Origin of the sequence: Alteromonas confluentis (genome assembly GCF_001757105.1) — a bacterium.
Taxonomy (GTDB): domain Bacteria; phylum Pseudomonadota; class Gammaproteobacteria; order Enterobacterales; family Alteromonadaceae; genus Alteromonas; species Alteromonas confluentis.
The window spans coordinates 1-57,671 of the sequence record NZ_MDHN01000014.1; the positions used below are offsets into that span (position 1 = coordinate 1).

Sequence of the window (57,671 nt, forward strand, 5' to 3'; positions counted from 1 at the left end):
ATTAGGCAGCTGATGCTGCGGCTTAACTCAGCGTTAAACTGCGGGACTTATTCGCAGTTTCCTTAAGTCTTCTTTACCCACATCTCGACTGTACAAATGAACACTCAAGTCGCCAGTGTTGAAATTACTTGGAAATGGCCAACTTGCGAAGCGCTTTGAATTTTCTTGATTCAGATTTACAGGGTGAGCACCGAAACACGCCCTGATAGTTTTAAAATAATTATTATCATCTTCATTAGCGAAGAGGCGCACGGCTAGCGCATTTTAATCACTGATTCCAACAGCACTGAGCGATATTCGTCGTCCAGTGCTGCTATCTTCTTTTTGCGAGCCATGCTTATCTTCTTGGTCGTATCTTGCTTAAACAGATTCAATGCTATTTTTCTTAGAACATTGAAAGCCAATGCTCCATTCCCCTTACGGATCCTAGATTCATCTTCTCTGAAGGTCATATCTAACATCCAGTGCATGCTCTCTACCTGCCAATGATTTCTCACCGCATTCAGTGCTTGTTTAGCATTGAGCGCCAGTTTCTCTTGCACCTGCGAATTAGAACATCAATCGTAAATATTGACTCTAAATGAAAACAGCATTATTCCGAGTGTTCGCAAGCCCATGGGTCTCCACTTTCATTTTCGTTTACCACATTGGGGATTGTGTGGCGATAAGCATCTCCCCAGTTTCTCAATGAAACCAGAATGGGAGCAAGAGTTTTCCCAAACTCTGACATTTCATATTCGACTTTAGGTGGGACTTGAGGATATACATGTCTAAGTATCACCCCATCTTGCTCTAACTCGCGTAATTGCAAAGTCAACATTCGCTGTGTTGCGTTGGGAATGAGTCTAGAAAGCTCCATGAATCGCTTTTTACCATCAAGAAGATGGAACAATATCACAGGCTTCCACGCCCCTCCTATAACAGACAAAGTCACTTCCACAGGACATCCACTTTTGGGATCAAAACGCTTAGTTTTCACTTTTATACCTACATTTTTGATAGTACCTATCATAATTGTGCATTCTTGTGCTTATGATATCTACAAATTATTATGGCGGTTCATAAACGAACTAAGGATATAAACATGCAATTCAAAGCATTATTAGCCACTAAAAATAACGACACTATTTCAACTAGCGTTGTTGATTTTTCAGAAGCGGACCTCTCTCCAGGAGATGTAACAGTTGCAGTCGAGTACTCAACAGTAAATTACAAGGACGGTCTAGCCCTAACTGGACGTATGCCTATTATTCAGAGCTTCCCGCTCATTCCTGGTATCGATTTCTCTGGCACCGTGTTGAAATCTACGAATCCTGAATTCTCTGTTGGAGATTCTGTATTGGTTAACGGATGGGCACTGAGCCATGATCATCATGGTGGATATGCTCAAGTTGCACGAGTAAAGAGTGAATGGTTAGTGAAGATCCCAAAACCGCTTTCTACCCGTGACGTAATGGCTATTGGTACTGCTGGGTATACAGCTATGCTTAGCGTACTAGCGTTAGAACATGGTGGTTTGACTCCTGATTCTGGTGATGTTTTAGTGACCGGTGCTAGCGGAGGCGTTGGGTCAATAGCAATTGCGATACTTTCTGGTTTGGGCTATCGAGTCATTGCATCAACAGGACGACTAGAGGAAACCGACTATTTGAAAAAGTTGGGTGCAGCCGAAGTAATTGATCGTCAAGAGTTATCTGTGGTTGGTGATCCCGTAGCAAATGAACGTTGGGCTGGCGCTGTAGACTCTGTTGGGAGTAATACACTAGTGAATGTGCTTGCGCAAACCAAATATCGTGGTGTTGTTACTACCTGTGGGATTGCTCAAGGCGCTGATTTGCCTGGTTCTGTGTTACCATTTGTGCTAAGAAATGTGACCCTAGCTGGTATTGATTCAGTGAATGCGCCACAAACTCTTCGCCAACAAGCATGGGATAGACTAGCCAAAGATTTGGATTTGAATAAACTGAACAGTACGATTACTACCATCGGTCTTTCTCAAGTCGATGAAGTTTCACGCTTAGTCTTGGAAGGTAAGATTCGTGGTCGTACATTAGTTGATGTGAATGCTTAGAATTCAATAATTTTTAGTATTGGGGTGATATTTTCACCCCATTGGAGCCTGTAGCAAAATATTTGTCACTATATCGAACAGCCAGTAGACATGGTTCTTCTACTTCGGATGCAGAATGATTTTCCATGCAAAATCGTTGATTTAGATTCGATAAGCGTAATAGCAGATTGAACTATATCTAATGGTATACAGCGATCCACATCTAACTGAATTTGGTTGACGATTAAATGGTCTAGCATCATAGAAAAATTTCACGTCTTACACCTTTACCAGCAGCATTCTCCCAATAACGTAAGAAAAATGTACTGAATTCAATATTCTGCCCCTTAAAATACTCGAAGAAACAAGCCTCATAGAACTTCATAGAAAGAGTTTCACAATTGATATACCGTCCTTAGTTACCAACAGCATGAATTGGCAGAGCAAGTCTCTTTGTAGTTGGGGTAATCTGAAATAGGCACTATCCGTTCTACTAAATCGACTTTGCAATACTTCAACTTATTCGTTGATTGCTAATTTAGCAAAATCGATAACTCATTTGTGTCCATTTCCGAGTTACGATACTGATTTTCAGTGTGTGATCACCAAGCGATTCTGTCGTACCTCACACCTATGAAACCGGATTGTCAACATCGGGTTTTAATTGAGGCATTTATCTGGTTAGCTAAGTGTGTGTCCTTTTGACATAGCTACCGGAGGAAATAAGATTGCCATGCAAAACCCTCTTCACGTTATCTGAACGTGAAACACTAACGGCAGTTCCTCAAGAGCATCATGATCTTGTCCGACACTACCTATTTAACGATGCCGACCTTGCCCTTATTCATAGGTTGGACATTAAGGATTAACCGAGACCAATCCATACTTCAGGCGCCCGGTTTTCCTGTCTCTGTCAGGGTGTGCCCGTTTGGCATATCTTGATAGATAATTGACTGCCCAATTCCAAGTTTGTTTTAATTCAGAGTAAGCATCATGGAGTATCGATTCCATTAATGGATAGAACCAGCTCTGCGTATTTTTCGCTACCATGAAGCTCGATATATCGACGCCCATCAGTCGTTGGATACTAAATCCAATACGCCGTTTCACCAGTAATGCCAGCAAACTGAGCCATATCAGCCCCCCATCAATCCCGCGTTCCGGGTATTGAACTTGCGTAAATTGCAGTAGGATTTCCTTTCCTTGAATAGTAATTCTATCTGCCAGCGCAAGCTGTATAGCTGCATTACCACTTTTGCCGGGTATTGCTCACGCGGCAAGTTTGTAGCCCAATAGGTTGGCTCTGATTTACCTGGAGGCCAACTCGCTATCAGGCGATATGATACGCTTCCCTCAACGTCCATATCGACCACTTGGCTTCGTCGGATGTGATGTTTCACGTCCTTGAGCCTCACATTGTCGAATCGTTTCAGGCGCTTACCCTGTACATTCACACCCAACAAAACCAAAGGGTTAACCGTTGTTTTTGCCCTGACCAGATAGCTCCCTCCCGCCTGATGAATACTATCCAGATACGACAGTTTGAAATAGCCTCAGTCTGCCATAAATAAACAGGCCACTAACGATTCGGCTGGCGGCAAAAAATCATACTCTGCCACGCTGTCTGCACTGACGGCTATCCGTTCAGGCTGACTGTGTAACATGTCCCAGCTTATATGAACCTCAACGGCAGCAGGGCTAACAGTGGTAAAACGGCCTTTAAATTCTTCCTTTAACTCCTTGTGAACGGCAAACGAACTGCCATCTTGCAGCACGACCTGCTTAAACGCCGATAGGTCAGTGTCTGTACCAAGGATATGCTGCTGCCATTTATGCAATGCAACGCCCACTATGCGCTGAATCAACTGCTTAAATGCTGGTTTACTCAGTTGATTATGAAACGGTTTGTACTGCACATCGGTGTACGTCAATCCAGTAAAATAGCGGTGCAAATCACTGATACAGTCAATGCTCTTGTCCCCCATGGCCGTCACCAGTGCCATCACTAATTCATAGGGCTTCACAATACGTTCCCGATGGCAAAAACCACACCGCTTACCGTTATCGTTAATATTAAATTCGTTCAGGACTTCCGTTATCTTGTTTAGCTCGTTATTCTTATCGCGCATGTTCTCAAATTTTTTCAGGACGTTTGTTTGGCGATAAACATCTGATCAAATTTGAGACATGCATTTAAGCTCTAATTTCCTTAAGATCCTACCTATGTGCCCTTATTAACCAAAGGAGAGGGAAACACAATAGACTTGGGTTTGCTATTCAGCTTTACTACTTGCGCTATCCCGGAAACCCCATCCCTCCAGATGAAGAACCTCCAGCCAACCTGCTGTCTTTCGTAAGTGAACAACTCGGTGTACCGGTAACACATTGGAAGAGGTATGCGATAAGAAATACGACCCGCAAGGAACATCTCACTGAGCTGATGAACTGGTTAGGGATGGCCTCTTTTACTCTGTCCCATTTTCGTTTGTCCGTACTTACTAAAGACTTCGGTCCAAACCGAATCAGGTATGGTGCTTGCCAAAACGTTGTTGGATTATCTACGCACCCAAAAGATAGTTATTCCTGGCATGGACGTATTGGAAAGGATATGCGCGGAAGCGATCACTCTCGGAACGAAGAGAGTATATCGTGCACTGACATCGGAATTGTCTGAAGGCAAAAAGAACAGTTGGATCGACTTCTACTGATGCGTAACCAGCAAAGCCAGACGTTTATTAACTGGTTACGGCAGCCACATGGTTTTCCCAATGCAAAGCACGTTCTAAAAGATATAGAGAGAATTGAATATATTCAGGCACAATCATCCCTGATGGTCTGGAAAAAATGGTTCATCAAAATAGGCTCAGAAAAAAGCCCGTGAAGGTGGTCAAATGACACCACAACATCTCAGGGATTTTGAACCGTTAAGACGACACGCAACACTGGCGGCAGTGGTACTTGATACAAGAGCTACTTTGATTGATGAACTCATAGATTTGCATGACCGAATCATGGCGAGTAAAGATAATGTTGCCAGACGAAAACATGCGGAACAGTTTCAAAGCTCAGGCAAGCAAATTAATGAGCAATTAAAAGTACTGTCACAGGCCGGACGCCTTATTCAGAAGGCCAGAGAATCAAAAATTGATCCATTTGATGCTATTGAAACCTCCATTGGCTGGCAGGTCTTTCTTGATAGTGTCAAAAGCGCAGAGCAACTTAGCCAACCAGAGTTTGATCACCTTACGCTCATTATTGATCCGTATCCTCAGTTACGCCGTTACACTCCGGCGTTTCTTGATGCACTGAAATTAAAGGCGGCTCCAGTCAGCCAGTCTCTGCTTGATGCGGTCAATGTTCGTCGCAAACTGAACCTGACCAAAGCGCGTAAGTAACCCGAAGCCGTACCAACTGAGTTTATTCGAAAACGATGGGCCTTCCTTGTTTTTACTGAGGAAGGAATAAATAAAAAGTATTATGAACTTTGTGTCCTTTCAGAACTGAAAAATGCGCTGCGTTCGGGGGATATATGGGTTCGTCATTCCCGACAGTTTATGGACTTTGAAGATTACCTGCTTCCGCTCGACAAATATCGCACACTGTTTAGCCAACAAGAGTTAGGGCTGGATATTGAAACTGACGGTGAACTATTCCTTGAAGAGAAAAAGAACCAGTTAGTCACCGCATTGAAACGTGTCGAACTCCATGCTGCTGACAACAACCTTCCCGGTACGATAGTGACTGCCAGCGGAATGCGCATTACGCCGTTGACGAACTCTGTTCCAGATGAGGCTGAGAAGTTGATCAGGAAGGTATCAGCACTTATGCCTAAAGTGAAAATAACCGAACTTCTGTTGGAGGTAGACAGATGGACAGATTTCTCACGCCATTTTACTCATTTGAAAGGAGGACAACCCGCATCTGACCGAGTAATGTTAATGATCGCTGTTCTTGCAGACGGAATCAACTTAGGCCTGACAAAAATGGCATCATCCTGCCCTGGTACTTCCTACGCTAAACTCTCCTGGTTACAGGCCTGGCATGTTCGAGACGATACTTACAGTAAAGCATTGGCTGAGCTGACAAATGCACAGCATCAACATTATTTTTCTCAATGGTGGGGTGATGGTACGACATCCTCGTTTGATGGGCAGCGATTTAATGCGGGAGGTCGGGGAGAATCCAAGGGACACTTTAATGCTAAATATGGCCCAGAGCCGGGAAGCATTTTTTATACTCACATTTCAGATCACTATGCTCCGTTTCATACCCGGATCATCAATTCCCCAGCGAGAAATGCCACCTATGTACTGGATGGCCTTCTTAACCATGAATCTGAACTCAACATTGAAGAACATTATACGGATACCGCCGGATTCACTGATCATGTATTTGCACTCATGCCAATATTGGGATTCAAGTTTGCTCCATGAATACGTGATCTTTCAGGTAAGCGTGTGTATATAGCTGATAACAAATCCGATTATCCGACATTAGGAGGGCTAATTGGCGGGGATGTGAACTTTGACTATATAGCCTTACATTGGGACGATATTCTCAGATTATTAGCTTCAATCGGAAAAGGTGTGGTCACTGCTTCTCTTGTGCTGAGAAAACTCGGTAGCTATCCCCGTCAAAACGGATTGGCACTGGCATTACGGGAGTTAGGGCGTATAGAACGCACTTTATTTACTCTGGAGTGGATGCAAGACATTAATGTTAGACATCGAGTTCAGGCCGGCCTTAATAAAGGTGAAGCTAAAAATGCTCTTTCTCGGGCGGTTTTCTTTAACCGATTGGGAGAATTAAGAGACCGAAGCTTTGAAAACCAACGTTACCGCGCCAGTGGGCTTAATCTAGTTGTTGCTGCAATTATTTTATGGAATACAGAGTACATCAGTCAGGCAGTAGAAACACTCCGCAGCCGTGGGGAAATCATCGATGATGCATTGCTTAGCCACTTATCTCCTTTAGGGTGGGATCATATAAATCTAACGGGAGATTACATATGGCCAGCACTGATTGCGTATACAACTTTTTTATCACGTTTTACTTTTTATTATTGATTTATCGTTGATAACTCTACAAAATCTTGAATATATTTTGCAGATCACCGCCAGGTAGTTGCGAAATACAATGGAAAACATAACTTGTGAAAAGGATAAAATAAACATGAACGAAACACCGGTAACGCCATCAACGTCTACCGACAACGGTAGCATGGCAAAAGTTGTCTACATTCTTTACTTGGCTGGTATTTTAGTGGGTATCACCGGCATCGTCGGCGTGATCATCGCATACGTTAATAAATCTGATGCACCTGAATGGCTTAAAACGCACTACCAGTACCAGATCAGAACATTCTGGATTGGCTTCCTATACATGTTCATTGGCTCCATTCTTTCTATCATCCTGATTGGCTACCTGGTGTTGTTGTTCTGGATGGTGTGGCTCATTGTTCGTTGTGTGAAGGGCATGAAATACCTCGATAACCAACAAGCGCACCCAGATCCAACGGGATGGATGTTTTAATTAATATCGAATAACAAAAAATGCGGCACATGCCGCATTTTTTCTCTAACCTGAGTGAATAATTTTGCTGCGCTGCCCCGCACAGCGTTTAGAGCAGTATTTCACGTTTTCCCAGTTTTTCTCCCATTTCTTCCGCCATACGAAAGGGCGCTCGCATACCGGGCACGTTTTCTGGGGAAGTTCAGACTTCTTCATTCTTCGACAACTTGGTTAGGAAGCGACTGGCGTCGTGCTTCATGGCTTCGATTTTTTCTGTCGCCATTCTGTCGTAACTTTTGTAAACCAAGCCCATACGAGGATTTTTTCGAAGTTTATCCTGGTGAGCATCGAGGAACCGCCAATATAAATAATTGAATGGGCATGCGCCCTCCCCGGTTTTCTTGCTCACGCTGTAGCCGCAGTTCTTACAATAATCAGACATTTTATTGATATAGCTACCACTGGCCACATACGGTTTGCTAGCCAGATTGCCCCCATCAGCAAACAATATCATGCCGGCGACATTGGGCAGTTCTACCCATTCATAGGCATCTGCATACACCAACAAATACCATTCCTGAACTTGCTCCGGGGCAAATTCGCACAGCAATGAAAAATTACCGAGTACCATCAAACGTTGAATATGATGGGCGTAAGCGTGTTTTTTGGTATCTGTAATGCACTGTCGTAGGCAGTTCATATTGGTATACCCATCCCAAAAAAACGATGGGAGGTCACGTTTGGCATTGAAGTAGTTATCCGACTGTAAGCCAGGCATGTAATACCAGTAGAAACCGCGAACAAATTCCCGCCAGCCAATTATTTGCCTGATAAAGCCTTCCACAGAATTAAGTGGCGCCTCACCCGCATGATAGGCGGCTTCAGCTTGCTGTACTACTTCCTGCGGGCTCAATAATCCGCAGTTAATGTAGAAAGAAAGGTGAGAATGAAATAGCCATACGGCGTTGTGTCGCATGGCATCTTGATAGCGACCAAAATCGGGGAGTCGTTGTTCAATGAACGTATTAAGTACGTCTAGCGCCCCTTCACGGGTTACCGCATAGTGAAAACCGTCGCTATCACCAAAGTGAGACGCAAATTCCCGCTCTACCAGCTCAATGACTTCTGTTGTTACCGCATCGGGCTTGTATCGGGAAGGTTCTGGCGGTGACACGTTGGCGGGCATAGACACACGATTTTTACTGTCATAATTCCAGTCGCCACCGGCAGGTGCCCCGTTATCCATTAAAATACCATGCTTTTTGCGCATTTCACGGTACCAAAACTCCATACGTAACGTTTTACGTCCATCAGCCCAAGCGGAGAATTCCTGTTTAGTGGCGTAAAAACGCGCATCTGGCAAAACAGAAACAGGCACACTGAGTTGATGCTCCCATTGTTGCATGCTTTTCAGTAACCGGTATTCTCCGGGTTCGGTTACCACCACCTCACTCAAGTTATGTGCTTTTATGGCCGCTTGCACTTCACCGAGTAGACTGCCTTGATTTTCTTTGTCGTCATAACAACGATAATTAACCTGGAAACCGTCATCTTTAAGGCTCTGCGCGAAATGACGCATGGCTGAAAATAGCAAAATGATTTTCTTCTTATGATGCTTCACATAGGTCGCTTCTTCTCGGACTTCCGCCATCAGCACAACGTCCTGATTTTTATCCGCCTCAGTAAGTACTGGTAGCGTGGCCGTGAGTTGGTCGCCGAGAATTAACCGTAGTTTACCTGTCATGACTACCCTTTTATTTCAGCGAAGGCATCGAGCGCGCGCTGGCGAGATGCTTTTAAATCAACAATCGGTTCAGGGTATTGATCGCCTAACGCGATCCCGGCTTGCTTCAGCTCGGCACTGCCTGCTTCCCAGGGTTTATGAATAAGTTTGTTGGGAAGCTTACTCAGTTCCGGGCACCAGGTACGCACGTATTCCCCTTGTTTGTCGAATTTCTCCCCCTGCAATACAGGATTGAACACGCGAAAATAGGGTGCTGCATCGGCGCCGGAACCCGCGACCCACTGCCAACCTGCAGAATTATTAGCACCGTCAGCGTCAGCCAGGCAGTCCCAGAACCAGGCCTCGCCCTCGCGCCAGTCAATGAGTAAGTTCTTTACTAAAAATGAACCGACAATCATTCTTACTCGGTTGTGCATATAGCCTGTATGCCACAATTCCCGCATTCCCGCATCGACAATTGGAATGCCGGTTTTTCCTTTTTGCCAGGATTCGAGATCTTTTTTGCTGGAACGCCAGGGAAACTTGTCGAATTTCTCGTTAAAGTTTTTATCCGGAAAAGTAGGAAAGTGATAAATCAAGCTATGTGCAAATTCACGCCAGCCCAGTTCGCTTAGGAAGGTATCGATGTTGTTGTCGTCGGCGCTGCCGAAGGCATCAAGGATGGCATACCAAACTTGATTAGGAGAGACTTCACCGAAATGCAAATGTGCAGACAACATAGACGTTCCACAAATCGCAGGAAAATCCCGATCTTTTTTATATGATTTAGCCGCTTCATCTATAAAGTCTGCCAATCTGTCTGCCGCACCCTCCTCTCCAGGTTTCCATGTTTCGGCGATTCCGTCATACCACTTGATGTCTGGCATGAGCCCCAGTGAATCTATACTTACGCCTTTGTTTTTCACGTCAGCATAAGTAATTCTGGCAACTGCTGCTTGCGGATAACGCGGAGAACTGGCCTGTAAGCAGCCTTTTCGATAAAACGGGGTAAATACTTTATACGGGCTCCCAGACTTATTCTCGATGTCCCATGGTTCCCAGAGTAATGAGCCATTAAAACTCTTCACGATTTTGCCGTTGTCTTTTAGCGATTCTTTTACCGTTTTGTCTCGCTTAACGTGCCATGGCTCATAACAGCGATTCCAAAACAAATGCTCTACGTTGAACGTTTCCATTAGCTCGGGCAGCAATTTTTCCGGGTCGCCCTCGAATACCTGAAGATGCCCGTTGAGGCGATCATTAAGGGAGTTTAATGATTGATGAAGCCACCATTTCGATACACTACCGGGGAGTCTTTTTTCCGGCAACGACGTATCGTGAATATAAATTGGAATGATCTTGCCAAGATCGCAGGCAGCATGAAGCGCCGGATTATCTTTTACGCGCAGGTCCTGGCGGAACCATACGATACTGACAGGTACCGTCACATCGATGTCCTTTTTTATCTATGCATTCTAAGTAAGTGATACGCAATTATATCCAAACTGTTTCATTGGCGATGAAAATTAAGGTTTTGTAATGAAAGAAGTTACTCGGGGTTTGTTCTGGTTTAGACACGATTTAAGACTGACGGATATGCCAGCACTTCTGGAAATAAGTCAGCAAGTTGATGAGCTTTTATTGGCGTATGTTTTTGACGAACGTAGCACCAGGCAAAATCAGTATGGCGTTACGGGGATGGGCCCTCACCGTCGACGATTTATTGAAGCGTGTTTGAGCGAGCTGAACGATGACTTAACGACACTGGGTCAGCAGCTCGTGATAAAAACGGGCGCGGCATCTTCGGAACTCAGTTCGCTTATACAGACTTGTGACATTACCCATGTTGCCAGCCACTTTCACGGGGGATTTTACGAAATGCAGGACTGGCAACGTTTGGAAAGCACCTTTCCTTCGTTGAAATTCATCCAACGAGATGCCACAAGCCTGTTTGACCGTGCGCAGTTACCTTTTTCTGTTAGCGATATGCCCGGGCAATTTACCCCGTTTCGGAAGAAAATAGAGAAACACACCACCCCAGCAGCGCCAATTAATACGCTGTCTTCGTTACCACCGCCAATACATTTGCAGACAGAACAGGAAACGTTGAAAGCACCGACATTAGACCATGGCTTATTTCGTGGTGGTGAAAAAGCGGGTCAACAGCGGCTGAAGGACTACTTTTTTACTGATAACCATGTGGCGAATTATAAAGAAACACGGAACGCGTTGGACGATGCGAATGCCAGTACCCGGTTTTCTCCTTGGCTGGCAAGTGGCTCGTTATCTCCACGATGGATTTATCAGCAACTAAAGCAATATGAAGCAGCGTATGGTGCGAACGATTCAACGTACTGGGTTTACTTTGAGTTGTTATGGCGGGAGTTCTTTTTCTGGATACAGCAAAGACACGGTGCAGATTGGTTTGATCAAGCAGGCTGTCGCGGTGAAGTTAGGCCATTTTCTCATGATGAAGAGAAGATCAGGCTGTGGCAAAACGGGGAAACTGGGTACGACATCGTTGATGCTTGTATGAAGCAATTAAAAACGACTGGCTTTATGTCGAACCGCGGTCGCCAGCTGGTGGCAAGCTGCTTTGTTCACGAACTGGAGCAAAACTGGCAGCACGGCGCGGCTTGGTTTGAACATATGCTGGTTGACTACGACGTTGGCAGTAACTGGGGAAACTGGTTATATCTGGCTGGCGTGGGCCACGATCCAAGAGGCCATCGCCAATTCGATTTACAAAAGCAAACCGAACGCTACGATCCCGAAAGAACGTTCATAAATACATGGCGATAATGAAGCCTGAAGTTGCAGTGGTTTGGCTGAAGCGCGATTTACGTCTACGCGACCACAAGCCCTTGCTAGATGCTAGTAAAACCGGCCTCCCTGTGGTGCTGATGTTCTGCTTTGAGCCTTCGCTAATAGCCGATACACACATGAGTCAGCGACACTGGCGTTTTATAGCCCAAAGTATTGCAGATATAAACGGGCAGTTACCCGATGGGATTTCAGTGCTTTCAACCTGCTATGAAGTGCGTGACGCTTTCTTGCACATAAACGAGCATTGTCATATCAGTCACGTATTCAGTTATGAAGAAGTGGGCCTCGACGTTACCTTTCGACGGGATCGTGAAATGGCGACCTGGTTCCGTACACACAACATCGAATGGACAGAGCATAAATATGGTGCAGTCACCCGTGGACTCACCAACAGACAACATTGGGAGTCTTATTGGCAACAAGTGATGTCACAACCCACAGATGACGTTACACTGAGCACAGTGAACTGGTATTCCGTTGAAGCGTCGCCATTATGGTCGATGCAAAATATCCCATCTTATCCGAGTGATAATCGGATGCAGCAAGGCGGTGAACGGTTTGCCTGGTTTGTGATGAAAGATTTCTTCGCTGGGCGCGGTATCTCGTATCATCAAGACATTTCAAAGCCCCTCGCGGCCCGGAAATCTTGTACTCGCCTGAGCCCCTATTTGGCGTGGGGAAATGTGTCGATTAAGCAAGTCTATCAATATATCCGCTTCCAACAGTCGCATCTAAAACTTTCGCAGCAAAGTGGTCACTGGCAATCCGCCATAAATGCGTTACTTTCTCGCGTACATTGGCGATGTCATTTCATCCAAAAGTTCGAGAGCGAACATCAAATGGAATGGCGCGCACAAAACCGCGCATACGACAGCTTTCCCTACATCGAAGGCCCGGAAGCGCAGCGTCGTTTCGAACGCTGGAAAAACGGTACCACAGGATACCCGTTGGTTGATGCTTGTATGCGAGCGCTTAATGCAACAGGCTTTCTGAATTTTCGAATGCGCGCCATGGTAACCAGTTTTTTGGTACACCATTTAAATGTGCATTGGTTACATGCGGCAGAATATCTGGCAAACCAGTTTCTTGATTTTGAACCTGGTATTCATTATCCACAAATTCAAATGCAAGCCAGTATCACTGGCATTCATACGGTTCGTTTGTATAACCCGTCAAGTCAATCGAGCAAACTCGACCCTGAAGCTGCTTTTATCAAAAAATGGGTGCCTGAACTAGACCGATTACCTGCACCTCTTTGCCATCAACCAGATAAAATTCCGCCACTTGAAGCCATGATGCTAAATTTTGACTGTGCCGTGGATTATGTCTTACCCATTATTGATATTAGTGCAGTGCACAGTGAGGTGAGAGACCGTTTGTGGGGATATCGTCTACGTGATGATGTGGTGAAAGAAGCGGCCCGGATTGTTCAGCGGCATACCACTCGCCGAAGCCCTAGCCGCCAATGGCTGAAACAAGTAAACAGTAAGACTTAGCGGTCTTGCTCTTTAAGCCATTGATTAAGTAGCCTAATTTGTCCACATTTATACGCTGCGTAGGTTATGCGTAACGCATTAGAAAGTACTTCACTGTCGCTCCAGCCTGTTTTTTCACGAATTTCATCATAACATTGCATCGCTTCCGGACTCACATAACCCCGTACCATTTTCTTCCCGGCCGCTTTCTGTCGCTCACGAAAGCGACGCTGTTTATCGGCATTGGCGGTAGGATTAGCCTTTTTCTTTTCAGTCATACGGATGTCATCTCCTGGTTACCTTGGCAGTGTAACATGGATTTTTTCACAATAAATGACTGTTCAGAGTTGTTTAGCGTACAAGTGTTCGCTAAATTACCACGCTGAAAATCTAACAACAAAGGGATATCATGTCCGACAAACAACATAGCTTTAACCGTGAAGATTTGCTGGCCTGTAGCCGCGGTGAAATGTTCGGCCCAGGTAACAGCCAGTTACCTGCACCTAATATGCTAATGATGGATCGCATTAGCCATATCAGTGAAGAAGGCGGTGAATACGATAAAGGTGAAATCATTGCTGAGCTGGATATCACTCCAGATCTTTGGTTCTTCGATTGTCACTTCCCTGGCGATCCGGTAATGCCTGGTTGTCTGGGTCTTGATGCCATGTGGCAGCTGGTTGGCTTCTTCCTTGGTTGGAGCGGCGGTCCTGGTAAAGGTCGTGCACTTGGCGTAGGCGAAGTGAAGTTTACCGGGCAAATCCTGCCAACCGCGAAGAAAGTCACCTATCGCATCAACATGAAGCGTGTTGTTAAGCGTAAGCTGTTTATGGGCCTGGCTGACGGTCAGGTGGAAGTAGACGGTCGCGTTATCTACACTGCCAAAGATTTGAAAGTTGGCTTGTTCCAGGATACGTCTAAGTTCTGATTATCCTGATAGCACCCTTCTGCTTATGATGCCGAAATTCGGACGAAAAAAAGCCCCGTTAATCGGGGCTTACCTTTATTGAAAGAGATGTTTAACGTACGTTGAATCCTAGTTGCCTGTCTTCAACAGCTTCCCTCCAGCCACCGAGCCACTGCGAACGAGCGTCGAAAGCCTGGAATGGACAGTTCTCTTTTGAACGACCGCTGATACCAGCCTGATACCCTTTTGCGTGTGCACGCGTCAATTTATCTCTTTTTTGTCGTTTCATTGATAAGCCTCTATTTGTGATTAACTTGTGTCGCAACCGGTGTTCGGGCTCTCCTAACATATTATTTTGCGGGTGCCGTCAATTTCTGTTGCGCACATATATGTGATAGTGCACTCGGCAGTTAGGTTCAACTTATTTTCTTCAATTTCAGGCTTGACAAATAGTAACATAATGAAATTTTGCCTAATTTAACATTACATTTTTTTTGCATAATTATGACGTTTTTTAAAACGAGTTTCTCTATGTACAAAAAAACCGCAACTGGGTGCGGTTTTTGCTGTTTATATTTCAAGCTAAAACAATTTAATTCGTATATTTATTGCGCTATCACGCTGTTATTCCGATAAAAAACGCATTATACGAAAGTCTAATTTTTAGCCATTCTTGCGACGACGGAAAGCCAATAAACCGGCTGCCAACAACATCCACAGAGGTGAAATTGATGCGCCCTTACGCTCATAGCCAGTGTCATCTTCAACATCGTCAGCATCGCAACTGTCGTCAACTTCACTGCCAAGAGGAGTAAGTTTAACTGCCACAATGACGTCTACCATCTCGGTTTCACCTTCGTCATTGATGACTTCTTCACCATTCGCATAACGTTCTGCCGAACTGAAACGCGCGTTAGCGATGATTTCATTACTGTCATTGATATCAATTGCGTCAACGATGGTATAGGCCGAATCACAGGGCAACAGATCATTCAAATCCGTGAGCTCACCAGATGCCACGTCAAACATAAAGCCGTGAGTTTCGCGATTGGTATCCACAGTGGAATCATATTCAGACGTACCAACAACAATATTATTATTGTTGATCGCTTTACCCTCTGCGCCCGCGTTATTAAAGAAACCTTGCGGATAGAGCGTTTCACCGCTGTCCAGATTATGGATAAATATTCTGTTACGCGCAGTGCTATTCGGTGCTCGAAGGACGTAGCCTGTCACCCAATTTTCATTGTTGATAGATAACGCTTCAGACTGCAGATTATCTTCACGGGGTAACATTTCAGTGGTTTCGCCATCGGCGTAACTTACCGCTACGTTAGTGCGTTCGTAGTTATAATAGCTGCTTGAACTTGGGCGTCGCACATTCTGACGCTCATCAATTGAAGACGCACCGACGGCGATACCTTGATCATTGATGTCGTTTGCCAACGACCAGTAAGGCGATTCATCTTCTGCCTCTGGCTCAAATACAGGAGGGAAGGTTTCGCTAGAGATAACGTTACCGTTTGCATCGAGTTGCCAAATGGTGGCGCGGGCATAGCTACCAGGGAATGAGGTATCTCCTACATCGGGTAATCTGAAACCATAGCTTGTGCTGTCACCTGAGGCATCTACTCTGATATTACGCTTACAGTAGGCTTCGGGGATGTCTCCCAGAAATTCGGGATCTTCACAGTTCACAACGGCGTCATCAATGGCACTGATATAATCAACGGCACTGTTCCCTACCACTTGTAAACTATTGTTAATCGCGAAAGCTTCGCTTAATCCACCAAGAGTCTCATCTTCAGCTGGAAGCAGTTTAGTCTCGCCATTCACCTGTACAAATGCGGTTTGTTCAATATCGTTTAATACAAGAATGGTGGTATCGCCATCTTCATTCTCGTAGTCTAACCGGTAGTACGGCCCTTCAGTAGAACCCACAACAAAGTCGCCATTTAAGCTATCGCGAGCGTAGGTGTTTACCGCGAATTCGTACTCATTGGTGTCTTCCGATATTGCATCGAGGCCAGGTACCAAATCAACATCAACCCCATCAGAGAGGTATGAGGAGTAAGTGCCAATGTGCTGGTACAAGAAGTAGTTTCTGGCCGTTGAGGAATGAGAAGTCAGCTGTGCAATAATGTAGTTATAGTCGATGGTGGAAAATACACCCTGACGTACATCTTCTTCATTTTCGAAACTTGAAGCGTAAGTATCGATAAAGCCTGACTCTTCAAGGAAATCTGCATCGACAGAAAGATTCAGGCTGCTCTGTGTAATGGTGAGCATCTGACCTGATTCATCAATAGACTGTCCAAAATTGTGAATACTGCGATCAGTAACCGGTAGTGGCGTAACGGAATAGGTAGCGGCCAAGGCAGTTGCTGACGCAGTGGTCAGCGCCATAGCGGCGGCAAGCTGTGTTAATTTCATCTAATATCCTAATTACTGCTGAGTGTCTTCCAGCATGCTTTCCAATTCGTCCCAGCGCGCATATTTCTGAGACAGGGTTTCTTCTGTTTCTGATAACGTGGCAAGTGTACCAGCTGTTGCATCCGCAGGCTGTTTAAAAAACTCAGGATCATTCACCTTTTCCTGCAATGCGGCTAACGCTTCTTCCAGCGATTCAATTTCTGCAGGTAACGATTCGAGCTCACGTTGATCTTTGTATGATAACTTTTTCGTCTTACGCGGAGAAGACTTTGGCTTAGGACTCTGCGGATCCGATTTAGTTTCATCTTTTACTTTTGCTTCAGCATTTTTCTGTGTCGCTTGTTGCTGTTTATACCAGCTTTCTACATCACTGAAGCCGCCAATAAACTCTTTGAGCGCGCCGTTACCTTCAAACACCACGCAACTATTGGCGACGTTATCAACAAATTCACGGTCGTGGCTTACCAGTAAAACGGTTCCCTCGTACTCATTGAGTAAGGTTTCCAGCATTTCCAGCGTTTCCACATCCAAATCGTTGGTGGGTTCGTCGAGCACCAGTACGTTGCTTGGCTTCAACATGAGTTTGGCCAGCATTAAACGGTTTTTCTCACCACCAGATAATGACTTAACTGGCGCATTTACCCGCTCAGGGGTAAATAAGTAATCCTGCAGATAGCTTATAACGTGGCGAGGCGCGCCATTCACCATCAAGTCACGCTTTCCATCGCCCACCGCATCGATGACTGATTTGTCTAAATCCAGCCCTTGACGGTGCTGATCGAAATACGCCACTTCTAAATTCATGCCTTGACGAATATTTCCGGTATTCGGTGTTAGTTCGCCCAGCAGCAGTTTTATCAGCGTGGATTTACCGCTACCGTTCGGGCCAATCAGTGCCAGTTTGTCACCGCGTAACACATTTAGGTTCAGGTGGCTGACAATGGATTTATCACCGTAAGCATAATTTGCGTCATTAACTTCAAAGACCATCTTGCCTGATCGTGCGGCAGTCGACTGCGCCACCACAGCATTGCCCTGGGTTTCACGACGGGCTTTACGGGTATCACGCAATTTTTTAAGCGCCCGCACCCTGCCCTCGTTGCGTGTGCGTCGGGCTTTAATGCCTTGGCGTATCCACACTTCTTCCTGAGCAAGTTTTTTATCGAATTCAGCATTTTGCGCGGCTTCAACTTCAAGATCCTGCTGCTTCTTTTCGAGGTAAGTGGCGTAGTTGCCCGGATAGCTTGTCAGCGCGCCGCGGTCGAGATCAACAATTCGCGTGGCCATTTGGCGAATAAACGCCCGGTCGTGACTAATAAAAACAATCGCGCCCTGGAAAGCACTTAAGCTTTGTTCCAGCCAGCGAATCATTTCGATATCCAGGTGGTTTGTTGGCTCATCGAGCAAAAGCAGGTCAGGCTGTCTCACCAAGGCCCTCGCCAGCGCAGCTTTCCGGCGCCAACCACCGGACAATGTCGACAATGACATGTCGGGGTCAAGCTTGAGCATTGTCAGCGTTTGTTCGATCTGTTGTTCGAATTGCCAGGCGTCGCGGGTTTCCAACGCTTCCTGTAAATGTTGGAGTTTATTCAGATTTGCTTCAGACGGGTCATCAGCCACTTTTCGTGTCTGATGAAAATACTGTTTCAGGATCTCGCCAACATCAGCAAGCCCTTCTGCCACGTAATCAAATAGCGAAATATCGACGGTTTGGGGAGGATCTTGTTCAAGGCGTGCAACCACGGTTTTGCTGTCGATAATACGCTGACCATCGTCGGCAATAACATCACCGGCAATCACTTTCATGAGTGTGGATTTACCACTGCCGTTGCGACCAACTAAACACACCCGCTCTCTGGGTTGAACCACTAAATCTACACCGTCGAGTAACGGTGGATTACCATAAATAACGGTAATATCTTTTAACTGAATAACACTCATGATAAGAAATTTTCTGCCTGTTCTACGTCAAAAGGCCAACCGAGTTCTGCGCCTGTATCAAGGCGCTTAATTACCGGAATACGCACGGCATAAAGATGATACAGGTTAGCATCTTCGCGGATATTATATTTGGTGATGTTTAGCTGCTGAGACTGTGATGTCTTTGCCAGAACCTCGTCAGCCAGTTCACACAAATGACACTGCGGGCCGGTGTAAAACGCTAATTTCACTTTTTAAGCACCCAGCATTTATGGATATTGCTGTTGCGGGCGAAATCATCCGGAATTGTCTTCGCAGAAATATCTTCAATGTCTTTATAACCGCCCTCTTCCAGTGCTTCATAATCAAGCTTGAAGCCTCGGCGGTTGTTGGAAAACATCACCTCGCCACCGTCGTTAAGACAGCGGAACGCATCCTTCAGCAAAGCGACATGATCGCGCTGTACATCAAAAGTATCCTGCATGCGTTTAGAATTTGAAAACGACGGCGGATCGATAAAGATAAAATCATACTTGCCCGGATGGGTTTTAAGCCAGGTGGTACAGTCGGCCTGAATAAAGGCTTGCGCCCCTTTTACTTTATTCAGGTGCATGTTGTCTTTGGCCCAGTCGAGATAGGTTTTTGACATATCAACGGTGGTCACAGAACGCGCGCCACCCAGTGCCGCATGCACCGAAACGCTGCCTGTGTAAGAAAACAGGTTCAGTACATCTTTATTTTTTACCCGTTTCGCCACCATTTGACGGGTTACCCGGTGATCAAGGAATAAACCGGTATCCAAATAGTCTGTGAGGTTAACCAGCAAGCGCGCCCCATTCTCATATACGGTTAAGCGTTCGCCTTTTTGGTCCATCTTCTCGTACTGTGTAGTGCCTTTCTGCTGACTACGTACTTTAAGTGCAATTTTCTTCGCATCGACACCGGTAACTGCAGGCAAATGCAGCAACACTTCCTGTAACCGTTTACGGGCTTTGTCTTCCGAAACGGTTTTAGGCGGAGCATATTCCTGCACCACCAGCCACTCACCGTATACATCTATAGCAACGTTGTAATCTGGCAAGTCGGCGTCGTAAATACGGTAACAGTTTGTGTCCTGCTGCTTGATCCAGCTCTTTAATTTCTTGAGGTTTTTCTTCAGGCGATTGGCAAACTCATGATTATCGCCATCGTTACCATATTGACGGCAATTGTCTTCATCCATCAGGTAATTAACGAAGCGACATTCTAGCTTACCGTTGTTCAGGCCATATTCTTTGCCAGAGCGAAGCTTCAGAACGCGCAACAAATCACGATTGCTGCTTAGCAGGGAAACATGCCATCCACCCCAGGCGTTTTTCAGCTGTTTGCCGAGCTCTGCAAAGGTGGGGATCAAATCGGTCAGTTCCCCCAAACGCTCGCCATAAGGCGGGTTGGAAATTAGGTAGCCGGGTTCTTTCGACAGTGGAGACGCTTTTAATGCATCACACACATCAAAGCGGATATCGTTAAATACACCGGCTTGATCAGCATTTTTACGCGCGATATTCACCAGTTTACTGTCGATGTCTGATGCGTATATCGGCGTCTCGCAGGCTTTCTGGCTTGCCAACGCTTCGTCATTGATGTCGTTCCACAGGGATGGATTATGCTGCAACCAACGGTTGAATCCCCAATAAGAACGTTTGATACCGGGGGCAATGTTACGTGCAATGTAAGCGGCTTCAATGGCAATGGTACCCGAGCCACAAAATACATCACTGAGAGGTTTAGTCGTGTCTTGTGTCCAACCTGAACGAATAAGCATGGCGCAGGCGACATGTTCTTTCAGCGGTGCTTCACCGGTTTTACTGCGATACGCGCGCTGGTGCAGACTGTTTCCAGATAAATCCAGACCAATGGTAACCTTCTCCCGGTGACAGCGTGCCCAAATCGGAAAATCAGCCAGTTTTTTCTCAACAGACGGACGCTGATCTAACTCTTCCATAAACTGATCGACAATGGCGTCTTTTATTCTAACCGCACCAAATTGCGAGTTTTTAATCGCTCTATTGGTACCGTTGAACTGTACGCTTAAGGTATTGCTTGGACGCAAGTGTTGCTGCCAATCAACAGACGATGCCGTGTCGTAGAGTTCGTCAGCAGAGTCACATGGACCTTCCGCTAACACCCATACTACACGGTTGGCCAGACGAGACCACAAACAAAGCGTATATGCCTGTTCAAGGGTACCGGAGAAACTTACCGTTCCCGGCGACAGACGGCAGCTAACATCCGGGCACAAGGATTCGATTTCAGATTTAAGCAGCTCGTCCAGTCCGCGACTGGTTGTAACAAGTATTTGATTCATAATTTTCTATGTAAGCTGCACCGCCGCAGCGATGCAGTAAAATAACGGATAAAGGCGGTTAACTACAGCGCCTTTACAATGTCTTTGACCAGTTTGGGGCCTTGGTAGATAAACGACGAATATATCTGGATTAGAGACGCACCCGCGGCCAACCTGTCTTTGGCCGTTTGTGCATCATGAATGCCGCCAACACCAATAATCGGAATGGCGCGATCTAACGCTGTAGACAGTTTGCGGGTCACATCCAGGCTCATCTCTGTCAGTACTTCACCACTTAAGCCGCCGGCTTCATCTGCGTGTTTCAGCCCCTGAACCGCATCACGGCTTAGTGTGGTATTGGTGGCAATGACACCGTCCATTTTACTGTTGATCAGCGAACGGGCGATGCTATCGATTTCATTGTCAGCCAGATCTGGTGCAATTTTAATAAACAACGGTACGTATTTTCCGTGCGACTGACAAAGCTTATCCTGCGCTTGTTTCAAGCCATTGAGTAATTTGTCCAGCGCTTCCCCATATTGCAGGTTACGTAATCCTGGCGTGTTAGGTGACGAAATGTTCACCGTAATATAGCTGGCATACGGATAGACTTTATTCAGACAAATTAGATAATCTGATAACGCGTCCGCTTCTTCGGTATCTTTGTTCTTACCGATATTAATGCCAATAGGTCCGGTGAACTTTGACGCTTTTACCTGACTAACCAAGTGATCGACGCCCTGGTTGTTAAAGCCCATTCGATTGATGATGGCATGCTTTTCCGGCAAACGGAAAATGCGTGGTTTCGGGTTACCCGGTTGTGGCCTTGGCGTTACCGTACCCACTTCCACAAAGCCAAAGCCCATACTGCCGAATGCATCGATGCATTCTCCGTTTTTATCCAGTCCAGCGGCCAGGCCAACTGGGTTTGGAAAGCTAATACCGGCTACTTTTACCGGTTTCGCAATGGTTTCATTGCTGTAAAGCCACTTTAACGGTGTGTGCTGGGTGCGGTGTAACCACTTAATGGCAAAATCGTGGCTATTCTCGGGCTCACACTGCAGTAAAATTTTTTGAGCGATGGATTGCATGGTCTTTCTCTAACAAAAAGCCCTGTCAAAACAGGGCTTCGTCTTTTTTTGAATATGCGTATTCTAATGGCTAGACTTGGCGCTTAAAAGCATCAATTCACGTAAAGCCACAGAAAATTTTGCAAATTCGTGTGTGGAGCTGGTTTTGAACTCACTCATCATGTGATACCAGCGCTTTAGCAGCGCCTGATTATTGTCCATCCAGGTTTGCAGAATTTCATCTGCATCCTGGCTGTCAGGCCGAGTTTGAAGCAGGTTCAGTGTAATTGAACGCTGCTGCCAGTCTAACTCTTCCCGGTAAGATGCCCGGGCCAACGCCTGCCAATGGTTGCTGACATTCTGGTTGGTAATTTGCGCGAGGAACCAGTGTAGCTCTAATTTCGAACCTAACTGGAAGTAAAGCTTCGCAATCACCGAGGTATCATGGCTGTCCACATCATCAATTTGCGCCAAATCGAGACTTGAGAACAGATTCGAGAAGCTCGAGATCTGGGTGGCAATATCTTCTGGCACGCCTTTATCCACGAGTTTCGCCGTTTCTTTCTTCAGCGCGGCATATTCTTCTGGCACCAGATACGTTTGCATATTGGTAGCGAGATTGTCGAAAGTGGCGCGATACGCCTCAATCGCCGAGTGAATACCCAGTGACTTATTGCCATGGCGAATATACCAACGTGCTGTTCTACGCATAATTCGACGGGCACTTTCCAGGATCTTAAGCTGTAAATCAGCATCAATCACATTATCGAGTGCTTCAATTTTGCGCCACAGCGGGTCGATATTAAAAATACCTTTTACTACGGCATAAGCATCTGCAATTTCATCAACGGTTGCGCCCGTCTCTTCCTGCATACGGAACACGAAGTTCAGACCCATATCGTTAACAATATTGTTAGTCAGCTTGGTCGCGATAATTTCGCCACGAAGTGGATGCTGTTCCATTTGCTCAGGATACTTATCACGCAACACTGGTGGGAACGCATTAACCAGCAGCTTGCCGTGGTAAGGATTTTCGGTGATAGCAGGAATGTTAAACGCGTCTTTAAGCACCATTTTGCCATAGGCAATCAGTACGCTGAGTTCAGGACGTGTCAGGCCGCGATCTTTCGCAACGCGATCGGAAATCTCGTCATCCGTAGGAATGAATTCCAGTTCACGATTTAAACGCCCTTCTCTTTCAAGACCGTGAATAAAGCGCAACTGTTCTTTAAGCTGAGATACGCCAGCCCGTTCAGTAATCGAAATAGACTGGGTTTGACGGTAACAGTCTTCAAGCACAATGCGAGACACATCATCGGTCATATCGTAAAGCAGCTTGTTGCGTTGCTTAACGGTAAGATCACCGGCACTCACCAGGCTGTTAAGCAGGATCTTGATGTTAACTTCGTTATCCGAACAGTCTACACCACCCACATTATCAATGAAGTCGGTGTTCACACGACCGCCAGTGGCCGCATATTCAACACGTCCTAATTGGGTGAGACCCAAATTACCGCCCTCGCCTACGATTTTCGCATTCACGTCTTTACCGTTTACCCGTAAATCGTCGTTGGCGCGGTCACCCACTTCAGCGTGGGATTCTTTGTTACTCTTGATGTAGGTACCGATACCACCGTTCCAGATTAGATCCACAGACATCTTCAGAATATTGTGAATCAACTCGTTTGGTGTCATCGACACTTGGCGGGTACCCAGCCATTTCTTCATTTCAGCAGTCAGTTTAATGGATTTACTGGCACGGCTGAAAATACCACCGCCTTTTGAAATCAATGCACTGTCGTAGTCTTCCCAGCTCAAACTGGGGTTTTCAAATAAACGCTGACGTTCTTTGTAAGAACTTTCGGCATCCGGATCAGGGTCGAAGAAAATGTGCAGGTGGTTGAACGCCGCAATCAAACGCGTATGGCGGGACAACAACATACCGTTACCGAATACGTCACCGGCCATATCGCCAATACCCACGGCCGTAAAGTCGGTGGTTTGACAATCGATACCAATTTCACGGAAGTGACGCTTAACCGATTCCCACGCACCACGGGCCGTAATCCCCATTTTCTTGTGGTCGTAACCCACACTACCGCCAGACGCAAAGGCGTCACCCAACCAGAAGTTGTATTCTTCAGAAATGCCGTTGGCAATGTCTGAGAATGTGGCGGTGCCTTTGTCGGCAGCCACTACCAGGTACGGATCGTCTTCATCCAGTCGCACCACATCTTTCGGCGGCACAATTTCACCATTAACGATATTGTCGGTGATATCCAACAAACTGCGGATAAAGGTGCGATAACACGCCTGACCTTCCGCCTGGAATGCGGCACGACCGCCTGTGGTCGGCAATTGTTTACAAACAAATCCGCCTTTTGCCCCAACTGGCACGATCACGGTGTTCTTAACCTGCTGCGCCTTAACCAAACCGAGAATTTCCGTGCGGAAATCTTCTTGTCGGTCAGACCAGCGTAAACCACCACGTGCAACCTTGCCGCCACGTAAATGCACACCTTCAACCCGTGGGCTGTACACGAAAATTTCAAACTTCGGCAATGGCAATGGCATTTCCGGGATCATATCCGGGCTCATTTTGAACGACACATACGGCTTCTCATTGCCTTCGGCATCACCCTGATAGAAGTTGGTACGCAGGGTCGCCAGCATCATATCCAGATAGCGGCGAATGATACGGTCGTCATCCAGGTTGCTAACGTTATCCAGCTGTTTTTTGATGTCATCAAGCAGCGTGTCTTCTTTCTTCTTATTACGTTTCTTCGACGGGTCGAAACGCGTATCAAAGAAAGCCACTAACTTCTTGGCGATATCGGGATAAGCAGACAGCGTATTGGCAATGTAGTCGCGGCTAAACGAACTGCCGGTTTGACGCATATATTTTGCGTAAGCACGCAGAATCGTGACTTTTCGTCCGGTCATGCCTGCGCCCAGGATCAGGCGGTTGAAGGCATCGTCTTCCAGCGTATTTGCCCATACTTTGGCAAAGGCATCCTGGAACAGTGTTTGTGCCTGCTCCATATCCAGGTGACTACCTGATTTATGCAGCATGGTGAAATCCATAACCCAGTTCAGCGATGTATCTGAACAGTGCACCTTGTATGGACTCTCATCAATAACGCGCAAGCCAAAGTTTTCCAGCATGGGCAGCACATCAGACAGGTGAATAGGTTCAGCGCGGTGGAACAGTTTCAGTTTCACCACTTCGCTGCTGACATTTTCTTCCTGCGGACGATAGAACAACATATCCAGCGTATGGTCGTCGCTTAGCAGCTCAAGTTTCTCAATATCAATGAGCGCAGCGCTGGGCAGGTTTTGCTCCATATAGCTTCGGGAAAACGCATTCGTATACTTGCGCTCTAACGCCTTACCCGAGGCTTCACCGTGGGCAGCTTTAATCGCTGAGGCGAGGCGGTCATTCCAGGTTTTGCTCAGCTCGATGATGTTCTGCTCAATTTCCTTCACATCGTAATCCACATTGTTGTTTTTTACCCGGGCGATATAGTGCGTTCTGGCATAAACCGATTCTGAGAAGAAAGTGGTAAATTCCACGTCTTCTTCCGTACCAAACGAACGCTGAAGCAATGCTTGCGTATCTTTTCTGAGCTGCGTGTTGTAGCGCTCTCTGGGTACATAAACCATGCACGACAAGAAACGTCCGAACACGTCTTTACGCATAAACAGGCGGGTAATGCCCCGTTCCTGCATTTGAAAGATGCCCATAATGATCTGCGCCATCTCATCTGCAGGGGTTTGCAGTAACTCATCGCGGGGATAGGTTTCAATGATATTCACGAACGCTTTGTAAGCGTGAGTACCAGGCTCATAGCCAGACAACGAGCATATTTCACTGATTTTACTGGCCAGGACCGGAATTTCAGTGGCGCTGGAGTTATAGAAAGACGCGCTGTACAAACCGAGGAAGCGATGCTCGCCCACAACGGCCCCTTCTTTGTTGAATACTTTAACGCCAACATAGTCCATGTAAGCCGGGCGATGTACGCGGGCTCGGGAATTCGTTTTGGTTAGCATTAATGGTTTTTGACTCAACGCTTCGGCACGGGCTGAAGGAGGCAAATTAGAAATGAGTCGTTCGCGGTCACTGACTGACTTTTTCATCAAGCCTAGGCTGCTGTCATTGACCGGTATCCAACGGTAGTCGCCTTCAATGGCTTTGGCATCGTAATACCGGTAACCCATCATGGTGAAGTTATGGTCAGCTAACCATTCAAGAAATTGTACCGCTTGCTTTTTGCGTTCATCAGATACCTGCCAGTAGAGTTTACCAGCCGTTTTAATGACGGTCTCTAACTTTGTCGACATGGCTTGCCAGTCTTCTACCGCAAGAGATACCTCATCAACAACAGAACGAAGCTCTTTTGTTAGCAGGTCGATATCTTTCTTCGATGTTTGTCTGTCGATTTCGATAAACAACACCGTTTGTTTCAAGGCATGCTTGTCTTTGCTGCCGTGTTCAACGAAAGACTCTACCTGGTTTTTATCGTCGCGCTTCAACCAAACCGGGCTGTGAAGCATTAAGTGCGATGTGATGTTAAGACGATTAAGACACATGCGAACCGAATCCACCAGAAACGGCATATCGCGGACAATAATTTCTACAATGGTGTGACTGGAATGCCAGCCATGCTTGGCAATTTCCGGGTTAAAAACACGTATGTAAGGAGCTGAAGACTCAAAAGAAGAAAATACGTGCCATAAACTCAGCGTCGCACCGTAGAGATCGCTGTCGTTTCGATCTTCCAGGTCGTCATTTGAAATCGTTTTAAATAAATGTTGGCCAAATTGTTCTACCAACGCTTTTTGTTGCGCATCAATCTTTTTATCGATAAGTGAAAAAACATTATCAAGCAGCACCGACTGCCGCTGTGAGGTGACTGTCATGGTTAAACCTTAATTAGTCGTAAGTGCACAGAATCCCTACCTATTTTCGCTAATCTTCAGTCCTTTTTAAAGGGAAGTTTTAACGCTTTATTAACAGCATAGATAACTATGCAGAAAAGGCATAAAAAAAAGGGCCATCTGGCCCTTTTTTGTAAGTAACTATGCAAAAAAAGTTTTATGCATCAGGGTCATTTTTACTCAACCAGAGAAATCTGGACAGTGCTGGTAGCACAATAATGGCACCCAGCATGTTCACCAGGAACATAAACGTCAGCAGAATACCCATGTCCATCTGGAATTTTAGCGATGAAAATACCCAGGTACTCACGCCAACAGCAAGCGTAATCCCCGTAAACAGTACCGCACTACCCCGTTCTTTTAATGCATCGAGGTAGGCTTGCTGCACAGTGGCCCCCGCTTTGAGCTTATGACTCATGGTAGAAAGAATATAAATACCGTAGTCCACGCCAATCCCTACGCCTAATGCAATTACCGGTAAGGTTGAAACGGTAAGACCTATCTGCAGATACGTCATCAGCGCTTGGGCTAGAACCGATACCACATATAAGGGTAATACCACTGATAAGGTGGCTCGCACTGAGCGGAAACTGATCAGACATAAAATGATCACCGCGCCGAAAACGTATAGCATCATCGGCCCTTGGGCGGATTCCACCGCTTCATTGGTCGCCGCCATTACGCCAACCGGACCCGACGCTAACTTGAACTGCATGTCGTCGGTTTCATATTCCTTTCGGAACGTCTTTACTGCAGTGACCACCCGAGAGATCGTTTCTGCTTTATGATCTTCCATAAACAAGATGATCGGCATCACGGAACAATCGCCGTTAAGTAAACCCGATGACGTTGGCACCATGGAAATGTCTTGCGCCAACATCTGATTACTTCGGGGTAGCACCTGCCATTTAACGTTACCTTCATTAAAGCCTGCATTCACGTTTTTCGCCACTGATGCCAGTGAAACAGTAGACTGAATGCCCTCTACGTTAGCCATTTTCCACTGAAAATCGTCCATGGCACGCATTACGCCGTATGACGTACAGGCTTCGGGTGAGGTTTCCACCACCACTGACAGATAATCTACGGTGAGGGAATACTTATCAGTGATGAGGAAGGTGTCTTGATTGTAACGAGAACTCTCTTGTAACGATGGCGCACCCGCGTGCAGATCGCCTATTTTCATTTGCTGTGACTGGAACCAACCAAAAATGAACAGCCCCACAGTTACCAGCATAATGATGGTGGCCGGTTTCTTATTGGCACACGACGCAATGGCTTTCCAGAAAGCGGAGTTACGCTGTTCTTTCTTATTAAATTGCTTAACGTAGTTGTCGTTAAGAGATAGAAAGCTCATAAGCACTGGCAGTAAGATGAGGTTGGTAAGAATAATGACTGCCACACCCAAACTTGCAGTGATGGCCAGCTCACGAATAATACCAATATCAATCACCAGCAGCGTCATAAAGCCTACGGTATCCGACAGCAAAGCCACACCACCAGGCACTAACAGTGCTCTGAACGCGCTCATTGCAGCATGCTGCGCACCCATTCCAGCAACCACTTTTTTCTCTACCGCATTAATCATTTGCACACCATGGCTCACACCGATAGCGAAGACCAGGAAAGGTACAAGAATTGACATGGGATCAAGGCCAAAGCCCAACACGGTAAGCAAACCTAACTGCCAGACTACCGCCACCACTGAACATACCAAAGGCAGAATGGTCATCATGATGTTACGGGAGAAGAAGAACACCATCACGGCAGTAATTGCCAGTGCAATGGCAAAGAACAACACAACATCCTTCGCGCCATTGGCTACATCACCAATCATTTTTGAGAATCCGATGATGTGTACGCTCACTGAATCATTTTCAAACTTCGCGCGAACATCTGATTCTAAATCGGATGCCACTTGCAGCATATCCAGCGATTCGCCAGTTTTGGGGTCGAGATTCAGTAAGCGCGCTGTGACCATGGCACAACTGTAGTCGTTGGCTACCTGACGACCCACAATACGTGCTTTTTCCACGTTAACGGCAACTTGGTCAAGTGCGGCCTGACGGGAGGAATCGAAATCTGCCGGAATAACCGGACCACCAGAGAATCCACCTTCAACGATTTCAGTAAATCGGGTTGAGGCAGCAAACAAGCTGGTTACTGAGGAACGGTCTACACCGTTAACAAAGAACAGCGCATCATGAACTTGTTGGAGCGTGTCCATGAATTGCTGGTTATAAATATTGCCGTTCGCATCACAAACTGAAACCAGCACACTGTTAGCACCACCAAAGTCTTCGCGGTGATCCATGTAGGTTTTCATATACGGGTGATTTAGCGGCACGTTTTTTTCGAATCCGGCATCGAGGTGCATCATCGACGCCTGGAAACCGAGGTAAAGGGTGACAAGGGCGAAAAGCGCCACCACCACTTTTCGGTAACCGAAAATTAATCGTTCTAATAGCGTGGTAAAGCTAGCCATTTGTTATTTTATTCCGTTTCTAATTGCTGAATGCCATTTGCCGTTACGGCGATGAGATGGCCATTGAATCGCGTTACGTTCACAATACTGGCTTTATCTTTAGTTTGCTGGGCACTGAAACCATTTGCTGGCGTACATTGGCCAGGCGCGGCCCAAGGGTCGTAGATCACGGCATCGATGGGCTGTTCGAGTGTTACCATCATGCCGTTGTTGCCGTACAATTTGATGGCATCGCTGTTGTCGGTCAAAATTGAATTTAATGTACCGGATAAGCAAGTGGGCACTTGTTCCCATGCTTCATTGTTACGTTGAACGAACACATTCCCACGTAAGCCAGCTAACATAATGGTGGAATCGTTGATAAGCGCGACATCCTGAAACGAGCCCTGATACTCCATTTCCAGTCTTTGCCATGATGCGCCCATGTTGTCGCTGGTTGCCACCAGACCCGCTTCACCAACCAGGTACAGTTTATCGTTGATAACGCGTAGCTTATTAAAGTGCGGCAATATCAGACTTAACTCTTCTTCATAATATTCAGGCGAGTCTTGTTTTACTTCTTCCAGGTACTCTTGATCCATTGCACTTAAAATTGATGCGTGAAGCTCTTGCTTCCAGGTACTGCCGCCGTCGTTAGTGCGGAAAAACAACCCGTAAGCACCTACGGCAATGCCCTGCTGCGCATTAAAAAAAGTGATATCAAAAAAAGGCTTTTCCAGTTCGGGTTTTGCCATTTGCACTACCCAGGTTTTCCCCTTATCAGCAGAATACAGAATTGTCGCATCATGACCCGCTGCCCAGACTTTATCGCCTAATACCGTGACCGCAGTGAGTGTTGTCGTGGTCGGTACGGCCTGTTGATTGAAGACTTCACCGTCGGTAGAAGTAAGAATGTGACCGCGTTCACCCACAGCAACAACAAAATCTGAGTGGTCGATATCCAGAAGCAATGACTCGGTAACCCGTGGCGCCTGATAGGCTTCCTGGGCCTGTGCACTGAACACGGCAGATAATACGAGGATCGCCATCAACGTGCTTTTCATAAAAATTATTTTCCTAAATAGCGCATAGTGTTGAAAAAAGAACGGTTGGCATTGCCAACCGTTTTTTCATGGATGAAATTAACGGCCTCTCCGTCTCAGCGCGTTAGGGGTGAATTCTGATTCACGAGGACGGATAGTAAAGTCGTACATTTTAGTCTCGTTATCCAAGCCAATAGCCAGGTAACGTCTGGAGTTTAAGTCGTGATAAACATCCAGTGTTGACCATTGTGTTGGAACATCATAGTAATTGATGCCGTAAGCAAATGCGACACGGTAAAGCTCACCGTTTTTGTCGTACATATCCGCTTCCTGGATTTGCCAGCTATCTTCATCGATGTAGAAAGTACGCTTCTGGTAGATATGGCGGAAACCGTCTTTCAAGTTGGCTTCTACCACCCAAACGCGGTGTTTTTCCCAACGGGTCAGATCCGGATTAATATGATTTGGCTTGAGGATGTCTTCGTACTTCACCTCATCACTGTGCAAATCGTAATTATTGTACGCCACGTACATTTCTTTTTTGCCCTTCAGTTCCCACGTGTAGCGGTCTGGGGAACCATTGAACATATCAAAATCATCGGTGGTACGCAGACCATCCGCTTCGGTTCCCGGGGTGTCGTACGCAATTTGCGGAACAACGTTCAGGCGACCTGTGGCGCTGCTGTACTTCCAGGCTTTACGTGGCTCTTTAACCTGATCCACCGTTTCTTTTACTAGCAGAATACTGCCAGACAGCAGTGCAGGCTCGGTCACACTTTGTTTGAAGAAGAACAAGATGTTGTCTTTTTCCAGCTCTTCCGGCTTTGCGTTTTCGTCGGAATACTGGATAAGAAGCTTCTCATCAAAACCAATCAGGTTGTAATCACCAGATGAAGTTACCGCTGCCTGACCACCAAAACGCTGCACGGCCTGGCCACGATAACGCAGGATATGGTTCCAGATAGCCTCAAGACCATTTTGTGGCACTGGGAAAGGAATACCGGTTGCGGCACCGGTTACACCATTACCCGATTCAATCAATGCGGCGTTAACCGCATTTTTCTTGGTGGCATCATAAACAAACTGGGGGTTGGATGCCGAACGACGAGACTGATACACCGGCATGCGGTAAGTGTCTGGGTAAGTTTCAAACAGCTTAATTTGTCCTGGCGCCAGAAACTCTTCATATTCTTTATAGTTCGACGAAGTAATTTCAAACAACACCTTATCTTCCGGGAATGGATTGATATGGTGGTCACCCACAGAGTAACCCGCCGGTGCACTGGTAATGCCGCCGGTGTAAGCCGGAATGCTACCGTCCGCATTCGCTGACGCATCACCACCTAATGGCGTGAGGCTATTACCCAGTTTGTCAGCTTCCTGTTGACTCACCGCAGCCAATGCGGTGGTCGATGACAGGGCTAAGGTCATTGCAGCAGCGATAAGTCCTGCTTTTCTAAACATGCGATACTCCTTAGATCGAATACTTGATATTGAACGACACAAAATCGCGATCGGCTAACTGGTTAGTTGTTCCCAGGCCGCCCCAGAAGGCGCTGTAAGAGGCCGTCGCAGACCAGGAATTTAAATAGTTAAACGTAAAGGCCAGGCTGGCGGATTTTGAATCTTCCAAAAAGACATACAGTGGGTCCGGTGTGGTACCACTTACATCGTGAGAGAACGTGGCTCGGGTACGTAAGTTCACACCTGAGAATACGTTATTAAAATCGGCGACAGCCAACAGTCGATAACCCCATGAATTTTCGGTGGCAAAGGGGTTTGTTTCCGGCCCATTTGACAAACCAGTGTGTAAACCAAATCGTGGGTTACCGCTTTCCGTTGGCTCCAGTGACGGTGTTCTACCCGTTCCCGGCGCATTCAAACGCAGTACATTTGGATCGGGGAAGTCCAATACGCTCACGTAACCGACTTCACCCAGGAAAATCAGATTGTCTGTGCCCAGTGCAGGACCGAATACCTGGGTTAACGTAAACTGCGCCTGTACCGTATCTGAGAACACAAAACCTTGCGCGGTTTCACCAGGTCCTACCGCACGGTCAATATTGTTTAGCTGTGAAATGCCAGCCAGGTCCGGGCGATAGCCCGTGTTGGCCAACTGTTCTGGCATACCCATGTACAGCAGTTCAACATCGTCGATTTGCAATGGCTCATCTACACGGTAAGCAATTTCACCGGCCAATGCCCAACTTTCAATGTTGGTATTAAAGCTAAATCCGTACAGTTTAATGTCTTCAGGATAGTAGAAACGGGCTTCTGTAAACGCCTCTAAATCGGTGATATTGTCCCGGGTAATTTGATTTTGTGCGATGAGCGCTAAATCACTGGCAATACCGGCTTGGGTAAAGTCAGATGTCACACCGGAAATCAGTGGGCGCTGACTATGATAATTAATGTGGTAGAAGCCAAGTTCGCTGTTATTCAATGCCTCAGAATACCAGGTCAGGCGAACACCGTATTGACCTTGATCGTCGGCATCTTCATGAGCGTCATCAGAATAACCGCGCACTGCCACTTTGGTAGGATAAGCAAGATACGCTTGACCAATGGTACCTGCATCAGCACCCGCACGTAGGGCGTCACCCAAACCATTTAACGAGGTTAACAGGAAGTCCAGATCGATATCCGGGTTACCGGTAAAACCAAGCTGAATATTGTTAGCCTGACCGCCTTCACTGGCAAAATCGTTGGTAGCAAAATAGCTGCCTGCAACCGGCAACCAGCTGCGTTCCCACTCATACTGATAGTATGCAGAAATACTAACTTCGTCAGTTAAGCCCAAAGACGCGTACACCATGCCAACAGGAATAAAAAATTCCTTAATTTCAGCACCCGGCGAACGAGCACGGTTAACATCGATTGGGTTTGTGGTATTGATACCGTGTTGGATAAACGTACTTTCACCCCAACTCACGACTTGATCACCAATACGGATAGAAAACGGCTTGTCGTCAATCCAGAAGTCACCGTAAAAGTAGGAACTTAAGATACGAAAATCATTACAAAGCAACTCTTCAGCACCGGGTGACGCGCAGAGATCAGGCTTCTGCCCTGTGATAGGATTTACCGCGACATTATCGTTGTCGTTCTGAACGAAATCATAGAACCAGAAAGCGCGTGTAAAGAAACCCCAGTCGCCCATGTTAATGTCTAAATCATGGTTACCAGAAATCTGTGTTGAAAAGGCTTTACCCGGGTCCCAGGACAAATCGCCGAGGTCGTTATTCGAGGAGTAATCACCACTGGCTTGCGCCCACACATCTGCAGGCTGATAAATCACATTGGTCGCGGCGTTATACCCTGTCCAATCGAACTGTGGGTGGTTACTGTTACCAATAAGACGATAATCACGATCCTCAGTACGTATGCTTGTTGCTAAGGTGAAAGTAGAATCCAGAGTAATGGTTGCATCTCCGAATTCCCAGTTCGCGGCAGTAGCCGGAGAGGCTGTAGCAAGTAAGGCAATGATACCAGCGGCAACTGGTGTCTTTTTAAATGTGCTATGCCCGTTTATCATAGTTTTTATTCTCCTGATCCAGCGCTGACGATACCAGGTAACGACGCGCAGACGTGTGACCAACTTGGGTAGTTAACAAAATGATTACATCATTTTGTCAGTTTCGCAAGAACTAATCGTACCAGTTAACACCGGCAATAAAATTTTCTCTTTCAACTAGTTATTGAACAGGATCAGAAGAATCGCCAGTTTTTGGCTGAAATTATCGTAATCTTTCGAATGTTTTGATCTTATTTTCACCACTCACGACCAAGCGAAAACGCCCTTTCAGGCCACGACTGTCGATAAACGGACGCAGGCGGCTAACAGGAACTTGAACCCGAATGCCGGATTCAGAAAGCAGGATGGCAGACTGGCCGGCGCTTTGATAAAGCGCCTGGCAGTCTGTATAAGATAGTGACAAGGTAAAAAAATAAAAAGCGTCAGGTTTATTCACTTTTCTCGTAAGCCAGGCTTTTACTCACTTTTTCGAACACGTCCTTGCTTAACCCTTCATGATTAACGAGGCGCGTTAACTGCGCTTTCATTTTTTGCTGATGCTTATCCGCATAGTTTTGCCATTGCGTTAGCGGTGTCACGATGCGCGCGGCCACTTGTGGATTGTGTTGATCCAATTCAAGCAAATAATCGGTGACGTATTGGTAACCACTGCCGTCTGGCTGGTGGAATCCGACCGGATTGTAGAAAGCAAAACTGCCTATGAGCGCCCTCACCCGGTTGGGATTTCCCATGGTGAACTGAGGGTGGGATTTAAGCATGGTGATGTGGGCCAGTATATCTTCACGCTCAGTAGTCGCATTCAGTGCGAACCACTTATCTAACACCAGCGGATCATGATTCCACTTCTGTTCGAACGCGGTCATTAAGCTGTTGAATACTTCAGCACTACCGCTTTGGGCTGCACGCAATGCACCGAGCGAATCCGTCATATTATCAGCTTCAGCAAATTGCTTTTCGATAAGCGCTTCACCGTCGGCGGTGCGGGCAAGATGACCTAACGCCACATTTTTACAGCGGCGCGCATTCACGTCTGTCTGCTTATACGTATAACTGACTGACGAAAACCCGTTCCATACAGTTAATAATGCACTTTGCAGCTCTGACGCAAACTGCGCACAGAATGATTGACGGGCAGAAGCCAACGCGGCCACATCCACACCAACGCGAGTTTGGCATAAGGTTTCAAAACTTGGGATCGATAAACATTCGCCTAAAAGCTCATGATTGTCTTTTTCTGCGGCAATCACGTCGGCGAGTGCTTTCCACACAGAGTCAGGTACCGACTTATCGAGCTCAATTTGCGTGATACACCAATCATACAGAGATTGCATTGCATCCCAGCGATTGAAGGGGTCGTCTGCGAAACGAAATATTTGCAGCAGTTCTTTGGCCGAAAGTGGATTATCCACTTTGACCGGTGCAGAGAAGTTCCCTAACACAACCGGTAAACAAGACTCTGGCACATCAGAAAACATCAATGAAACGCTGGGCTTATCGAGAATAACCAAACCGTCTTTAATCAGGCCATCGTCATCGGGATAATGTTTGCCGGTATCGTCGATACACTCAAAAGCCACTGGAATATATAAAGGTTCTTTTTCTTGTTGGTTCGCAGTAGCAGGTGTGTGCTGAGAAAGCGAGATATGCAACGTACGCTTTTGTTTGTCGTACATGCGTGACACACCAACGACTGGCGTACCCGATTGACTGTACCATTTGGCAAAGTGCGATAAATCTCGCTCAGTGGCGGTTTGCATTGCAGCGACAAAATCATCACAGGTTACTGCCTGACCATCGTGACGACGGAAGTACTCATCCATGCCTTTTCGGAAACCATCAGCCCCCAGCAAGGTATGAAACATGCGTATGACTTCAGCGCCTTTATCGTAAACCGTCACCGTATAAAAGTTATTCATTTCGATAACTTCATCAGGACGGATCGGATGGCTCATGGCACTGGCATCTTCAGCAAACTGATGCTCTCGCATCACCCGTACATGCTTAATACGATTGCTTAACGCCGAGGTCATATCAGCACTAAACTGCTGATCACGGAACACCGTGAGACCTTCTTTCAGGCTCAGTTGGAACCAGTCGCGGCAGGTTACCCGGTTGCCAGTCCAGTTGTGGAAGTATTCGTGGGCAATGACAGATTCCACATTGAAGAAGTCTTCATCGGTAGCACTGTCTTGATCGGCCAGCACAAACTTGCTGTTAAAGACATTCAGGCCTTTATTTTCCATTGCACCCATATTGAAGAAATCAACGGCCACAATCATATAGATGTCGAGGTCGTATTCCAGGCCAAAGGTATCTTCGTCCCATTTCATTGCTCGCTTTAGCGATTCTAAGGCGAAGACACCTTTATCACGTTTACCTTTATCGACGTATAATTCCAGTTTTACGTCGCGTCCACTGGTCGTGGTGTAACTGTCTTCAAGTAAATCGAAATCACCGGCGACCAAAGCAAATAAATAGCAAGGTTTAGGATGTGGGTCCTGCCAGGTTACCCAATGCGTACCGTCACTCTCCTCACCTTTTGCGATAGGGTTTCCGTTTGCCAGCAACGTTGGATATTTTTCCTTGTCGCCAGATACGGTAACTTCATACTTAGCCAGCACATCAGGGCGGTCGAGGAAATAAGTAATGCGGCGGAAACCTTCCGCTTCACACTGGGTACAAAAAACACCGTTAGACAGATAAAGGCCTTCAAGGGCCTTGTTATTCTGCGGGTCGATTTCAGTTTCGACGGTGAGCTCAAACGTATCAGGCACTTCGGTGAGTGAAATTCCGCCTTCTACGTGAGAATAAAGGTTGTAGGCTTCGCCATTTACCGCAAGACTGAGCAACTGCATTTTTTCGCCATCGAGAAACAGCGGTGAATTATGGTCACCCACTCGCTGTACGGTAGACACGGTTTTGATACGTGTTGCAGTAGCATGAAGTTGTACATGCATGACCACATTGGTGATCGTGTACAGTGGCGGCTGGTAATCCAGCCGACGCTTAACATTAACGCTCATAAGAACCCCTTATAAAAGAAAAACTATGCGCGCTCCCCTTTGTCTTCACTGCTTGGGAACGGAGGCTCCAGGCGAAGGATCTTAATGCCCAGATACGCATAAATGACTGCGAGGATAGGATTAATTACGTTGAAGAACGTGTAAAAGATGTACTCAAACGGGTGCACCATCAAAACACCTTGCATGTAGGCACCACAGGTGTTCCACGGGATCAACGGCGACGTCAGTGTTCCGCCATCTTCCAAACTGCGGGAAAGGTTGAGTTGGTTTAATCCCCGTTTTTCAAATTCCTGTTTGTACATCCGGCCTGGCATAACAATGGACATATACTGATCGGCAGTCACCAGGTTAGTGCCAAGACAGGTAAGTATGGTACGGCTAATCATATCACCAGCAGATTTTGCGCCAATAAGGATAGCGCTCACCGCACGTTTTAGCAGCCCGACTCGCTCAAGTACCGCACCAAAGGACATGGCACAAATAATCAGCCAGATCGTATTCAGCATTGAAGACATACCGCCGCGGCTAAGCAGCGCATTCAGGTTTTCATCTGGGGTGGAGAAACTTACGCCATCGAACAACGCCGTCCAAACCACTTTCAAGGTACCGATGGCTTCTGAGTCTGCACTGTCTGCCATTCCAGCCACCACATCGCCCTGAAAGACAATTGCCCAAATTCCACCCAACAAGGCGCCAATTGAAACCGCAGGAAAAGCCGGCATTTTACGTACGGCAAGGGTTAATAAGACAACCAACGGGATTAGCATATACCAACCCAAATTAAAGGATTCAGCCAATAGCGTTTGCATTTGTTCGATACGCGCTAACGACGCAGCGTTCGTTTCAGAAAATCCCAGTATCGTGAACAGAATAAGGGCAATGATGAAACTAGGAATGGTTGTCCAAAGCATGTAACGGATATGCTCAAATAAATCCGTACCTGCCACAGCCGGTGCCAGGTTGGTAGTTTCAGACAGTGGTGAAATTTTGTCACCAAAATAAGAGCCAGACACCACGGCGCCAGCCGTAATCGCCGGTGACATATCCATACCGGTAGCCACGCCCATGAGCGCTACACCCACTGTGGCTGCTGTGGTCCAGGAGCTACCAATGCTCATAGCGACCACCGCACAAATCAAACAAGTAGCGGCGTAGAAAAACGAGGGATTTAACAGCTCAAGGCCATAGTAAATCAACGTAGGTACGGTGCCTGCTAACATCCAGGTACCAATGAGGGAGCCCACCGCCAGAAGAATCAAACAAGCGCCCAGTGCCATCGAAATACCTTTAACGATACCCGCTTCTATTTCTTTCCAGCTATGGCCGTTTTTCATACCGATGATGGCTGCGAGTCCCGTTCCTAATAACAGTGCAATCTGATTAGGACCGTAAGACGAGTTGTCTGCAAACAGATAAACCGCGCTTCCCATCATGATAACAAGCGCGACAATAGGAATAAGTGCGTCGAGAAGTGAAGGATCTTTTATTGTCTTTTTCATTGTAGTTATGACTCTTATTATGAAACTTACAGAACCGAACGAGTAAACATCAGGAAGATAACCACCGGACAGACGAACTTCACATACCAGGGCCAGATTTTCCAGAACACACTATGTTCCGCTTCCGCAAAGCCGTCTTTTAGCTCTTCGAGAATGGCATTTCTTCGCCATACCCAACCCGCGAAAATACACAGAACCAAACCAAGCAACGGCTGGCTGTACTCAGTGGTGGCGGTGATCACCAATACAAACAAAGCGTCGAAATTGAGAATAATGGTACAACTGGAAACAAAAATAATTGCCGCCATGATCCACACCGCGGTACTGCGTTTTTTCTTATGGTTTTCTACCAAATAAGCAACGGGTACTTCCAGCATAGAAATAGAAGAGGTTAACGAAGCAATCACCATCAGTGCAAAGAATGCGATGGATACGTATATGCCTACGGTGCCGATGGTGTTAAATAATGCCGGTAATACGGTAAAAATTAGTTGGTCGCCGTCTATAAGCGCGCCGTCTGCATTAAAGATTTCTACGCCGTTATTTAATGCAACGTACATTGCAGGAATGATCAGCATACCGGCAATGATAGCCACGCCGATATCTACCAGTGCAACCCACATACCGATGGAAGGCAGGTTTTCTTTCTTCGAAACATAAGAGCCGTAAACCAGCATGGTACCGACGCCCAAAGACATAGAGAAGAACGCTTGGCCCATGGCACTTATAAGCAAGTCTGGATCCGTCACGCGGCTAAAGTCTGGCAACAGGTACGCTGCCCATCCTTCACCTGCACCGGGTTGCAGACTCACATAAACGATCAACGCAAGAATGATAACCACCAGTGACGGCATTAAACGCACTGACCATTTTTCAATCCCGGATTTCACACCACCCAAAACGATGCCCGCCGTCATAATCATGAAACAGAGGCAAAATAGAATATTTCTGGAAGTAGAGAATTCCGTGATCCACGGTGACAGGTCGTTTAGCCCAAGCGCGCGAACAATGCCGTCTAAGAAAAATGACAACATCCAACCGCCCACAATGGCATAGAAAGCAAGAATGCCGGAAACAGTCAAACAGCCCCATAGGCCAGTTAGCGTTCCTGTGACGTTACCGGATATTTTTGTTAGCGCATCGACCATATTGGACCGGGTAGAACGACCAATGATCAACTCTGCCATGAGTACCGGATAAGCCAATACGAAGGCCAGTAGCAGGTACACTAATACAAATGCGGCGCCACCGTTGGTCGCAACTTGTGTAGGAAAGCCCCATATATTTCCCAGTCCCACCGCTGATCCAGCTGCAGCCAGAACGAAGCCTATCCGTGATGAAAATTCACCTCGCGTTGCCATGGATGTTTCCCTTTATTATTGTTGTAGTGTTTTATTTTTCTTATAGACACAAAAAAGGGGCTGGCCTTGGCACCAGCCCCTGTAGTCTTGATATTATTGCGTTTTTTGTTGATGAATTGCGTACTTACCGGTATCCAGCATATCGTAAGTGATATTTGCTGCTTCATCGAGGAACGGATCCAGTTCTTCTAAATCTTCAGGTAAGTCGTCTAAAGATTCCACCGGCTCTTTGCCCATTCGTGCTAAGCGCTCATTGGCACGCTTCAAATCGTGCTCGCGCGCTTCGTCTTTTTTCGCTTCGCGCTCGGACTTCACAAGAGAGATAAATTCTTTGTCTTTATTCTTCTTGTACTCATCAATATCTTCAGCAAGATAAATGAACTCGGGATCTTTCATCACCCGGGCGCTGTGCTTGGCGGCCAATACATCCAGTGCACTTTGGCTATCTCCAAAAGTGGTGTAATTAGCACGGTCGATACTGTCCCACGGTAACGCGTTTTCTTCCTGACTTTCTCCCCAGTCAGCCGGATCGATAGGTGACGGGTACTTAATGTCTGGTACAACACCTTTATGCTGCGTACTGCCGCCATCAATACGGTAGAATTTCGCAATGGTGAACTGAACGCTGCCGAGTGGATTTTCATAAAGGTCGTAAATCCGGCCTAAGCCACGATGCTGCTGAACCGTACCTTTACCAAAGGTTTGTTCACCCACAATTAAAGCACGACTGTAATCTTGCATGGCTGCCGCGAAAATCTCAGACGCAGATGCGCTGTAACGGTCAACCAGAACTGTCAGCGGCCCATCGTAGGTAACCAGCCCGTCAGTATCGCGATTAACACTTACCTTGCCTTCACCGTAGCGAATTTGTACAACCGGACCTTTTTCAATGAATAAACCGGTCAATAAGGTTGCTTCGGTAAGTGAACCACCACCGTTACCACGTAAATCAACAATGATGCCTTTAACGTCTTGGGCTTTCAGCGTATCCAGCTCTTTTTTCACATCAACGCTAAGGTTGTTGTAGAAACTGGGAATCGTAATAACCCCTAATTTCTCGCCCGCATATGGCCCTGTTTCAGGCTCATAAACTTCACCTTTCGCAGCGCGGTCTTCCAATTTAATCTTGTCGCGCGTCATGCTGACAACCGCCATAGATTTACTGTCAGAAGCCCCTTTTTGAACCTGCAAACGCACCGTGCTGCCTTTTGGCCCCTTAATCAAGTCAACGACTTCATCCAGACGCCAGCCAACAACATCGACGAATTCTTCATCATCTTGCGCCACGCCGATGATTTTATCTTCTGGCTTCAGTGCATTCGATTTGTCAGCCGGGCCGCCTGGCACAATACTTTTAATTACCGTGAAATCATCTTCACTCTGCAGTACCGCACCAATCCCTTCAAAAGACAGGTTCATTTCCATTTGGAAACGATCGGCGTTACGAGGGGAAAGGTAACTGGTGTGCGCTTCCACACTGCGAGCAAAAGAGTTCATGACGGTTTGGAACACGTCTTCACTTTCTGCTTGCTGTAAACGCTTAATTGCCCGCTGATATCGCTTGGTCAGTAAGTCTTTTGCTTCTTCCCAGGTTTTATCAGCCATGATCAGGTTCAGCGCGTCGTATTTAACACGCTGACGCCATAACTCGTTAAGCTCGGTTTCGTTTGCTGGCCAGCTGGCCTCTTCGCGATCGTAATAAAACTTGTCGCCTTCTTTTTCAAAATCGAATTCTTCGTCAAGCAAGCTTAACGCATACTCGAATCGCTCTACCCGACGCTTGGCACTCACATTGTACATGTCGTACGCAACCGACAAGTTGCCTCTTGCCAGCGCTTCATCAAATGCATCGCGATACTTTGCGAAATCATCAATATCAGACTGCAATAACACTTGTTTGTTACTGTCGAGCGAGCGCAGGAAACGATCGTAGATTTTTTCAGAGAGGGCGTCATCCAACGCAATTTCCTTGTAATGCGCCCGTGTGAACAGTGCCCCTACCCGTTTTGCAGCAACGCTATGTTGCGTTTCCTGCTCCAGTACCGGCAGCGTATCGTCTGCCTGCTCTGTGGTGGTAGTGGCTCCAGCTCCCACTCCTACGGTGAGGAATGCACTGGCAATGGAAATGCGAAGGAGTTCTTTCATATTACGACCTCTTGGTATTAGCCAAACGTAACGCGTCTGCGTTAACTTTCACCACCATGCCTGAATCGAGTTGAACGTGAATACCGTCTTTGGCTACTTCAGTGATAACTGCTGGCATTGGCGCTTTACCGAGTTTTACGGTAACCGCGGTGCCTGGCTGGCAATCTGCATCTGTTAATTTTGCAGGGGGTGTTCTAGTTGGTCTTTCAGAATTGGATTTAGTTCCCTTGTTCACCCGCGGCTGAGGCTTTTGGCCGTTTTCGCTACGTGGACGACGTTGGGGAGGTCGCTTATCGCCGGCTGGCTTTTGCTTAGCTTTGCGCTTTTCAGCCGCTTTCGCTTTGCTTTCATCCAACTGTTGTTTGGCGTGATCAGCGTGTTCCTGCTCAATCTGCGCGTCCTGATTACCATCGAGGTCGACACGATATGCGCCTTCCTTGATGCTGTGCAGATAGCGCCAGCTGTTAGTGTAATGGCGTAACGTTGAGCGCAATAGCGTTTTGCTTACGCGTTCTTCGTTTTCCAGGCGTGCAGCCAAATCCTGAAAAATACCAATTTTCAGAGGTCGAGCTTCGCCCTCGGTGGAAAAACAGTTTGGAAAGGTTTCTGCCAGAAAGGCGATGACTTCTTTACTGTTTGCAAACTTCTCTGTGGATTCCATCAATACTTTACGTGTGGTTAATAATCTTCTTCATTGTCAGCATCATCCCAAGTTGCCAGCGTGTGGTCAACCCAATCAAGCAATTCATCGTCCTCAATGTCCAATAAATTGCCGGTTTGATGCCATGTTTCCCAAGTGTAGTGCAATAAACGCTCAAGCCACTGGGTATCAACGTCTTCGTCAGCACGGTCGTAAATGCAGTGAAGAATAAAATTTATTCGTTCAGCAGCCTCTTCCGGCTCATCGAAATTGTCTTCCATGTCGGCTGGCGTTGCCAGTACAACATGAATGTCTACGTATTCTTTCATTGCTGACTGTCCATTAATGCAGCAGCTAAGGCTTCCAGGCCGATTTTATCGTCTTCGTCAAAGCGGCTGTAAATTGGGCTGTCTATATCAAGAACGCCAATCAGTTCGTTATTCAACACCAGTGGAATCACGATTTCAGAGTTTGAGGCAGCGTCACAGGCAATGTGACCATCAAAAGCGTGAACATCTTCTACCAGTTGGGTGGTTCGCTCGGCCGCGGCAGTACCGCACACACCACGTCCCATGGGAATTCGAATACAAGCCGGTTGGCCCTGAAACGGACCAAGTACCAGTTGTTCTTCTTTATAAAGATAAAAACCAGCCCAGTTCACGTTTTCCAAACGGTTAAACATGAGTGCACTGAGATTGGCCATATTCGCAATCAGGTCGGCTTCTCCGGCCATCAGGCCTTTAGCCTGGGCCAGTAATTCAGCGTAAAGCGTACTTTTCAAAAATTACCTCAAATTATTCATCAATCGCAAAGCTTACGTTAACGCGGGCTTCGATCATTTGTTCTCCGGGCATCGCCGAAGAGAAATCAGCTTTAGCTGACATTTCCATTCTCATCACCGGCATAGGATAGCTATTACCTGTTTCAGTTACCGACAATACCTTGCCAATTTTCACGCCTAGTTGGTCGGCCAACAGGCTAGCCCGTAATTTTGCGTCTTTAACAGCATTTATCAAGGCCTTTTCATAGGCATTGTCCTGCTGGCTGGCGATAAATTCAAACCCTTGTATACGATCTATACCGCGGGATAAAGCACCGTCAATGATACGATCATAATGATTTATATCCGTATCGGTTACCTGAATTTGTCTGCTAAGGACAAATCCTCGCTGTTCACGACCTTGTGACGTCGACTCGTAATAGGGATTCAGACTGATTTGCATCGATTGTACATGTTTCTCCTCTATACCTTCTTTGAGCAGAAATTTAAGTACCGATTGCATGTCATCCTGCATTTTAGTGTTCAGTTTGGATACCGTTTCACCTTTTTCTTCCATCACGAAAGTAATGGTATAGGCATCGGGCACAACGGCATAACTTCCGGTTCCGTTTACCTGAATAGCAGGTTCAGTCGTCTGGGCCTGGGCAATGGCCGAAGAAAGACACAGTGCAAGTGCTAAAGAAACAGGTTTGAGCACAGAAATGCGTTTGGTCATAGTGAATTACCTTTTATTGAGAGAAGTCCTCATTATCACTACGTAAACTGAACACGGGCTTAACCGAAAAACCAGTAACTCACGACAATCGCTGCAAATATTCCGGCGAAATCCGCAGCTAAGCAGCACGCAACGGCATAGCGAGCGTGTTTTATGCCCACTGCGCCTAAATAAACCGCCAGAACATAAAACGTGGTTTCCGTTGAACCTTGTAGCACTGACGCGAGGCGCCCCGAAAATGAATCTGCGCCATGGTGCTGCATGGTTTCAATCATCAGCGCCCGGGCACCGCTGCCACTCAATGGTTTCATGATGGCCGTGGGCAAGGCATCTACAAAGCGGGCGTCGCCACCTACCGCAGTAACAGCCCAGGCAATACCTGTACTGACCATATCAAGAATGCCACTGGCCCGTAACATGCCGATGGCAATGAGCATGGCTAATAGAAAAGGGATTAAAGAAATAGCCACGTTAAAGCCTTTTTTCGCGCCATCGATAAATAATTCATAGGTATTGAGATTGCGCTTCCATCCGGTAACAAGCACAACCACAATGAATAAAAACAGTAGAAAATTAGCAACAATGGCCGATTGTGAAGCCAGTTCACTGGCCGCCAAATTCGAGAAGTACACGATAACTGCACCCAGTAAACCAAACAGACCTACCAGATAAAAAAGTACGACACGATTAAATAGATTTACCCGCTGTACCAGGCTCGTGACAATTAATCCGGTTAGTGTGGACGCACTGGTTGCCAATAAAATTGGGATAAACACATCCGTAGGTTGCGCAGCGCCCTGCTCTGCCCGATACAAAAATACCGCGATGGGAAACAGAGTGACTGATGAGGTATTCAGTACTAAGAAAAGGATCTGACTGTTTGTCAGGGTTTCCTTGTCTGTGGCCAATGATTGCATGTCCTGCATGGCTTTTATGCCAAAGGGAGTGGCCGCATTGTCGAGCCCGAGTACATTGGCAGACATGTTCATGGTGATGCTTCCAAGCGCAGGATGATTGCGAGGAATATCAGGCATAATGCGGCAAAGGAAAGGAGCCAGTACACGAGAAAATTTACTGATAAGGCCGGATTTCTCGGCCACTTCAAATATCCCCAGCCAAAACGCTAATACGCCGATAAGTCCAATGGCGATATCCACACTGAGCTGGGCCATACTGGTAACAGACTGCATGACATCCTGAAACCCACCAGGTGCATGGCCGAAAAAGGCTTGCCAGACAGTGGCGATAAATGCCAGAACGATAAATGAAAGCCAGATGCGATGAAGCATAATCCCTTATTCTTGGTTTTTAGTGGTTTTATCTGGCAGTGTAACGGATCAGTACTGCTGATTTCGCCTACTTTTGCGGTTATTTTTGCCCTCAACGTCTTGGCGGCCCTTGATACCAGGCGACGGTAATTTGTATTCACAACATTAAGTGATAACAATGGTTCCGTTCACCGTTAATCCGCACTTGCAAGCTCAGAGCCTTGCATTTAATAAAGCAAGGTTATAGACTTGCATTTAATAAAGCAAGACTATAACCTTGCATTAAACCCATCATTAGCCATGATGCTGTTACCCAGGAGGCGAAATGATTGCTGTGCTGACCGGTGATTTAGTCGAATCGACCCGATTGTCATCGACACATTATACGCAAACCATCAATGCGCTCACCACGGTGCTAAATCACCTTCAAGAGCAAACAGGTTGTACCTATGAACTGTTTCGAGGTGATGGCTTTCAGGTTGTATTTCCCGACCCGAAGCACGCCATTCATGCGTTATTTACCATCAGACTCTATCTGAACAGCCAGATGAGCGAGGTTGCAGTAAACTGCACACAGGCCCTGGCGTATGGTGAAGGTACGCTGTTGGAATCAAGTCCCGGGACCTCTAACGGCGAAGCCTTTGTGTTATCAGGCCGAACCCTGGATAACACCCGAGGAGGAGAATTCAGGGTTATTTTAGCGCCAGGACAATCAGGCACAAAAGGTCAACAAACCGCGCTGGACATCATGTGTAGTCAATTAAGCTACGTATTAAACCGGCTCAGTAAAAAACAAGCGGATCTGCTGTATCAATATTTGTCACAAAACTTCCCAACGCATCAAGTTCTGGCTGACAATAACAATACCTCAAGGCAGAATATCAGCGAGCGACTAAAATCGGCCGGTGGGGACTTACTGGCTCCCTTTATTGATTACATTAATGCACTAAAAGGATGAGGCTTAATGACGCTGTTTCTACTACTTATCGCCGCCCATTTTATCGGCGACTTTTATCTGCAACCAGACAACTGGATCAGTAGCCGAAACGACAAAGGCGTACGCTCTCCTGCCCTCTATTTACATGCCAGCGTTCATGCCATACTCGCTTTAGTGGCATTGTGGCTGGCTGATGTCACCCTTGATCAAGCGCTAATGGCAGGCGGACTGATCACCGCCACGCACTTTATAATCGACTGGGCCAAAGCAGGCCGAACCAGTGTCATCGCATTTGTCATTGATCAAGTGGCACACATTGCAGTCATTGCCTTGGTAGCATTACTGCTTGAGGAAAAGCCGGTTTGGGATGTCATTACTCATACCGACGCCTATCTCACCAAAAACAACCTGTTATACGTGCTTGGATACATCATCATTTTCAAACCCGCCAGTATTCTTATTGGACAGCTGTTGTCGACACACACCGAAAAACTAAAACAACAAAATGAGCAAACACCAGAACAAAAAAGCCTGAGTAATGCGGGACGTTGGATAGGTTATGTGGAACGCCTGCTCGCACTCTCTTTTATTCTGGTAGATGAATTCACAGGGTTGGGCTTTCTGGTGGCCACCAAAACCGTTTTCCGGGTGGGCGACCTCTCTCGCGAACGAGACATGCGACTCACGGAATACATGATGTTGGGTACATTATTGAGCTTTGCGGTGGCGTTAATTGTTGGCTGGCTGATTCTGGCATTGAAAGGATAAAAAAAGCCGCTCAATGCGGCTTTTCAAGAGTGTTTGTCATCGAACTTAGCGAATCACTTTTTCCAGACTCGCCACACAATGATCAATATTGCGGTCTTTGCACGCATAGCCCATAAGGCCAATTCGCCAGACTTTACCTGCCAGTGCGCCTAATCCCGCACCGATCTCCAGATTAAATTCATTCAACAGGCGGCTGCGCACTTCAGCATCATCCACACCATCAGGAATAACTACGGAGTTCAGTTGCGGTAAACGGTATGCTTCATCAACCGCCATGGAAAGGCCCAGTTTCTCAAGACCCGCGACCAACTTTTTATGTCCAGACTGGTGACGAGCCCAGGCATTCTCTAAGCCTTCTTCTTTTAACATCACCAGTGATTCATGCATCGCGTAGATGCTATTCACTGGCGCTGTATGGTGATAAGCACGCTTTCCGCCCTGGCCCCAGTAACCCACAATCAGGTTCATATCAAGAAACCAACTCTGAACGGGCGTTTTACGATTCTGGATTACAGACACCGCACGATCGCTAAACGAAACAGGCGACAAACCTGGAACGCAACTTAAACACTTCTGCGAACCGGAATAAATGGCATCGATGCCCCAACCGTCTACGTTCACATCGATACCGCCCAATGATGTCACAGCGTCAACAATGGTAAGGCAGTCGTATTGTTGCGCTAACCGGCAGAGCGTTTCTGCATCGTTACGTACGCCAGTTGACGTTTCTGCATGCACAAAGGCCAGAATTTTTGCATCAGGATGGGCTTTCAGGGCGTCTTCCACTTTATTTAAATCTGACTGATTTCCCCAGTCATCTTCAATTTTAATCGCCTCACCACCACAGCGGATAACATTTTCCACCATGCGGTTACCAAATACACCGTTGATACAAACAATGACTTTATCGCCAGGCTCAACAAGATTCACAAAACAGGCTTCCATACCGGCAGAACCCGGAGCAGAAACTGGCATTGTCAGCGCATTTTCAGTACGAAATGCATATTGTAGTAAGGCTTTGGTTTCATCCATCAGCTCTACGAATAAAGGATCGAGGTGACCCAGTGTAGAACGGCACATTGCATTCAGTACGCGGGGAGAAACATCTGAAGGACCTGGCCCCATTAAGGTACGCTCAGGTGGAATAAAAGTCGTAGGAGTAGTCATTGTCGTGCCTCGCTGCAATTTATCTGTAAAACTATTGTGGCATTATCATTCCAATGGAACAATTGCTCATCACGAGTATAAATAATATGAATGGGAAGCTAGATAGATCATTCACCAGGTATTAGCACTCTAATACTGAATAAAATGTGACCATCCTGTGGGTAAATTTTGAACACACCGTAGGCTAGTCAGACCAGAAATAAGCTGTTGTTTTTTAATCAGGGATGGAACTCAAAATAAGTCTCTGATAATGTATAACTAAATTTTTTCAAAAAATTGTTTATAAAGTGAGCGGTTTTGTTCTATAGTTACAGTCCGTTGTGAATAACTTCACAATACTTCTCCCTTGTAAAAGTTAGCGCACGGCTCAGCAATGAGCCATTCCCCTAGGCCCGGAACGACAGTTCTGGGCCATTTTTATTCTGCTGAAGAAATGCCATACAGATAGAATACGGCTATTTATCCACTTTTCGCATCAGCCCTTCCTGCATGGTCGACGCAATAAGCTCACCCTGCTGATTGAAAATCTGGCCTTTAACGATGCCTCTCGAATTTCCACTGAACGGACTTTCAGCCACATAGAGCAACCACTCATTGAAATTAACCGGCTTGTGAAACCACATGGCGTGATCGATGGTAGCTATGCGTAAAGCACGGTCGGCCATAGACACCCCGTGAGGTTGTAGCGCTGTGCTCAGAAAATGGTAGTCGGATGCATAGGCCAGCATGGCCTGATTGATTTGCGCGCCGGGTTCAAGTGACTCCTGCGCCCGTAACCAGATGTATCGTTGGGGATCACGCTTTTTAGCGGAAAATGAATTCACCGCATCAACAGTACGAATATCGATAGGTTTATGATAGCTCAATGCTTCCTGCATAGGGCGGGCAAGCTTGTCGAAATTGGCTTCGTAAAACGCAATATCCGGCGTGATATCTTCTGGTGCTGGCACATCAGGCATTGTAGCAAATTGATGTTCCATACCGTCTTCCGGTAATTGAAACGATGCCGTCATGTAAAATATATTGCGGCCTTCCTGAATGGCTTTTACCCGACGAGTACAGAAACTGCGACCATTGCGCACCACTTCAACATCGTACATCACCGGCTTCTTTGCATCGCCTGGTAACAGAAAGTAAGAATGAAATGAATGGGCACCAAAGCCCTCTTCCACCGTTTTATACGCCGCAGACAACGCCTGTCCAAGAACTTGGCCGCCAAACAGTGCCCGGAAGCCAAGATCCCAGCTCTGTGCCCGGTAAATGCCCTGTTCGATAGTTTCAAGTTCCATCAGTGAAGAAAGTTTTACATCAGCCATTGAATTCAGATGTCTCCGTGTTCGCTTGTTTGGGGTTTCGCGGATAATATTTTTCGGGTAACTCGGCCCGGTGCTCAAAATAGCGCGTGTCTTTATACGGTAATTTCATAAAACCGGAAAGCCCGATGCCGGTAATATCCGGAACCGCAGCAACCAGTTTGTCGAGTAATAAGATAAAACGTTGCTGCTGTTCGTGGTCGAGCAAGGTGTAATAACTGTGTATTTTAAGGTGAGTGGGAAGCGCCTCGAAAATTACACAGCCCGTGTGATGAATCGTGTTTAGTTCTTTCAATACCGACATAATACTGTCAGGCAGTTGCAACAGTTCATCCGGGTCCTCGCCATCTTCAAAATAAGAATGGGTTCGACTGTTGTCCTGTAACACTGGTATTCGTGACAATTCAAACGGGATCACGCAGTTGGCATGAGGCACAAAAGGTTCGTCTTCGCATGCTCGTTCAATGTGCAGTGTATCTTTAGCATTAAACAAACAGCATTTGAAAATGCCTTTGCGATGGATGGCCCTGGCAAGGGTAATAACATTATTGACCGATTGCTCAAAAGCTATTTTCAATGATTCGTCATACAAGTTTAAACTTGAATCAACGTAGATACCGTCAGGCATCCAGCGAATAGCCATTCCACCGACTACCGGAAAACGACCGAGACGACTCACTGCTGCGATAAACGCTTTCTCGGTTTCCCCCATGCCTTGCAGGTAATTTTTATAGTAGCGATCGAACTGCGCATCATTGATGTAACGTAAATCGCTGTCGGTTACAGAAGCCACTTCGCGCAAAAATGATTTCCGCGAACTGTATACCACGGTTTCTATATCTTTACTCACTGGCGTGCACCAGGTGGGTATCATTGCTTTGTGATCAACGCGCTTATCTTGGGTAAACACCATACTTTTAAACACATGCAAATGATTAAAAAAGTAGTCGCCCCCCTGACGTTGTTTTATCGGATCATCGCTGAGCATATACTCTAAGATGTTTGCGAGCATTTTAGGCAGTCCGAGCGCGCGCGGAGTGATTACCGCAGTACCAAAGCGACATGACTGACCGGACGCCAGCGCATAGAGTGTGCTCGCCAACCCTTGTTCATCGAAACGGGGGGAAGACAACGCACCATTTAACTGTTCATTACCGATAAAATAGACATCACCAAGACGGGAGTTGGTCTGCTGAATATCACCGGACATGAGATCCATCACATTATTACCAACGTGTTGACCATGCTCGTCAAGCTGAGCAAAAACCGATGATCCCCAGTCAATCAAACCAACGGTTTCACTGCTGGCATCCCACATCAGGTTTGAAGGTTTGATATCTCCATGAACCACGGGCCGTAATTCGCTACGCATTTGATGGCTACGTAACGACAGCAAAATTTCTCCAAGCTGCACAGCGAGGCGAACAATGATGCGAGGAGACAACGCGCCCTGTTGCAAACTGATTTGTTCGAAATCCAAACCCTTTGCCCGTTCCATCACCAAAATAGCCTGCTTGCCCACTTGCTGGAATTCTTTCAGTGCCGGCACACGAACGTGTTCGACCTGAGAAAGCATGAAGGCTTCTTCCTCTAAGCGGGCTTGCACGTGCTCAGGCAAATTGATACGGGAGAATTTGAACACAAGTTGTTCACCAGAAGGCGCCACACCGGCAAACACAAAACCAAAGGCGCCTTTGCCAATCAATGCGATGTCGCGGTATCCCAGCGCCTGAAGTTGCTGAGTGCAAAGCTCAACCCAGTTTCTCAGTTTTTCCGCATCTTTGTGTGACAACAAATAAACTGATTGATCTTCAGGAATATAAAAATGCCGGATACCACGGACTTGTGTCACTGGTCGCTCTCTTGTTTCAACCAGCGTATCTTGCTGATAGCGTTAGGCCCAAGATGACCACACACTTCCTTCAATGCGGCGTCAAGCTGTACATCGAGTTGCCATGGCGGGTTCATGACCAACACACCAGAACCATACATACCGGTGTCATTTTCTTTTTTATCGATGTGTAATTCTGCGCTAAACGCTGTTTTTGACATGCCGGCAAGTGCCTCAATCATGACTTCGCTGACACCGGATTTTTTATCTGCTCGCGCAGACAATAACGGATACCACAGCACCAATTGGGCGTTTTGCCAGCGACGGAACAGTTTTGTGACGGCCTCTTTGACTTCGCGATATTCATCAAACCGCTCATATGGCGGGTCGATAAGTACAGCACCACGATTTGGGTTGGGCGGCGTCATCGCGATTAACCCTTCCAAACCGTCACGATGATGAACGTGTGCGTTGCCCATACCGACACCACGAATCACGTCAGTTAATATATCAGCTTCATTTGGATGCAGTTCCATATAGTGGGCACTGTCTTGTGGACGTAATGCACGCGTGGCAATCAGTGGAGAGCCGGGATACTGCTGTTGCTGCCAATAAAAATCCATAGCATCCAGGTACATCTTCAGCAGTTCAGCATTGGGTTGAACATTTGCCAGCGGATCGATACCACTTTCGTATTCTCGATTTTTCTGGGTTTGTTCGCTGTTTAGCGGATAACAGCCTGCCCCTGAATGGGTGTCGAATAAGGTAAAAGGCTTTTCTTTTTTCTTGAGGTAGTTGATCACACCTAACCAGCACATGTGTTTAATCACATCTGCGTGATTACCGGCATGAAAGGCATGTTTATAACTTAGCACAAACAATCCGTTACGAATGAAGAGGAATGCGCATTGTAACATGAAACCTGTACGAGCACAGAAAGAGGAGCCATCGCTCCTCTTTAACCTCTAGTTAGCGCAGATGCATGAGCATTGTCGAAGGCGCTTTCAGGTAGCTGCACCACAAATTATTGAAGCGCACCATGGTAGCACCATCAATAATGCGATGGTCGCCAGACCAATTTACCTGCATGATATGTTGGGCAGTAACAGTTCCCTCCTCGTCAAACCGAGGGAGCTTCTGGGTTTTACCCAGTGCAACAATCGCAGCTTCCGGTTTGTTAATGACCGGCGTGGCCGTAATGCCGCCCAACACACCGATGTTGGAAATAGAAATAGTTCCGCCTTTCAATGACTCACCGGGTAATTTTCCTTCTCTGGCCTGATCAATAAGTTGCTGCATTTGCTTAGCCAAATCGAACAGCGATAAATCCTGTACTCGCTTTATGTTAGGTACCAACAAACCGATTTTACTGTCTACCGCAAAACCGATGTTATGGTCATCGAAACAGGTCAGCTCTGTGGCGTCATCATTGAGCTGACTATTCAGGATGGGAAATTCAGTTAAAGCCAATGACAGGGCTTTAATAAAGAACGGCATAAAACTGAGCTTAACCCCCTGACCTTCAAAAACAGGCTTTAGCTCATTACGAAGCGCAATTAAGTTGTCCATTTGCAACTCATCACTCACACTAAAATGCGGAATGGTTTGCACAGATAACTGCATCTGTTTAGCCATCGCCGCCTGCACGCCGCGAACTTTCTCAGTGCGGCAGTTTCCTCCCACAGAAGTCTGACGTTCTGTTGCAGCATGGGAAGTCGATTGACCAGACTTATGGCTTTGCGAAACTGACGATGATGTAGATGACGACACCTCGCTAAGCGCAACTACATCCTGCTTGAGGACCCTGCCTTTTTTACCCGTTCCTTTGACGGTTGCTAAATCTATTTGCTTTTCACGGGCAACACGACGCACGGCCGGACTAGCAAGCACTTTACCCGGTATGACCACCGGTGGCTCGAATTGGCCCTCCCTCGATGACGCTTTCGGATCGGCTGCTTCAGTTCGATTTAATTGATGCCCCTGTGATGGCACCTGTGATTCTTGACCTTGCAACGGCTGATCTGGCGATTGCAGCTCCTGCGGTGGCTTATCAGGACCTGCGGATGCGTTAACATTGTCAGCGAGTAGAGAAAATAAGGGGGCGTGGACTTTGGCAATTTCACCTTCCTTATAATAAAGACGGCTTACTATGCCAGCATGTTTGGCTGGAATTTCAACCACAGCTTTATCTGTCATCACTTCCACGATGACCTGATCTTCGGCAACTTGATCGCCCTCAGTCACCTGCCAAGTGACAATTTCGCACTCAACAATACCCTCACCAATATCAGGAAGCAGAAAGTCTTCAGCCTGATTAGAGGTGGAATCTGACGTGATAGGCTTTTCTTCAGTTTGAGTTGCATCAGTTCGCTCATCTTCTGACGCAGCAACGCCATGGGCCTTTACGTCGTGTGAAGCACTGTCGAGTGAAGCACTGTCGAGTGAAGCGGTGTTGTGTGAAGCACATTCGTGTACAACATCGATATTCGCTACCGTCATGGCAAAAAGTGGAGCATGTACTTTCGCAATATCACCCGGTTGATAATGAAGTGTGCGCACGGTACCTGCATGCATGGCCGGAATTTGCACTGTGGCTTTGTCTGTCATCACTTCAGCGACCGGTTGGTCTTCTTCAATCACATCACCTTCAGCCACCAGCCATTCCAGCAGCTCACATTCAACGATCCCTTCGCCAATATCAGGCAAAATAAATTCAGTATTCATCAGTTTGCCCTTAATAATGCATGGTTTTTACAATAGATTCGTACGTCTTTAGCTCATCCGGCATGTATTCTTTCTCGTGAGAAAGTGGATACGGCGTATCCAGGCCGCAAACCCGGGCTACGGGGGCTTCCAAATACAGAAAGCACTTGTCTTGAATGGTGGCGGCAATTTCACTGGCAAAACCGCCGGTTAACGGCGCTTCGTGATTAATTAATAATCGCCCGGTTTTCATTACGGATCCTGCGACTGTCTCGGCATCCCATGGCGCAATGCTACGTAAATCGATGATTTCGCAATTAATGCCATCTTCCAGCGCTCTCTCTGCAGCCTTCTGGAGAATTTCGATTTGTGCGCCCCAGCCCACCAACGTGATATCTTTACCCTCCTGCACAATGTCTGCTTTACCGAGTGGTAATTCATAATCATCTTCTGGTACATCGCACACAGACGCCCGATAGAGGCGTTTAGGCTCCATAAACAGTACTGGGTTGTCGTCTCGTATTGATGCTAGCAACAAGCCTTTCGCTTGATATGGGTTACGCGGCACCACAATTCGCAAGCCGGGGCAATGTGCAAAAAAAGCTTCTGGCGACTGGCTGTGGTAATGACCGCCGGAAATGCCGCCACCGTAAGGTGTTCTGATGGTTAACGTACCGCAACTGAACTGCCCCCCTGAACGGTAGCGAAATTTAGCGGTTTCATTGACGATTTGGTCGAAGGCCGGAAAGATATAATCGCCAAACTGGATTTCAGCCACAGGCACTGAGCCCTGTGCTGCGAGTCCGTTAGCGAACCCGATAATGCCCTGTTCGGTGAGCGGTGTATTAAAACAGCGTCCCTTCCCAAATTTTTCCTGAAGATGGCTGGTAGCTCGAAAAACACCACCGAAATGGCCCACATCTTCACCAAACACCATCACCCGTTCATCTTCTGTCATTACGGTGATGAGGGCGTTATTAATTGCCTGCAGCAGGTTCATTTTCGCCATTACTTTATTCTCCCTGCTGTTTTAGGATAGTTATCAGGATATTTGGCAATATGTTGTTTGAGCGACTGAAGTTGATCTTTTAAATGCCAGGGTACGTGGTCTAAAACATCGGTGACTAAATCATCGATGGGGTTAACGGGCACTTTCTCCGCTTCCTTCAGTGCAGCCAGCACTTGCTCTCTGGTTTGCGATTTTTGCTTTTCGAAAGCGTCGATATCGAGCCAGCCCTTATTTTCCAGCCATTTGCTCAAGCGCAAAATCGGATCTTTAAGACGCCACTTTTCCTCTTCGTTTTTAGAGCGATAGCCGCTTGGATCATCGGACGTGGAGTGCGCTGCCAGGCGATATGTCATCGCTTCAATCAATACCGGGCAGGAATCACTGAGCGCGATTTCTCTAGCCCGTCGGGTAGCAGCATAAATGGCTAGGGGATCATTGCCGTCTACACGTATGGTTTTCACGCCATAACCAATACCTCGGGAGGCAATACCGTCACCGGCGAACTGTTCTTCTGCAGGGGTTGAAATGGCGTAGCCATTATTGCGGCAGAAGAATATTACCGGGCAATGTAGTACAGCCGCCATATTAAGACCCGCATGAAAATCGCCTTCAGATGCAGCGCCTTCACCAAAGTAACAAATGGTAATGGCTTCTTTGCCCGCCATTTTCTGACCGTAGGCATAACCCGACGCCTGCGGAATTTGGGTACCTAACGGTGATGAAATCGTCATAAAGTTAAGCGCCTTGTCACCATAGTGAATAGGCATTTGCCGACCTTTATTGGGGTCTTTTTCGTTACTGAACATTTGATTCATAAATTGTTCGGTACGGTAACCGCGCCAGGCTAACGCCCCTTGTTCACGGTACTGCGACATGATCATGTCGTTTTCAGATAGCGCTGCGGCACTGGCCACTGCTGCGGCTTCTTCTCCTGTTGAAGCCAGATAAAAGCTGATCCGGCCCTGTCGCTGGGCACCCACCATGCGCTCGTCCAATATGCGAATATATTGCATTACATCCAGCATACGGGTTGCGGTTTCTTTGGCTATATCTGGTGTGTCAGCCTGCGCATGCAAACTGCCATCAGGCTGCAAGATTTGCAGCATAGGAATGTCTATCAGGCCATTTTCTATTATTTTTACCTGATGGGTGGTTTTTACGCTGGCGAGATGATTTCTGTCCTGCACAACTAAGCCCTCATTGAGTGATGCACAATGGCAATATCGATACTCAATATGCTAGTGTGGTTTCGCTGTAATGGCCTTGCTTATTCGCCCTCTACACCTCCAATTTAAAGATTAGCTATCCCAAATATCACTCCATATCAAAACACTTATCCTAGAGTATTTACATTTCATTAAACTTATTAAAAAGAACGGGAAACATTTTTGTGTTTAAGACAGTAATTGAAGTGGCAAGCTCGTTCACTGATCGTTCATACTATTTGTAGTACATTTCATAGAGTCCAATTTTTACCTGGATAAAAATTAAAACGGAAAAATTATAAATCTGAGATAAGCTTGAGTTATCTTGCAGGAATGTTTTGTCCTTCAGTAGCGCCTGAACAGGAGAATGTTATGAATTACAGAATCGCCGGTGCGGTTTCATGTGCGCTGAGTTTTACTCTATTTTTTTCGCAGCCCGTTTTCGCAGGCGATGGCTCCCCCAGCAATAACAGCGCAGTACGTGATATTGCAAAGCACAAGTCTGGCGACGCTGTCTATATTGTTGAACTAGAAGAGTCGCCAGTTGCGACGTACACCGGGAATATTGAAGGGTATCACTCTACAAGCGCTTCAGGCTCCCAACGAAAGCTCAACACTCGCAGTAATGCTGTAAAGCAGTACCGGCAATATCTGAAAAATCGACAACAGCGAGTCCTAAGCTATCTGAATGAAGACGGTACCTCACCCACGCCGCTAGCAGAGTACCAGTTGGCGTTTAATGGTTTTGCCGTAAAAATGACAGCAAAGCAAGCGAAAACCCTCGAAAATACTCAAGGCGTAAAGAAGGTACATCGAGATAATATCCGTAAACTCGATGCCTATGTAGGGCCTGAGACCATTGGTGCGCCATCGATGTGGAACGGCTCGGAAACCGTTACCGGTAGCGATGTACTTGGTGAGGGAATGGTTGTTGCCATACTTGATACTGGCATTAATTCCGATCATCCTTCTTTTGCTGATGTGGGTGACGACGGTTATAACCATACCAATCCACTAGGTAGTGGCAATTATTTAGGTGACTGTGCTGGTGATTTCCCATCCCTTTGCAACGACAAGCTTAT

Annotated in this window: 42 protein-coding genes and 5 pseudogenes (1 of these 47 running past the window's edge); 11 read left to right on the forward strand and 36 right to left on the reverse strand. The window is 46.7% G+C overall.

The genetic code is table 11. The features are described from left to right. Window positions 1–63 precede the first annotated feature (63 nt). From BFC18_RS22070 to BFC18_RS06690, 3 genes and pseudogenes are all read right to left on the reverse strand, one after another. Window positions 64–249 (reverse strand): annotated as a pseudogene (locus BFC18_RS22070) (hypothetical protein); the annotation flags it as partial. 5 nt (window positions 250–254) lie between these two features. Further along, a pseudogene (locus tag BFC18_RS06685) lies at window positions 255–530 on the reverse strand (ISAs1 family transposase); the annotation flags it as partial. 62 nt (window positions 531–592) lie between these two features. Then, window positions 593–1,012, reverse strand: a complete 420-nt coding sequence (locus tag BFC18_RS06690) for a winged helix-turn-helix transcriptional regulator (protein WP_170826572.1) — start codon at window positions 1,010–1,012, stop codon at window positions 593–595. A 72-nt stretch (window positions 1,013–1,084) separates the two neighbouring features. Here BFC18_RS06690 and acuI point away from each other — a divergent pair, with 72 nt between their 5' ends. Beyond that, the gene (gene acuI, locus BFC18_RS06695) at window positions 1,085–2,071 is read left to right on the forward strand and encodes an acrylyl-CoA reductase (NADPH) (protein WP_070124618.1); all 987 of its coding nucleotides are present in this window, start codon (window positions 1,085–1,087) and stop codon (window positions 2,069–2,071) included. 837 nt (window positions 2,072–2,908) lie between these two features. Here acuI and BFC18_RS06700 read toward each other — a convergent pair. Next, window positions 2,909–4,179 (reverse strand): annotated as a pseudogene (locus tag BFC18_RS06700) (IS4 family transposase). Window positions 4,180–4,283: 104 nt separating this feature from the next. On the opposite strand from BFC18_RS06700, the pseudogene BFC18_RS22115 reads away from it, so the two are divergent. The 4 genes and pseudogenes from BFC18_RS22115 to BFC18_RS06725 all read left to right on the forward strand — a co-directional run. Beyond that, window positions 4,284–4,523, forward strand: a pseudogene (locus tag BFC18_RS22115) (DUF4158 domain-containing protein); the annotation flags it as partial. 4 nt (window positions 4,524–4,527) lie between these two features. Then, a complete protein-coding gene (locus BFC18_RS22080; RefSeq protein ID WP_425388359.1) occupies window positions 4,528–4,758 on the forward strand; it encodes a DUF4158 domain-containing protein in 231 nt (76 codons plus the stop codon). Between the two features lie 56 nt (window positions 4,759–4,814). Next, a pseudogene (locus tag BFC18_RS22120) lies at window positions 4,815–7,116 on the forward strand (Tn3 family transposase); the annotation flags it as partial. Between the two features lie 106 nt (window positions 7,117–7,222). Continuing rightward, window positions 7,223–7,582, forward strand: a complete 360-nt coding sequence (locus BFC18_RS06725) for a DUF4870 family protein (RefSeq protein ID WP_070124625.1) — start codon at window positions 7,223–7,225, stop codon at window positions 7,580–7,582. 45 nt (window positions 7,583–7,627) lie between these two features. On the opposite strand, the gene BFC18_RS21395 is transcribed toward BFC18_RS06725, so the two are convergent. The 3 genes from BFC18_RS21395 to BFC18_RS06735 are packed head-to-tail and all read right to left on the reverse strand — an operon-like array spanning window position 7,628 to window position 10,732. After that, window positions 7,628–7,777 (reverse strand): DUF2256 domain-containing protein, encoded by a 150-nt coding sequence (locus BFC18_RS21395; protein WP_083272948.1) that lies wholly within the window; start codon window positions 7,775–7,777, stop codon window positions 7,628–7,630. Next, entirely contained in the window at window positions 7,764–9,305 is a 1,542-nt protein-coding gene (locus BFC18_RS06730; protein ID WP_070124626.1) for a cryptochrome/photolyase family protein, read from the reverse strand. Before BFC18_RS06730 ends, BFC18_RS21395 begins: the two co-directional genes overlap by 14 nt. 2 nt (window positions 9,306–9,307) lie before the next feature. Next, a complete protein-coding gene (locus BFC18_RS06735) occupies window positions 9,308–10,732 on the reverse strand; it encodes a cryptochrome/photolyase family protein (protein WP_070124628.1) in 1,425 nt (474 codons plus the stop codon). 91 nt (window positions 10,733–10,823) lie between these two features. Between BFC18_RS06735 and BFC18_RS06740 the strand changes: the two genes are divergently transcribed. Together BFC18_RS06740 and BFC18_RS06745 are read left to right on the forward strand one after the other, a co-directional pair. Next, the gene (locus BFC18_RS06740) at window positions 10,824–12,086 is read left to right on the forward strand and encodes a DASH family cryptochrome (RefSeq protein ID WP_070124630.1); all 1,263 of its coding nucleotides are present in this window, start codon (window positions 10,824–10,826) and stop codon (window positions 12,084–12,086) included. Beyond that, window positions 12,086–13,606 (forward strand): cryptochrome/deoxyribodipyrimidine photo-lyase family protein, encoded by a 1,521-nt coding sequence (locus BFC18_RS06745; protein ID WP_070124632.1) that lies wholly within the window; start codon window positions 12,086–12,088, stop codon window positions 13,604–13,606. Before BFC18_RS06740 ends, BFC18_RS06745 begins: the two co-directional genes overlap by 1 nt. On the opposite strand, the gene BFC18_RS06750 is transcribed toward BFC18_RS06745, so the two are convergent. Continuing rightward, window positions 13,603–13,863, reverse strand: a complete 261-nt coding sequence (locus BFC18_RS06750) for a hypothetical protein (RefSeq protein ID WP_070124634.1) — start codon at window positions 13,861–13,863, stop codon at window positions 13,603–13,605. The genes BFC18_RS06745 and BFC18_RS06750 overlap by 4 nt on opposite strands. A 131-nt stretch (window positions 13,864–13,994) precedes the next feature. Between BFC18_RS06750 and fabA the strand changes: the two genes are divergently transcribed. Further along, window positions 13,995–14,513: a 3-hydroxyacyl-[acyl-carrier-protein] dehydratase FabA gene (fabA, locus tag BFC18_RS06755; RefSeq protein ID WP_070124636.1), complete on the forward strand. Its 519-nt coding sequence runs from the start codon at window positions 13,995–13,997 to the stop codon at window positions 14,511–14,513. Window positions 14,514–14,604: 91 nt separating this feature from the next. On the opposite strand, the gene rmf is transcribed toward fabA, so the two are convergent. From rmf to BFC18_RS06860, 21 genes are all read right to left on the reverse strand, one after another. Beyond that, window positions 14,605–14,781, reverse strand: coding sequence for a ribosome modulation factor (rmf, locus tag BFC18_RS06760; protein WP_070124638.1), 177 nt, complete (start codon window positions 14,779–14,781; stop codon window positions 14,605–14,607). Between the two features lie 374 nt (window positions 14,782–15,155). Beyond that, window positions 15,156–16,925, reverse strand: coding sequence for a DUF3466 family protein (locus tag BFC18_RS06765; RefSeq protein WP_070124640.1), 1,770 nt, complete (start codon window positions 16,923–16,925; stop codon window positions 15,156–15,158). 12 nt (window positions 16,926–16,937) lie between these two features. Beyond that, on the reverse strand, window positions 16,938–18,866 hold the full coding sequence (gene uup, locus BFC18_RS06770; protein ID WP_070124642.1) for an ATP-binding cassette ATPase Uup: 1,929 nt from the start codon (window positions 18,864–18,866) through the stop codon (window positions 16,938–16,940). Beyond that, entirely contained in the window at window positions 18,863–19,096 is a 234-nt protein-coding gene (locus BFC18_RS06775; protein WP_070124644.1) for a glutaredoxin family protein, read from the reverse strand. Before BFC18_RS06775 ends, uup begins: the two co-directional genes overlap by 4 nt. Beyond that, window positions 19,093–21,192, reverse strand: coding sequence for a bifunctional 23S rRNA (guanine(2069)-N(7))-methyltransferase RlmK/23S rRNA (guanine(2445)-N(2))-methyltransferase RlmL (gene rlmKL, locus BFC18_RS06780; protein WP_070124646.1), 2,100 nt, complete (start codon window positions 21,190–21,192; stop codon window positions 19,093–19,095). The genes BFC18_RS06775 and rlmKL overlap by 4 nt, the downstream gene beginning before the upstream one ends. Window positions 21,193–21,254: 62 nt before the next feature. Beyond that, on the reverse strand, window positions 21,255–22,262 hold the full coding sequence (pyrD, locus tag BFC18_RS06785) for a quinone-dependent dihydroorotate dehydrogenase (protein WP_070124648.1): 1,008 nt from the start codon (window positions 22,260–22,262) through the stop codon (window positions 21,255–21,257). Between the two features lie 63 nt (window positions 22,263–22,325). Continuing rightward, window positions 22,326–27,164, reverse strand: a complete 4,839-nt coding sequence (locus BFC18_RS06790) for an NAD-glutamate dehydrogenase (RefSeq protein ID WP_070124649.1) — start codon at window positions 27,162–27,164, stop codon at window positions 22,326–22,328. 175 nt (window positions 27,165–27,339) lie between these two features. After that, window positions 27,340–29,667, reverse strand: coding sequence for an efflux RND transporter permease subunit (locus BFC18_RS06795; protein ID WP_070124651.1), 2,328 nt, complete (start codon window positions 29,665–29,667; stop codon window positions 27,340–27,342). 8 nt (window positions 29,668–29,675) lie between these two features. Further along, entirely contained in the window at window positions 29,676–30,710 is a 1,035-nt protein-coding gene (locus BFC18_RS06800; RefSeq protein ID WP_070124653.1) for a YCF48-related protein, read from the reverse strand. 78 nt (window positions 30,711–30,788) lie between these two features. Then, window positions 30,789–32,153 (reverse strand): DUF1329 domain-containing protein, encoded by a 1,365-nt coding sequence (locus BFC18_RS06805; RefSeq protein ID WP_070124655.1) that lies wholly within the window; start codon window positions 32,151–32,153, stop codon window positions 30,789–30,791. Window positions 32,154–32,163: 10 nt separating this feature from the next. Continuing rightward, entirely contained in the window at window positions 32,164–34,224 is a 2,061-nt protein-coding gene (locus tag BFC18_RS06810; RefSeq protein WP_070124657.1) for a DUF1302 domain-containing protein, read from the reverse strand. Between the two features lie 202 nt (window positions 34,225–34,426). Then, window positions 34,427–34,660 (reverse strand): DUF2835 family protein, encoded by a 234-nt coding sequence (locus BFC18_RS06815; RefSeq protein ID WP_070124659.1) that lies wholly within the window; start codon window positions 34,658–34,660, stop codon window positions 34,427–34,429. Next, entirely contained in the window at window positions 34,653–37,247 is a 2,595-nt protein-coding gene (pepN, locus tag BFC18_RS06820) for an aminopeptidase N (RefSeq protein ID WP_070124661.1), read from the reverse strand. The genes BFC18_RS06815 and pepN overlap by 8 nt, the downstream gene beginning before the upstream one ends. A gap of 23 nt (window positions 37,248–37,270) precedes the next feature. Next, the gene (gene nhaC, locus BFC18_RS06825; RefSeq protein WP_070124663.1) at window positions 37,271–38,746 is read right to left on the reverse strand and encodes a Na+/H+ antiporter NhaC; all 1,476 of its coding nucleotides are present in this window, start codon (window positions 38,744–38,746) and stop codon (window positions 37,271–37,273) included. A 26-nt stretch (window positions 38,747–38,772) separates the two neighbouring features. Further along, window positions 38,773–40,107 carry a sodium-dependent transporter gene (locus BFC18_RS06830; RefSeq protein WP_070124665.1) on the reverse strand — a complete coding sequence of 445 codons (1,335 nt, stop codon included), beginning with the start codon at window positions 40,105–40,107 and terminating at the stop codon, window positions 38,773–38,775. A 93-nt stretch (window positions 40,108–40,200) separates the two neighbouring features. Next, window positions 40,201–42,252 (reverse strand): carboxy terminal-processing peptidase, encoded by a 2,052-nt coding sequence (gene prc, locus BFC18_RS06835; protein ID WP_070124666.1) that lies wholly within the window; start codon window positions 42,250–42,252, stop codon window positions 40,201–40,203. A gap of 1 nt (window position 42,253) precedes the next feature. Further along, on the reverse strand, window positions 42,254–42,913 hold the full coding sequence (proQ, locus tag BFC18_RS06840; RefSeq protein ID WP_070124667.1) for an RNA chaperone ProQ: 660 nt from the start codon (window positions 42,911–42,913) through the stop codon (window positions 42,254–42,256). A 17-nt stretch (window positions 42,914–42,930) separates the two neighbouring features. Continuing rightward, window positions 42,931–43,221, reverse strand: a complete 291-nt coding sequence (locus BFC18_RS06845; protein WP_070124669.1) for a hypothetical protein — start codon at window positions 43,219–43,221, stop codon at window positions 42,931–42,933. Beyond that, window positions 43,218–43,673: a GAF domain-containing protein gene (locus tag BFC18_RS06850; protein WP_070124670.1), complete on the reverse strand. Its 456-nt coding sequence runs from the start codon at window positions 43,671–43,673 to the stop codon at window positions 43,218–43,220. Before BFC18_RS06850 ends, BFC18_RS06845 begins: the two co-directional genes overlap by 4 nt. Before the next feature lie 13 nt (window positions 43,674–43,686). Then, window positions 43,687–44,388, reverse strand: a complete 702-nt coding sequence (locus BFC18_RS06855) for an SIMPL domain-containing protein (RefSeq protein WP_070124671.1) — start codon at window positions 44,386–44,388, stop codon at window positions 43,687–43,689. A 59-nt stretch (window positions 44,389–44,447) separates the two neighbouring features. Continuing rightward, window positions 44,448–45,677: a nucleoside recognition domain-containing protein gene (locus tag BFC18_RS06860; protein WP_070124672.1), complete on the reverse strand. Its 1,230-nt coding sequence runs from the start codon at window positions 45,675–45,677 to the stop codon at window positions 44,448–44,450. 304 nt (window positions 45,678–45,981) lie between these two features. On the opposite strand from BFC18_RS06860, the gene BFC18_RS06865 reads away from it, so the two are divergent. Beyond that, entirely contained in the window at window positions 45,982–46,614 is a 633-nt protein-coding gene (locus BFC18_RS06865) for an adenylate/guanylate cyclase domain-containing protein (protein ID WP_070124674.1), read from the forward strand. A 6-nt stretch (window positions 46,615–46,620) separates the two neighbouring features. Next, window positions 46,621–47,361, forward strand: coding sequence for a DUF3307 domain-containing protein (locus BFC18_RS06870; protein ID WP_070124675.1), 741 nt, complete (start codon window positions 46,621–46,623; stop codon window positions 47,359–47,361). 45 nt (window positions 47,362–47,406) lie between these two features. Here the strand turns inward: BFC18_RS06870 and BFC18_RS06875 are convergent, their stop codons facing one another. The 7 genes from BFC18_RS06875 to BFC18_RS06905 form a co-directional block, all read right to left on the reverse strand. Beyond that, window positions 47,407–48,528: a pyridoxal-phosphate-dependent aminotransferase family protein gene (locus tag BFC18_RS06875; RefSeq protein WP_245680354.1), complete on the reverse strand. Its 1,122-nt coding sequence runs from the start codon at window positions 48,526–48,528 to the stop codon at window positions 47,407–47,409. A 455-nt stretch (window positions 48,529–48,983) separates the two neighbouring features. Next, window positions 48,984–49,844: an acyl-CoA thioesterase II gene (gene tesB / locus BFC18_RS06880; protein WP_070124677.1), complete on the reverse strand. Its 861-nt coding sequence runs from the start codon at window positions 49,842–49,844 to the stop codon at window positions 48,984–48,986. Then, window positions 49,837–51,693 carry a serine/threonine protein kinase gene (locus BFC18_RS06885; RefSeq protein WP_070124679.1) on the reverse strand — a complete coding sequence of 619 codons (1,857 nt, stop codon included), beginning with the start codon at window positions 51,691–51,693 and terminating at the stop codon, window positions 49,837–49,839. Before BFC18_RS06885 ends, tesB begins: the two co-directional genes overlap by 8 nt. Beyond that, window positions 51,690–52,547 carry a 23S rRNA (adenine(2030)-N(6))-methyltransferase RlmJ gene (locus BFC18_RS06890; RefSeq protein ID WP_070124726.1) on the reverse strand — a complete coding sequence of 286 codons (858 nt, stop codon included), beginning with the start codon at window positions 52,545–52,547 and terminating at the stop codon, window positions 51,690–51,692. Before BFC18_RS06890 ends, BFC18_RS06885 begins: the two co-directional genes overlap by 4 nt. A 94-nt stretch (window positions 52,548–52,641) precedes the next feature. After that, window positions 52,642–54,396: a dihydrolipoyllysine-residue acetyltransferase gene (locus BFC18_RS06895; RefSeq protein WP_070124680.1), complete on the reverse strand. Its 1,755-nt coding sequence runs from the start codon at window positions 54,394–54,396 to the stop codon at window positions 52,642–52,644. 10 nt (window positions 54,397–54,406) lie between these two features. Further along, the gene (locus BFC18_RS06900) at window positions 54,407–55,384 is read right to left on the reverse strand and encodes an alpha-ketoacid dehydrogenase subunit beta (protein ID WP_070124681.1); all 978 of its coding nucleotides are present in this window, start codon (window positions 55,382–55,384) and stop codon (window positions 54,407–54,409) included. Beyond that, a complete protein-coding gene (locus BFC18_RS06905) occupies window positions 55,384–56,571 on the reverse strand; it encodes a thiamine pyrophosphate-dependent dehydrogenase E1 component subunit alpha (RefSeq protein WP_070124683.1) in 1,188 nt (395 codons plus the stop codon). Before BFC18_RS06905 ends, BFC18_RS06900 begins: the two co-directional genes overlap by 1 nt. 390 nt (window positions 56,572–56,961) lie before the next feature. Here BFC18_RS06905 and BFC18_RS22005 point away from each other — a divergent pair, with 390 nt between their 5' ends. Further along, a protein-coding gene (locus BFC18_RS22005; protein ID WP_070124685.1) for a S8 family serine peptidase crosses the window boundary here: on the forward strand, window positions 56,962–57,671 show its 5' portion. Its footprint extends 3,160 nt past the window's final position; 710 of the gene's 3,870 nt are visible here — the first part of the coding sequence; the start codon lies at window positions 56,962–56,964; its stop codon lies beyond the right edge, outside the window.

Bases quoted from the DNA above. Each gene is read 5' to 3' on its own strand.
- BFC18_RS06690 (WP_170826572.1), bottom strand. From the start codon at position 1,012: ATGATAGGTACTATCAAAAATGTAGGTATAAAAGTGAAAACTAAGCGT.
- acuI (WP_070124618.1), top strand. From the start codon at position 1,085: ATGCAATTCAAAGCATTATTAGCCACTAAAAATAACGACACTATTTCA.
- BFC18_RS06725 (WP_070124625.1), top strand. From the start codon at position 7,223: ATGAACGAAACACCGGTAACGCCATCAACGTCTACCGACAACGGTAGC.
- BFC18_RS21395 (WP_083272948.1), bottom strand. From the start codon at position 7,777: ATGAAGAAGTCTGAACTTCCCCAGAAAACGTGCCCGGTATGCGAGCGC.
- BFC18_RS06730 (WP_070124626.1), bottom strand. From the start codon at position 9,305: ATGACAGGTAAACTACGGTTAATTCTCGGCGACCAACTCACGGCCACG.
- BFC18_RS06740 (WP_070124630.1), top strand. From the start codon at position 10,824: ATGAAAGAAGTTACTCGGGGTTTGTTCTGGTTTAGACACGATTTAAGA.
- BFC18_RS06745 (WP_070124632.1), top strand. From the start codon at position 12,086: ATGAAGCCTGAAGTTGCAGTGGTTTGGCTGAAGCGCGATTTACGTCTA.
- BFC18_RS06750 (WP_070124634.1), bottom strand. From the start codon at position 13,863: ATGACTGAAAAGAAAAAGGCTAATCCTACCGCCAATGCCGATAAACAG.
- fabA (WP_070124636.1), top strand. From the start codon at position 13,995: ATGTCCGACAAACAACATAGCTTTAACCGTGAAGATTTGCTGGCCTGT.
- rmf (WP_070124638.1), bottom strand. From the start codon at position 14,781: ATGAAACGACAAAAAAGAGATAAATTGACGCGTGCACACGCAAAAGGG.
- BFC18_RS06765 (WP_070124640.1), bottom strand. From the start codon at position 16,925: ATGAAATTAACACAGCTTGCCGCCGCTATGGCGCTGACCACTGCGTCA.
- uup (WP_070124642.1), bottom strand. From the start codon at position 18,866: ATGAGTGTTATTCAGTTAAAAGATATTACCGTTATTTATGGTAATCCA.
- rlmKL (WP_070124646.1), bottom strand. From the start codon at position 21,192: ATGAATCAAATACTTGTTACAACCAGTCGCGGACTGGACGAGCTGCTT.
- pyrD (WP_070124648.1), bottom strand. From the start codon at position 22,262: ATGCAATCCATCGCTCAAAAAATTTTACTGCAGTGTGAGCCCGAGAAT.
- BFC18_RS06790 (WP_070124649.1), bottom strand. From the start codon at position 27,164: ATGACAGTCACCTCACAGCGGCAGTCGGTGCTGCTTGATAATGTTTTT.
- BFC18_RS06795 (WP_070124651.1), bottom strand. From the start codon at position 29,667: ATGGCTAGCTTTACCACGCTATTAGAACGATTAATTTTCGGTTACCGA.
- BFC18_RS06800 (WP_070124653.1), bottom strand. From the start codon at position 30,710: ATGAAAAGCACGTTGATGGCGATCCTCGTATTATCTGCCGTGTTCAGT.
- BFC18_RS06805 (WP_070124655.1), bottom strand. From the start codon at position 32,153: ATGTTTAGAAAAGCAGGACTTATCGCTGCTGCAATGACCTTAGCCCTG.
- BFC18_RS06810 (WP_070124657.1), bottom strand. From the start codon at position 34,224: ATGATAAACGGGCATAGCACATTTAAAAAGACACCAGTTGCCGCTGGT.
- pepN (WP_070124661.1), bottom strand. From the start codon at position 37,247: ATGAGCGTTAATGTTAAGCGTCGGCTGGATTACCAGCCGCCACTGTAC.
- nhaC (WP_070124663.1), bottom strand. From the start codon at position 38,746: ATGAAAAAGACAATAAAAGATCCTTCACTTCTCGACGCACTTATTCCT.
- BFC18_RS06830 (WP_070124665.1), bottom strand. From the start codon at position 40,107: ATGGCAACGCGAGGTGAATTTTCATCACGGATAGGCTTCGTTCTGGCT.
- prc (WP_070124666.1), bottom strand. From the start codon at position 42,252: ATGAAAGAACTCCTTCGCATTTCCATTGCCAGTGCATTCCTCACCGTA.
- proQ (WP_070124667.1), bottom strand. From the start codon at position 42,913: ATGGAATCCACAGAGAAGTTTGCAAACAGTAAAGAAGTCATCGCCTTT.
- BFC18_RS06845 (WP_070124669.1), bottom strand. From the start codon at position 43,221: ATGAAAGAATACGTAGACATTCATGTTGTACTGGCAACGCCAGCCGAC.
- BFC18_RS06855 (WP_070124671.1), bottom strand. From the start codon at position 44,388: ATGACCAAACGCATTTCTGTGCTCAAACCTGTTTCTTTAGCACTTGCA.
- BFC18_RS06860 (WP_070124672.1), bottom strand. From the start codon at position 45,677: ATGCTTCATCGCATCTGGCTTTCATTTATCGTTCTGGCATTTATCGCC.
- BFC18_RS06865 (WP_070124674.1), top strand. From the start codon at position 45,982: ATGATTGCTGTGCTGACCGGTGATTTAGTCGAATCGACCCGATTGTCA.
- BFC18_RS06870 (WP_070124675.1), top strand. From the start codon at position 46,621: ATGACGCTGTTTCTACTACTTATCGCCGCCCATTTTATCGGCGACTTT.
- BFC18_RS06875 (WP_245680354.1), bottom strand. From the start codon at position 48,528: ATGACTACTCCTACGACTTTTATTCCACCTGAGCGTACCTTAATGGGG.
- tesB (WP_070124677.1), bottom strand. From the start codon at position 49,844: ATGGCTGATGTAAAACTTTCTTCACTGATGGAACTTGAAACTATCGAA.
- BFC18_RS06895 (WP_070124680.1), bottom strand. From the start codon at position 54,396: ATGAATACTGAATTTATTTTGCCTGATATTGGCGAAGGGATCGTTGAA.
- BFC18_RS06900 (WP_070124681.1), bottom strand. From the start codon at position 55,384: ATGGCGAAAATGAACCTGCTGCAGGCAATTAATAACGCCCTCATCACC.